This window comes from Kitasatospora herbaricolor (assembly GCF_030813695.1).
GTDB classification, from domain to species: domain Bacteria; phylum Actinomycetota; class Actinomycetes; order Streptomycetales; family Streptomycetaceae; genus Kitasatospora; species Kitasatospora herbaricolor.
In genome coordinates this window covers 7,914,043-7,969,173 of sequence record NZ_JAUSVA010000002.1, presented here as the reverse complement: position 1 = coordinate 7,969,173, position 55,131 = coordinate 7,914,043, and the positions used below count along the sequence as shown (strand labels likewise).

The 55,131-nt window shown below is 75.1% G+C and carries 53 protein-coding genes (2 of these 53 cut by a window edge); 26 read left to right on the top strand and 27 right to left on the bottom strand.

What is annotated here, in order from left to right; genetic code table 11:
* A protein-coding gene (locus J2S46_RS34650) for a PP2C family protein-serine/threonine phosphatase (RefSeq protein WP_229912772.1) crosses the window boundary here: on the bottom strand, positions 1–774 show its 5' portion. The gene continues 459 nt to the left of window position 1, outside the view; 774 of the gene's 1,233 nt are visible here — the first part of the coding sequence; its start codon is at positions 772–774; its stop codon lies off the left edge, out of view.
* A gap of 68 nt (positions 775–842) precedes the next feature.
* A complete protein-coding gene (locus J2S46_RS34645; RefSeq protein WP_229912752.1) occupies positions 843–2,525 on the bottom strand; it encodes a sensor histidine kinase in 1,683 nt (560 codons plus the stop codon).
* Positions 2,526–2,667: 142 nt separating this feature from the next.
* Here J2S46_RS34645 and J2S46_RS34640 point away from each other — a divergent pair, with 142 nt between their 5' ends.
* From J2S46_RS34640 to J2S46_RS34630, 3 genes are all read left to right on the top strand, one after another.
* Entirely contained in the window at positions 2,668–3,057 is a 390-nt protein-coding gene (locus J2S46_RS34640) for a hypothetical protein (protein WP_229912751.1), read from the top strand.
* Positions 3,057–3,494 carry a response regulator gene (locus J2S46_RS34635; protein WP_229912750.1) on the top strand — a complete coding sequence of 146 codons (438 nt, stop codon included), beginning with the start codon at positions 3,057–3,059 and terminating at the stop codon, positions 3,492–3,494. The genes J2S46_RS34640 and J2S46_RS34635 overlap by 1 nt, the downstream gene beginning before the upstream one ends.
* A 147-nt stretch (positions 3,495–3,641) precedes the next feature.
* The gene (locus tag J2S46_RS34630) at positions 3,642–4,079 is read left to right on the top strand and encodes an ATP-binding protein (RefSeq protein WP_229912749.1); all 438 of its coding nucleotides are present in this window, start codon (positions 3,642–3,644) and stop codon (positions 4,077–4,079) included.
* Positions 4,080–4,152: 73 nt separating this feature from the next.
* Here the strand turns inward: J2S46_RS34630 and J2S46_RS34625 are convergent, their stop codons facing one another.
* The 5 genes from J2S46_RS34625 to J2S46_RS34605 all read right to left on the bottom strand — a co-directional run bounded on the left by J2S46_RS34625 (position 4,153) and on the right by J2S46_RS34605 (position 8,435).
* Complete coding sequence (locus J2S46_RS34625; RefSeq protein ID WP_307352258.1) at positions 4,153–5,076, bottom strand: PP2C family protein-serine/threonine phosphatase; 924 nt, start codon at positions 5,074–5,076, stop codon at positions 4,153–4,155.
* A gap of 278 nt (positions 5,077–5,354) precedes the next feature.
* On the bottom strand, positions 5,355–5,870 hold the full coding sequence (locus tag J2S46_RS34620) for an ATP-binding protein (RefSeq protein WP_229912748.1): 516 nt from the start codon (positions 5,868–5,870) through the stop codon (positions 5,355–5,357).
* Between the two features lie 276 nt (positions 5,871–6,146).
* Positions 6,147–6,527, bottom strand: a complete 381-nt coding sequence (locus tag J2S46_RS34615; RefSeq protein WP_191290296.1) for an STAS domain-containing protein — start codon at positions 6,525–6,527, stop codon at positions 6,147–6,149.
* Positions 6,528–6,724: 197 nt separating this feature from the next.
* Complete coding sequence (locus tag J2S46_RS34610) at positions 6,725–7,639, bottom strand: SigB/SigF/SigG family RNA polymerase sigma factor (protein WP_191290295.1); 915 nt, start codon at positions 7,637–7,639, stop codon at positions 6,725–6,727.
* Between the two features lie 625 nt (positions 7,640–8,264).
* Positions 8,265–8,435, bottom strand: coding sequence for a hydrophobic protein (locus tag J2S46_RS34605; RefSeq protein ID WP_191290294.1), 171 nt, complete (start codon positions 8,433–8,435; stop codon positions 8,265–8,267).
* Positions 8,436–8,677: 242 nt separating this feature from the next.
* Here J2S46_RS34605 and J2S46_RS34600 point away from each other — a divergent pair, with 242 nt between their 5' ends.
* Complete coding sequence (locus J2S46_RS34600) at positions 8,678–9,139, top strand: VOC family protein (protein WP_191290293.1); 462 nt, start codon at positions 8,678–8,680, stop codon at positions 9,137–9,139.
* Positions 9,140–9,315: 176 nt separating this feature from the next.
* The gene (locus tag J2S46_RS34595; protein WP_191290292.1) at positions 9,316–9,831 is read left to right on the top strand and encodes an ATP-binding protein; all 516 of its coding nucleotides are present in this window, start codon (positions 9,316–9,318) and stop codon (positions 9,829–9,831) included.
* Between the two features lie 135 nt (positions 9,832–9,966).
* Here J2S46_RS34595 and J2S46_RS34590 read toward each other — a convergent pair whose 3' ends face one another.
* Positions 9,967–10,956 carry an adenosine deaminase gene (locus tag J2S46_RS34590; protein WP_191290291.1) on the bottom strand — a complete coding sequence of 330 codons (990 nt, stop codon included), beginning with the start codon at positions 10,954–10,956 and terminating at the stop codon, positions 9,967–9,969.
* 50 nt (positions 10,957–11,006) lie between these two features.
* Complete coding sequence (locus J2S46_RS34585) at positions 11,007–11,618, bottom strand: HPP family protein (protein ID WP_229912747.1); 612 nt, start codon at positions 11,616–11,618, stop codon at positions 11,007–11,009.
* Positions 11,619–11,838: 220 nt separating this feature from the next.
* On the opposite strand from J2S46_RS34585, the gene J2S46_RS34580 reads away from it, so the two are divergent.
* Complete coding sequence (locus J2S46_RS34580; protein WP_073921258.1) at positions 11,839–12,120, top strand: DUF6158 family protein; 282 nt, start codon at positions 11,839–11,841, stop codon at positions 12,118–12,120.
* Positions 12,121–12,259: 139 nt separating this feature from the next.
* The gene (locus tag J2S46_RS34575) at positions 12,260–13,672 is read left to right on the top strand and encodes an NADP-dependent succinic semialdehyde dehydrogenase (protein ID WP_191290290.1); all 1,413 of its coding nucleotides are present in this window, start codon (positions 12,260–12,262) and stop codon (positions 13,670–13,672) included.
* A gap of 110 nt (positions 13,673–13,782) precedes the next feature.
* Here J2S46_RS34575 and J2S46_RS34570 read toward each other — a convergent pair whose 3' ends face one another.
* Positions 13,783–14,121: a hypothetical protein gene (locus J2S46_RS34570; protein ID WP_191290289.1), complete on the bottom strand. Its 339-nt coding sequence runs from the start codon at positions 14,119–14,121 to the stop codon at positions 13,783–13,785.
* 249 nt (positions 14,122–14,370) lie between these two features.
* Here J2S46_RS34570 and J2S46_RS34565 point away from each other — a divergent pair, with 249 nt between their 5' ends.
* On the top strand, positions 14,371–14,592 hold the full coding sequence (locus tag J2S46_RS34565; protein WP_191290288.1) for a hypothetical protein: 222 nt from the start codon (positions 14,371–14,373) through the stop codon (positions 14,590–14,592).
* A gap of 69 nt (positions 14,593–14,661) precedes the next feature.
* Here J2S46_RS34565 and J2S46_RS34560 read toward each other — a convergent pair whose 3' ends face one another.
* Entirely contained in the window at positions 14,662–16,017 is a 1,356-nt protein-coding gene (locus tag J2S46_RS34560) for a metallophosphoesterase (RefSeq protein WP_191290287.1), read from the bottom strand.
* A 345-nt stretch (positions 16,018–16,362) separates the two neighbouring features.
* Here J2S46_RS34560 and J2S46_RS34555 point away from each other — a divergent pair, with 345 nt between their 5' ends.
* From J2S46_RS34555 to J2S46_RS34540, 4 genes are all read left to right on the top strand, one after another.
* The gene (locus J2S46_RS34555; protein WP_191290286.1) at positions 16,363–17,793 is read left to right on the top strand and encodes an amino acid permease; all 1,431 of its coding nucleotides are present in this window, start codon (positions 16,363–16,365) and stop codon (positions 17,791–17,793) included.
* Between the two features lie 163 nt (positions 17,794–17,956).
* On the top strand, positions 17,957–18,892 hold the full coding sequence (locus J2S46_RS34550) for an EI24 domain-containing protein (RefSeq protein WP_191290285.1): 936 nt from the start codon (positions 17,957–17,959) through the stop codon (positions 18,890–18,892).
* A gap of 555 nt (positions 18,893–19,447) precedes the next feature.
* Positions 19,448–20,158, top strand: a complete 711-nt coding sequence (locus J2S46_RS34545) for an aggregation-promoting factor C-terminal-like domain-containing protein (protein WP_191290284.1) — start codon at positions 19,448–19,450, stop codon at positions 20,156–20,158.
* A 364-nt stretch (positions 20,159–20,522) separates the two neighbouring features.
* Complete coding sequence (locus J2S46_RS34540) at positions 20,523–21,557, top strand: glycosyltransferase family 2 protein (protein ID WP_191290283.1); 1,035 nt, start codon at positions 20,523–20,525, stop codon at positions 21,555–21,557.
* Between the two features lie 54 nt (positions 21,558–21,611).
* Here the strand turns inward: J2S46_RS34540 and J2S46_RS34535 are convergent, their stop codons facing one another.
* Positions 21,612–22,241: an HIT family protein gene (locus J2S46_RS34535; protein ID WP_191290282.1), complete on the bottom strand. Its 630-nt coding sequence runs from the start codon at positions 22,239–22,241 to the stop codon at positions 21,612–21,614.
* A 121-nt stretch (positions 22,242–22,362) separates the two neighbouring features.
* Between J2S46_RS34535 and J2S46_RS34530 the strand changes: the two genes are divergently transcribed.
* Both J2S46_RS34530 and J2S46_RS34525 read left to right on the top strand, forming a co-directional pair.
* Complete coding sequence (locus tag J2S46_RS34530) at positions 22,363–25,254, top strand: FAD-binding and (Fe-S)-binding domain-containing protein (RefSeq protein WP_191290281.1); 2,892 nt, start codon at positions 22,363–22,365, stop codon at positions 25,252–25,254.
* 185 nt (positions 25,255–25,439) lie between these two features.
* Positions 25,440–27,074, top strand: a complete 1,635-nt coding sequence (locus J2S46_RS34525; protein ID WP_191290280.1) for an IPT/TIG domain-containing protein — start codon at positions 25,440–25,442, stop codon at positions 27,072–27,074.
* Positions 27,075–27,207: 133 nt separating this feature from the next.
* Here the strand turns inward: J2S46_RS34525 and J2S46_RS34520 are convergent, their stop codons facing one another.
* From J2S46_RS34520 to J2S46_RS34510, 3 genes are all read right to left on the bottom strand, one after another.
* Positions 27,208–28,221, bottom strand: a complete 1,014-nt coding sequence (locus tag J2S46_RS34520) for an MBL fold metallo-hydrolase (RefSeq protein ID WP_191290279.1) — start codon at positions 28,219–28,221, stop codon at positions 27,208–27,210.
* A 228-nt stretch (positions 28,222–28,449) separates the two neighbouring features.
* Complete coding sequence (locus J2S46_RS34515; protein ID WP_191290278.1) at positions 28,450–28,872, bottom strand: CBS domain-containing protein; 423 nt, start codon at positions 28,870–28,872, stop codon at positions 28,450–28,452.
* A gap of 96 nt (positions 28,873–28,968) precedes the next feature.
* Positions 28,969–29,952: a slipin family protein gene (locus J2S46_RS34510; RefSeq protein ID WP_229912746.1), complete on the bottom strand. Its 984-nt coding sequence runs from the start codon at positions 29,950–29,952 to the stop codon at positions 28,969–28,971.
* Between the two features lie 183 nt (positions 29,953–30,135).
* Between J2S46_RS34510 and J2S46_RS34505 the strand changes: the two genes are divergently transcribed.
* Positions 30,136–31,002, top strand: a complete 867-nt coding sequence (locus J2S46_RS34505) for a uracil-DNA glycosylase (protein ID WP_191290277.1) — start codon at positions 30,136–30,138, stop codon at positions 31,000–31,002.
* Positions 31,003–31,152: 150 nt separating this feature from the next.
* Here J2S46_RS34505 and J2S46_RS34500 read toward each other — a convergent pair whose 3' ends face one another.
* The 3 genes from J2S46_RS34500 to J2S46_RS34490 all read right to left on the bottom strand — a co-directional run bounded on the left by J2S46_RS34500 (position 31,153) and on the right by J2S46_RS34490 (position 32,983).
* Entirely contained in the window at positions 31,153–32,133 is a 981-nt protein-coding gene (locus tag J2S46_RS34500) for a CHAD domain-containing protein (protein WP_191290276.1), read from the bottom strand.
* 158 nt (positions 32,134–32,291) lie between these two features.
* Positions 32,292–32,678 carry a hypothetical protein gene (locus tag J2S46_RS34495; RefSeq protein WP_073921270.1) on the bottom strand — a complete coding sequence of 129 codons (387 nt, stop codon included), beginning with the start codon at positions 32,676–32,678 and terminating at the stop codon, positions 32,292–32,294.
* Positions 32,675–32,983: a hypothetical protein gene (locus J2S46_RS34490; protein WP_307352238.1), complete on the bottom strand. Its 309-nt coding sequence runs from the start codon at positions 32,981–32,983 to the stop codon at positions 32,675–32,677. The genes J2S46_RS34495 and J2S46_RS34490 overlap by 4 nt, the downstream gene beginning before the upstream one ends.
* 740 nt (positions 32,984–33,723) lie before the next feature.
* Between J2S46_RS34490 and J2S46_RS34485 the strand changes: the two genes are divergently transcribed.
* The 5 genes from J2S46_RS34485 (at position 33,724) to J2S46_RS34465 (ending at position 38,876) form a co-directional block, all read left to right on the top strand.
* Positions 33,724–34,395 carry a hypothetical protein gene (locus tag J2S46_RS34485; RefSeq protein WP_191290274.1) on the top strand — a complete coding sequence of 224 codons (672 nt, stop codon included), beginning with the start codon at positions 33,724–33,726 and terminating at the stop codon, positions 34,393–34,395.
* Between the two features lie 189 nt (positions 34,396–34,584).
* Positions 34,585–35,577, top strand: a complete 993-nt coding sequence (locus J2S46_RS34480) for a DsbA family protein (protein WP_191290273.1) — start codon at positions 34,585–34,587, stop codon at positions 35,575–35,577.
* A gap of 137 nt (positions 35,578–35,714) precedes the next feature.
* Positions 35,715–36,383 carry a vitamin K epoxide reductase family protein gene (locus J2S46_RS34475; protein WP_191290272.1) on the top strand — a complete coding sequence of 223 codons (669 nt, stop codon included), beginning with the start codon at positions 35,715–35,717 and terminating at the stop codon, positions 36,381–36,383.
* A 222-nt stretch (positions 36,384–36,605) separates the two neighbouring features.
* Positions 36,606–38,288, top strand: a complete 1,683-nt coding sequence (locus J2S46_RS34470) for an alpha/beta hydrolase (RefSeq protein WP_191290271.1) — start codon at positions 36,606–36,608, stop codon at positions 38,286–38,288.
* Between the two features lie 183 nt (positions 38,289–38,471).
* On the top strand, positions 38,472–38,876 hold the full coding sequence (locus tag J2S46_RS34465; RefSeq protein WP_191290270.1) for an SHOCT domain-containing protein: 405 nt from the start codon (positions 38,472–38,474) through the stop codon (positions 38,874–38,876).
* Between the two features lie 90 nt (positions 38,877–38,966).
* Here the strand turns inward: J2S46_RS34465 and J2S46_RS34460 are convergent, their stop codons facing one another.
* The 3 genes from J2S46_RS34460 to J2S46_RS34450 all read right to left on the bottom strand — a co-directional run bounded on the left by J2S46_RS34460 (position 38,967) and on the right by J2S46_RS34450 (position 41,143).
* On the bottom strand, positions 38,967–39,986 hold the full coding sequence (locus tag J2S46_RS34460; protein WP_191290269.1) for a serine hydrolase domain-containing protein: 1,020 nt from the start codon (positions 39,984–39,986) through the stop codon (positions 38,967–38,969).
* Positions 39,987–40,082: 96 nt separating this feature from the next.
* A complete protein-coding gene (locus J2S46_RS34455; protein ID WP_191290268.1) occupies positions 40,083–40,598 on the bottom strand; it encodes a GNAT family N-acetyltransferase in 516 nt (171 codons plus the stop codon).
* A gap of 110 nt (positions 40,599–40,708) precedes the next feature.
* The gene (locus J2S46_RS34450; RefSeq protein ID WP_191290267.1) at positions 40,709–41,143 is read right to left on the bottom strand and encodes an ankyrin repeat domain-containing protein; all 435 of its coding nucleotides are present in this window, start codon (positions 41,141–41,143) and stop codon (positions 40,709–40,711) included.
* A gap of 384 nt (positions 41,144–41,527) precedes the next feature.
* On the opposite strand from J2S46_RS34450, the gene J2S46_RS34445 reads away from it, so the two are divergent.
* From J2S46_RS34445 to J2S46_RS34435, 3 genes are all read left to right on the top strand, one after another.
* Positions 41,528–41,722 carry a hypothetical protein gene (locus J2S46_RS34445; RefSeq protein WP_073921277.1) on the top strand — a complete coding sequence of 65 codons (195 nt, stop codon included), beginning with the start codon at positions 41,528–41,530 and terminating at the stop codon, positions 41,720–41,722.
* Between the two features lie 193 nt (positions 41,723–41,915).
* On the top strand, positions 41,916–43,559 hold the full coding sequence (locus tag J2S46_RS34440) for a hypothetical protein (RefSeq protein WP_191290266.1): 1,644 nt from the start codon (positions 41,916–41,918) through the stop codon (positions 43,557–43,559).
* A gap of 340 nt (positions 43,560–43,899) precedes the next feature.
* Positions 43,900–44,274 (top strand): RNA polymerase-binding protein RbpA, encoded by a 375-nt coding sequence (locus J2S46_RS34435; protein WP_030396357.1) that lies wholly within the window; start codon positions 43,900–43,902, stop codon positions 44,272–44,274.
* A gap of 266 nt (positions 44,275–44,540) precedes the next feature.
* Here the strand turns inward: J2S46_RS34435 and fxsA are convergent, their stop codons facing one another.
* The 4 genes from fxsA to J2S46_RS34415 form a co-directional block, all read right to left on the bottom strand.
* On the bottom strand, positions 44,541–45,110 hold the full coding sequence (gene fxsA / locus J2S46_RS34430; RefSeq protein WP_229912744.1) for an FxsA family membrane protein: 570 nt from the start codon (positions 45,108–45,110) through the stop codon (positions 44,541–44,543).
* Between the two features lie 57 nt (positions 45,111–45,167).
* On the bottom strand, positions 45,168–46,832 hold the full coding sequence (lnt, locus tag J2S46_RS34425; RefSeq protein ID WP_191290264.1) for an apolipoprotein N-acyltransferase: 1,665 nt from the start codon (positions 46,830–46,832) through the stop codon (positions 45,168–45,170).
* Between the two features lie 164 nt (positions 46,833–46,996).
* Complete coding sequence (locus J2S46_RS34420; RefSeq protein WP_191290263.1) at positions 46,997–48,613, bottom strand: amidohydrolase; 1,617 nt, start codon at positions 48,611–48,613, stop codon at positions 46,997–46,999.
* A gap of 52 nt (positions 48,614–48,665) precedes the next feature.
* On the bottom strand, positions 48,666–49,106 hold the full coding sequence (locus J2S46_RS34415; protein WP_030058365.1) for an Lrp/AsnC family transcriptional regulator: 441 nt from the start codon (positions 49,104–49,106) through the stop codon (positions 48,666–48,668).
* A gap of 343 nt (positions 49,107–49,449) precedes the next feature.
* On the opposite strand from J2S46_RS34415, the gene J2S46_RS34410 reads away from it, so the two are divergent.
* Positions 49,450–49,980 (top strand): hypothetical protein, encoded by a 531-nt coding sequence (locus tag J2S46_RS34410; protein ID WP_191290262.1) that lies wholly within the window; start codon positions 49,450–49,452, stop codon positions 49,978–49,980.
* Positions 49,981–50,119: 139 nt separating this feature from the next.
* Here J2S46_RS34410 and J2S46_RS34405 read toward each other — a convergent pair whose 3' ends face one another.
* Positions 50,120–51,283, bottom strand: a complete 1,164-nt coding sequence (locus tag J2S46_RS34405; RefSeq protein ID WP_191290261.1) for an acyl-CoA dehydrogenase family protein — start codon at positions 51,281–51,283, stop codon at positions 50,120–50,122.
* Between the two features lie 209 nt (positions 51,284–51,492).
* On the opposite strand from J2S46_RS34405, the gene J2S46_RS34400 reads away from it, so the two are divergent.
* Together J2S46_RS34400 and J2S46_RS34395 are read left to right on the top strand one after the other, a co-directional pair.
* Positions 51,493–52,107 (top strand): uridine kinase family protein, encoded by a 615-nt coding sequence (locus tag J2S46_RS34400; protein WP_370882278.1) that lies wholly within the window; start codon positions 51,493–51,495, stop codon positions 52,105–52,107.
* 367 nt (positions 52,108–52,474) lie between these two features.
* On the top strand, positions 52,475–54,814 hold the full coding sequence (locus J2S46_RS34395) for an AAA family ATPase (RefSeq protein WP_229912768.1): 2,340 nt from the start codon (positions 52,475–52,477) through the stop codon (positions 54,812–54,814).
* A 157-nt stretch (positions 54,815–54,971) separates the two neighbouring features.
* Here the strand turns inward: J2S46_RS34395 and J2S46_RS34390 are convergent, their stop codons facing one another.
* Positions 54,972–55,131: the end of a hemolysin family protein gene (locus tag J2S46_RS34390; protein WP_191290259.1), read on the bottom strand. 890 nt of this gene lie beyond the right edge of the window; the window shows 160 of its 1,050 coding nt (coding positions 891–1,050); the start codon falls outside the window, past its right edge — the gene reads right to left on this strand; the stop codon is at positions 54,972–54,974.

Genomic DNA, 55,131 nt, shown 5'->3' with positions numbered 1-55,131 from the left:
GCGGTCGGCTGCGACGGTCACGATGCTGCAGGTCGCGAACATGTCGGAGCGGTTGCGCTCGGCGACCAGGATCTGCTCCAGCAGGTCGAGCAGCTCGGTGCCGCGGTGGCCGGCCAGGACGAGGGCGCGCCAGCCGATCCGCAGGCAGACGCCGAGCGCCGCCTCGTCCGGCCCGTGGCCGCTGACGTCGCCGATGACGGCGTGCACCGCGCCGTCCGCCGTCTCGACCACGTCGAGGAAGTCCCCGCCGAGCAGGGCGCGCTCGCGCCCGGGCAGGTAGCGGGTGGTGACGGTGGCGGTGACGCCGCGCAGCATCGGGGTCGGCAGCAGGCCGCGTTCCAGCCGGGCGTTCTCCCGGGCCCGGATGTGGTCCTCGCGCAGCTCGGCGCCGGCCAGCTCGGCCTGCTTGCGGTTGACCGCGTAGCGCAGGGCGCGCTGCAGCAGCTGCTCGTCGACCTGCCCCTTCACCAGGTAGTCCTGGGCGCCGACCGCGACGGCCTGCGCGCCGGCCCCGGAGTCCGCCATGCCGGTGAGAACGATCACGGCGGCCCGGGGGCAGGCCTGCTGGACGGCGGCGACCAGGCCCACGCCCGAGCCGTCCGGCAGGTGGAGGTCGACCAGGACGCAGTCCGCGGGCTCCCGCTCCAGCTCGGCGACGGCCTGGGCGAGGGTCGGCGTCCACCGCAGGCTGTGGTCGAGGTCGGTGTCGGCGAGCAGTTCCTCGACCAGCAGGGCGTCCCCGGCGTCGTCCTCCACCAGGAGGACGCGTACCACGGACGGCTCCGCGCCGGGCTGCGCGAGCGGGTGGGCCGGCGGTTCGGGCCGGTACTGCTGGCCGGGGATCACGAGTGCCCCGCTTCGGCCCGGGGAGCCACCAGGTGGCCCTCGGTCCTGCCGTCCGCCGGGGCCACGGCGCTCTCCTGCGGCTCCACGGACTCCTCGACGGGCAGGGTGAAGACCAGGCGGGTGCCCGGGGTGTGGGTGAGGTCGACCTCGATGGTGCCGCCGTGGAACTCGACGATCTTCTTGCACATGGCCAGGCCGATGCCGTTGCCGGGGTAGGCGTCGCGGGTGTGCAGGCGCTGGAAGATGACGAAGACCTTGTCCACGAAGTCGCCGTCGATGCCGATCCCGTTGTCGGTGACCGCGCACCGCCACAGGTCGCCGTCGCGCACGGCCTCCAGGTGGATCCGGGGGGCGCGGTCCGGGCTGCGGAACTTGACGGCGTTGCTGAGCAGGTTCTGCAGGAGCATGCCGAGCTGGGTGGCGTCGCCGCTGATCCGGGGCAGCGGGTCGTGGGTGATCACGGCCTCGTTGTCCGCGATGGCGATGCTCAGCGAGTCGACGGTCCGGGCGAACACCTGCTCCAGGTCGACCGGCGTGTAGCTGGCGTGCACCCGGCCGACCCGGGAGAAGGCGAGCAGGTCGTTGATCAGCGTCTGCATCCGGTTCGCGCCGTCCACGGCGAACTCGATGTACTGGTCGGCCCTGGCGTCCAGGCTGCCGCCGTAGCGACGCTGGAGCAGCTGGCAGAAGCTGGCCACCTTGCGCAGCGGCTCCTGGAGGTCGTGCGAGGCCACGTAGGCGAACTGCTCCAGCTCGGAGTTGGAGCGCCGCAGGTCGACGGTCTGGGCGTCGAGCACCTGCCGGGCCGCTTCCTTGGCGAGGAGTTCGTGGGCCAGCCGGCCGCGCATCGCCTCGACCACGGCCGCGAGCTGCCGCAGGTCGGCGGGGCCGGTGGGGGTGATCGGGTGGCTGAAGTCACCGCGGGCGACCCGCTCGGCATCGGCCGACACGTGCTCCAGCGGACGGGTGACGCCACGGCGCAGGCCCTCGAAGACCAGGGCGGCGAGCAGCAGGATGATCAGCGCGATGGCGCTGAACACCACGTTGCGCAGGGTGCGGACGGACTGGAGGGCGGCCCGGCTGTCGGCCCGGTCGGCCTGGAGGTGCTCCTGCTGCAGCGCCATCGCCGCGCGCAGCGCGTCGAAGGCGGCCTTGCCCTCGGCGGTCTGCCGGCCGGCGGTCGGCGCGGCGCTGCCCGGCGGGGCCGCGGCCACCGGCCGGGCCACCTGGGACTGCCAGGCCTCCGCCCGGGCCAAGACCAGGTCGAGGTCGGCCCCGCTCCGCTCCCCGGTGCTCAACCGCCGGAGCTCGGCGACGGCGTCCCGCTGCTGGGCGATGCCCTGCTCGTACGGGGCGAGGAACTCCGCCTGACCGGTGAGGCCGTAGCCGCGGATGCCGGTCTCCTGGTTGACCAGGCCCGACTCCAGCCGGACGGCCGCGATGAGGGCCGGCGAGCTGACGTCGACCAGGCGGTTGTTCACCGCCGAGGAGTGGGCGAACACCCAGAAGCCCAGCGCCCCGAGCAGGACGAGGACGGCCAGCGACGCGCTCACCCCGACGCGCAGCCAGCGGCGGGTGCTCCAGCCGCCGCCGTCGGCGCCGACGGGCGGCAGCTCCGGACGGGGTTGCCCCTGGGTCTCGGCGGCGGGGTGGTGTGCCGCAGGGGTCTGGCTGGCCATGTGGGTCCTTCGTCCGGCATCCGTCGGCGGATGCGCCTTCGTCCGTGCCCGCCTGCGGCAAGTCGCGCGCGGCAGCCACACCCTACACGCCGTCCGACAAGTTTGGTTGTCGCACGACGAGCGGTCACCTAAGGTGGCAGGCATGCCAGCCGACCGCTTCGCCGCCCTCATGAGCGAGGACCAACTCGCGGCCCTCGCGGACGCGACGCTCGGAGAACTCGCCGGCCGCCTCGCCGCCCGGGCGTTCCGCCCGCTGCCCGCCGGGGAGCCGGGTGCCCGCGCGCCCGGTGAGCCCTGGGAGGCCGACCCGCAGCACGACGCGCTGACCCGGTTGCACGCCCTGATGCACCTGCGGAAGGCCGCCGAGCGCCTCGCCGACCAGGCGGCCCGGGAGGCGGCCGGGGCCGGGGCCGGCTACCCGCAGCTCGGGCAGGCCTGCGACATCAGCCGCCAGGCTGCCCGCCAGCGCTGGCCCGGGTTGGTCCCACCGGCACCTCACCGCACCACCCATTCCGAGAACCGGAGCGCCTGATGGCCACCCGCCCGCAAGCCCGCTCGTACAGCGTCCTGCTCGTCGAGGACGACCTCGCCGACGCCATGCTGATCGAGGAGGCCCTGTTCGAACAGGGCATGGCGCGCACCATCGTCAAGGCGGAGGACGGCGTCGCCGCCCTCGAACACCTCCGGCAGAACGTCGCCCGGTACCCCGATCTGATCATCCTCGACCTCAACATGCCCCGGATGAACGGCCGTGAACTGCTGGAGGTCCTCAAGGCGGACGAGCAGCTCAAGCTGATCCCGATCGTGGTCCTCACCACCTCGGCCGCCCCCGAGGACGTGAGCGGCGCCTACCACCGCCACGCCAACGCGTACGTCACCAAGCCCGTCAACCTCGACGACTTCACCCGGGCCGTCCAGAGCATCGACAACTTCTACCTGGAGACGGCCGCGGTCCTGGCCCGCCCCTGACCCGTGCCGCCGACCCTGCCGGTGAGCCCCGCCCCGGTCCGCCGGCCACCGGTCCGAAAACCCGTGCATGACCCCGCGGAACCGGGGTAGGCGCTCGCGCATGCCCGGCCGCGAGCGCACCGGGGCCACGAACGGGGACGGTGCCTGGTGCCGAAGGCGGGAACACTGACGGAACAGACCTGGACGGACATCGGCTTCCGGGCCGGTGCCGCCTTCGACGGCGCGCCGGGAACCGCCGCCGCGGCCCGCCGCTTCGCCGACGAGTTCCTCGCCGAGGCGCAGACCCGGCACGGCGTCCCGGTGACCGCGGCGCTGGCCGGCACGGTTCGCCTGGTGGTCAGCGAACTCGTCACCAACGCCGCCAAGTACGCGCCGGGCCCGTGCCTGCTCGACCTGGAACTCACGGTCGACGACATCCGGGTGACCGTCTGGGACACCGAGGCCCGCCTGCCGGCGCCGCGCTCGCCCGACCCTGCCCGGGTCGGCCAGCACGGCCTGGAGATCGTCCTCGCGGTGTGCCGCCGCTACGACATCGAGCGGCACGCGGGCGGCAAGCGCGTCCGGGCGCACCTCCCCCTGGACTGAGCCGGCCCCGCCCGGCCGCCCGTGGGTGCCCCCGGTCCCTGCCCGGGACCGTCGGGCGCCCGCCCGCGCCGGCTCAGCCGCCGCCGAGCCGGGCCGCGAACACGACGGTGTCGTCCTCCTGCGGACTGCCGAAGCCGTCCAGCAGGTGGTCGCAGAGTGCCTCCGGCTCGCCCGGTCCGGCGGCGGCCGTCAGGCGCAGCCGCTCCAGCGAGCGGTCCAGGTCGACCCCCCGGCGCTCGACCAGCCCGTCGGTGACCATCACCAGCCTGCTGCCGGGGGCGACCTCGTGCCGGGTGGCCGGCGGCTGCGGCAGGCCGAGGCCCAGCAGCGGGCCGTGCTCGTGGACGTACCGGGCCCGGCCGTCCGGGCCGACCAGCAGCGGCGGCAGGTGGCCGGCGTTCGCCAGGTGCAGCAGGCCCGTACCGGACTCCAGCAGCGCGACACAGAGCGTCGCCGTCCAGCCCGGCCGGTGCCGGCCCATCAGCGCGTCCAGGCGCTCCAGCAGCACGTCGGCCGGATGTCCCTCGTTGGCGTAGGCCCGCAGCGCGTGCCGCAACTCCCCCATCACCATGGCGGCCTGGAGGTTGTGGCCGGCGACGTCACCGACCGCCATCAGCAGCCCGCCCGGGGTCGCGACGGCCTCGTAGAAGTCCCCGCCGATCTCGTTCTCGGTCGCCGCGGGGAGGTACCGCACGGCCAGGTCGACGCCCGGCCAGTCGGGGAGGGTCGCCGGCAGGAAGGTGCGCTGGAGCGTCAGGGCGAACTGGTGCTCCTCGCTGTACAGCGCCACCACGCCGCGGTTGGTCTCCTCCAGCTCCGCCGACAGCACCGAGTACCGCGCCGCGGCCTCCCGGTGCTTCTCCCGCAGCTCGGCGAGACCGCGCTCCGACTCACGGCACCGGGCCCGGGCGTCCTGGAGGGCCGCCAGCAGCTCGCGCTCTCGGGCCGAGGGCGCGCCACCGGCCGGCGGACCCGCCTCCTCGGGAGACGGGGACATGTGATGATTCATCGGACCTCGGGCGGTACTCGGGACGCGCCGGTCAGGGCGCGCGACTCGGGAGCAGCGGGACGGCTCCGGACGGACTGGCCGTTCCGGACGCGGGGGGCGAACCGCCCCGCCGTACGTCCCGCCTTCCCGCCCCGGCCGCACCCATGCCCCTCGGTTCGGCGGGCCCGGGGCACCGCGGCGCAGCCTGGACGAGGTCGCCGGCTCGCGCCCGCGGCCGCGCACCCGGCCGTGGCTCGTCGGAGCGGCACCTGGGCACCGCCGACCGCTCACACGGCGGGCGCGGAACCCCGTCCGGCGGGACTGCCCGTGAAGCCGGGACCGGCCGGTTCGCGATTGCGCATGCGGGCGGCACCGAGCTCCGCCCAGACGCTCTTGCCGCCCGGGTTGAGGTCGGCGCCCCAGCGCTCCGACAGCCGCGCCACGATGTGCAGCCCGTGACCGCCCGGGGCAGTGGTGAGGTGCGGCGGGCGCGGACTGGGCGACGTCGCCTCGTGGTCCAGCACTTCGACCCGCAGCCCCTCCTGGGAGGCGGTGAGGACGAGCTCGCGCGGGCCGCCGCCGTGGATGCAGGCGTTGGCGAGCAGCTCGGAGACGATCAGCAGGATGTCGTCGGTGAGGGTGTCGGCGTCGGCCCACCCCCAGTCCTCCAGGGCCTGCCGGGCGAAGTGGCGGCCGCGGCCTACCGGGCCGGGCACGCCCAGCAGGGCGAGGCGCCTGCGCTGGCCGGCCTTCGGCACGCCCGTCCGCTGCGGCACGCCCGCCCCTGGGTCGATGGATGTCACTACGTTCTCACCCCGCGGTTCGGCGCTGTCGGTGGATCGGGAGGTTACGGATCCGGTGGTCTCCGGCGGGGTCCGCCGGACCGGCGGCTCGCACGCCGTTCCGTACCGTGTCACGCCTGCCCGCTGAGACCCGGGGAACACCAGGTGCCCCGTTTCTGCACATCTCCCCGGACGGCGCGCGGCCCGGGCCGGGGCGCTGTGCCGCCCGGTGGGCAGCGGCTGCCGCCGGTGCGGCCGTCCGGCCGGCGCCGGCGGCGGGCACCGCCCCGGGCCCGGTCACCGTGCGGCGAGCGCGTGCTCAAGCGTGGGTTCGAGTGCGAACACCCGGTCCGCGCCGGTGATCTCCAGCAGCCGCAGCAGCTGGTCGGGCGCCCCCGCCAGCCGCAGGGCCGTACCGGCGCTGTCGGCGTCGGTACGCGTGCGCAGCAGCAGGTTGAGGCCGGAGGAGTCGCAGAATCCGACCCGGGACAGGTCGACGACCATCAGCGGCGCGCCGGAGCGGACCGCCTCCTCCAGGGCCGGCCCGACCGCGAGCACGCCGTCCAGGTCGAGTTCACCCGCCAGGGAACAGACCAGCGCGCCGTCGTCCGTACGCCGGAACTCCGCCCCCGGCCCTTCGGGGGCCGGCATCGCGGCGGCGTTCGCCGGATCGTTCATCTCCACCTCAGTTCTTCGTCGTCGGCACCGCACCGACCCTCACGCCTGACCATACAATCGCCCGATCCGCCGTCGGCGGGCCGGTCGTCGCCGCACGGGCCCGGGGTGGCCGTGGGCCGCCCCGGGCACCGCACGGACCGGGGCCGAACCCGGCGGGGGACGCCGGTCCGGCCCCGGTCCGGGGCGGACGCGCGGGCCTAGCTCTCCGCGAGCAGGGCCGTGCGCAGGTGGCCGAGGATCCGGGTGAGCAGCCGGGAGATGTGCATCTGGGACAGGCCCAGCTCCTGACCGATCTGGCCCTGGGTCATCTCGGCGCCGAACCGCATCGCGAGGATGCGGCGGTCCCGCTCGGGCAGCGCGGCGATCAGCGGCTTGAGCGTCTCCAGGTGCAGGACGGCCTCGAAGCCGGGCTCCTCCACCGCGAACCGGGCGCCCAGGCCGGCGCCGGAGCCGGACCCGGCGTCGTCGCCTTCGGAGGGGGCGTCCAGCGAGTGCGCGCTGTAGGCGTTGGCGGCCTTCATCCCCTCGATGACCTCGCGCTCGGTCAGCGAGAGGTGCTCGGCGAGTTCGGCCGTGGTCGGCAGCCGGTCCAGGACCTGCTCCAGTTCGTCGGAGCCCTTGGCCAGGGCCAGCCGCATCTCCTGCATCCCCCTGGGCACGTGGACCATCCAGCTGGTGTCGCGGAAGAACCGCTTCATCTCGCCGGTGATCGTGGGCAGGGCGAAGGTGACGAACTCGAACTCGCGCGTCGGGTCGAACCGGTCGATGGCCTTGATCAGGCCGATCGTGCCGACCTGGATGATGTCGTCCATCGGCTCGCTGCGATTGCTGAAGCGCCGGGCGGCGAACTTCACCAGCGCCATGTTCAGCTCGATCAGGGTGCCGCGGACGTACGAGTACTCACGGGTGCCCTCCTCCAGGTCCCGCAGTCGCAGGAAGAGGTCCTTCGAGAGCACCCGGGCGTCCGCCGGCGCGATCGCACTCGCGTCCTCGATCCGCGGCGCCGGACCACCCGGGGCCGCCGGAGCGGCCGCGGGTCGCACGGTGGCCGGGGCCGAAGCCGCGACGAGGTCCGACGCGACGGCTGACGCTGTGTCCTGAAGGACTGCCATGGGTATCCCTCTTCCGGGTCACGAACGCGGGCCACGGATAGGCACAACGCTCCTGGGCCGCGGCTACCCCGCGATCACCCGCTCATGCACCGTCCCACAAAACTGACCGTATTTGCGGCTTAAGTGATGCTTGTACCGATTTGCACCCCTGGGCTTCCCGGGCTCCCCCGGTGTCGGCCTTCCGGAACGCCGACGGCTCCGGCCCCACGCTGTGGGCCGGAGCCGTCGAAAGCCGCACCGCGCGTACCGGCCGCCGTTCGGCGGTGGGCGCGGACCGGCGGAACGCCGGCCGGCCCGTTGGCCGCCGGAGTCCGGATCAGCCGCGCCGGAGGGCGCGGACCGCGAGGACGACAAGAATCACGATGACCACAGTGCCGAGTCCGATGTACATGGGATTTCCTCCGATATTCCGACGGTGCGTCCGGTGATTGGACATCCGGCGAACTGCCGTCACGATTTCCTGACCGTTCTGACATCCGCGCCGTTCGTCTGCCCGTCATTCCAGGAATGATGCGGACGCCCGGGCGGGTGGTGGCCGGGGGCCGGACAGACGCGGGCGGGGCGCACCCTGGGTGCGCCCCGCCCGAACCGCCCTACGACCACCGCACCCCACGGGCTCGCTGCGTCACCAGCGGTACCAGCGGTGACGGCTGCCGGAGGGGTGCGTCCCCCGGGCCACGAATCCGATCAGCCAGACCACCAGGACGAAGATCGCTATCCACCACAGTGCCTTGACGGCGAAACCGGCGCCGAAGAGCAGCAGTGCGAGAAGAAGTACAAGAAGCAGCGGACCCATTTAGAAGACCTCCCAGTCGGTGTCGAAATCCGCCTGCCCGGGTCCACCCTTCCTATTCCTGGGAATCTTCGGCGAGAAGGCGGGCATACGGCCGGGCCGTCCCGGCCCTGTCGGTCCCAGGTGCCAGGGTGGTCGTAGGAGCCCGGCCGAGCCCCACCCGCACCCGCACCCCCACCCGGCCGCGACCGACCGCCGCACCCGGCCGCCACCGACACCGACACCGCTACGAACGGAGTACCCCGATGAGCCGCCACTTCCAGGTCACCTTCGACGCCCACGACCCGCGAGCACTGTCGTCCTTCTGGCGTGACGCGCTGGGCTACGTCCACCCCGGGCCGCCCGGGGTGGACCTGCCCGCGGGCGCCGACCCGCTGGCCGCGTGGGACGACTTCCTGGCCCGGATCGGCGTGCCGCAGGAGCAGCGCAACTCCCGGTCGGCCATCGAGGACCCGGACGGGAACGGGCCGCGGGTGTTCTTCCAGCAGGTACCGGAGGACAAGGTCGCCAAGAACCGCGTCCATCTCGACGTCCGCGCAGCTCCCGGCCTGCAGGGGGAGGAGCGGATGGCGGCTCTGGAGGCCGAGTGCGAGCGGCTGGTCGCACTGGGCGCGACCCGGCTGCGCCGCTTCGAGCCCGCTCCTCCGATGAGCTCCGGCTTCATCGTGCTGGCCGATCCCGAGGGCAACGAGTTCTGCCTGGACTGAGGCGGGCCGGCCCGGTGCGGGGTCACCGGACCGGGGACGAAGCGGCCAGGGACAAAAGGGACTCTCCGCCGCATGCGCCCCACCCGTCCGGGTAGGCGGGTCCCGGGCCGGGGAGCGATCCCGCACCCCGGCCACGACCAGCCGGAAACGGCCCGAACCAGGGAGGGGCAGTGGAGATGGCACAGCCGGAGAACGACGCCCGGACGGCCCGGGGCCGGCCCCGGGGCGTCCGGAACCGCCCGCACGACCCGGCCCGGAGCGAGGTCCGCGCGACGGCCGGGACCACCCCGGACGCCGCCGGCCTCCCGGGGACTGCACCCGGCCGGGGATGGCGGATCCCGCCCGGGAACGGCACCCTCGCCCGCGCCCGCGAACTCACCCGGGACACCCTGCAGGAGTGGGACCACCGGGGCGAGGACTACGCCCACGCCGTCCTGCTCGTGTCCGAGCTGGTCACCAACGCCCACCGGCACGCCGGCGGCCCGGCCGACCTGGAGCTGCACCCGGTGCCGGGCGGGGTGCTGCTCCGGGTCAGCGACGCCTCGTCACGACTGCCGGTCCGGCGGGAGCCGGGCGCCGACGGAGGCTTCGGCATGCACCTGCTCGCCCGGCTCAGCGAGTCCTGGGGCGTCGAGCCCTTCCCCGGCGGCAAGTCGGTCTGGGCCCGGCTCGCTCCCCGGCCGGACGCCTGACGACCTGGCCGGACGCCTGACGACCTGGCCCAACGCCTGACGACCTGACCGGACGGCCGACGCCCCGGCCGGAAGCCTCGGCCTGATGCCCGACGACCCGGCCGGCCGGGTGCCCGCGGGGCCTGGCGGGCCCGCTCAGTCGGTGAACTCGTACCCGGCCACCTCGGCGAGCAGCGCCCGGCGGCGGGGCTCGTCCAGGAACGCGGCCTTGAAGGAATTGGCGGCGAGCCTGCGCAGGGTCTCCCGGTCCAGGCCGAGGGCGTCCCGCAGGGCGGTGAAGTTGTCCTCCACGTAGCCGCCGAAGTAGGCCGGGTCGTCGGAGTTGACGGTGACCAGCAGTCCGGCGTCCAGCATCCGGCGCAGCGGGTGGTCGGCGAGGGTGTCGATGCAGCGCAGCCGGACGTTGGAGAGCGGGCAGAGGGTCAGCGGGATCTGCTCGCGGACCAGCCGGGCGACCAGGTCCTGGTCCTCCAGGCAGCGCAGCCCGTGGTCGATCCGCTCGACGCCGAGCACGTCCAGCGCCTCGCGGATGTACTCGGCCGGGCCCTCCTCCCCGGCGTGCGCGACGCGGCGCAGGCCGGCGGCGGCCGCCAGCTCGTACACCTCGCGGAACTTCGCCGGCGGGTTGCCGACCTCGGCGGAGTCCAGGCCGACGCCGGAGATCCGGTGCAGATGGGGCTTGGCGGCCTCGAAGGTCTCCAGCGCCGAGGCGGCCGGCTCGTCCCGCAGGAAGCACATGATCAGCTGGGTGCTGATGCCGTACCGCTCCTCGCTGCGCTCCAGGGCCCGCGAGAGGCCCTCGACGACGGTGCCGATCTCCACGCCGCGCGCGGTGTGCGCCTGCGGGTCGAAGAAGATCTCGGCGTGCCGCACGCCCTGCCCCGCGGCGCGGGCCAGGTAGGCGTCGGCGAGGTCGGCGAAGTCCTGCTCGGTGCGCAGCACCGCCATCAGCGCGTAGTAGAGGTCGAGGAAGGACTGCAGGTCGCTGAAGGAGTAGGCGTGCCGCAGCTCCTCGGTGTCCGCGAAGGGCAGGGTGACACCGTTGCGGGCAGCGAGGGCGAAGGCGAGTTCAGGCTCCAGGGTGCCTTCGATGTGCAGGTGGAGTTCGGCCTTGGGCAGCGACATAAGGGATCGATTCGGTACTCGGGGGTGGAACTACCAGGAAAGGGACCATCCTACGACCCGCCGCCGCGCACCCCGCCCGCCGCCGGGGCGGGCTTCGGCGCGGCCGGCGGCGCGGGCCGCCACCAGGGGTAGGGGATCCCCGCGAGGCGGTTCACCACGAGGCCCTGGGCGGCCAGCAGGACGACCGCGATCATCACCACGGTCAGCTGCAGCGGGGTGCGCAGCAGGCCGAGCGCGACGATCAGCGTGGTCGCGGCGGCCGGCGGGTGGGCGACGCCGAACAGCGGCATCAGCCCGCAGGTCAGGCCCAGTGCGACGGCGGACGCCCCGAGCCGGGCCCAGGTGATGTCGTTGAGGTTCGGCGGGGTGTCCAGCAGGCCGGTGACGGCGAGCGCGAAGTATCCGGACAGCACCCCGATCAGGTGCCCGTACACCGTGCTGCGGGGCGAGGCGCTCGGGAGGGTCGGCGTGTAGAAGAGCAGGAAGGCGGTCGGTCCGAGCGAGGGGAAGAGGAAGGGCGCGTTGCTGAAGTGCGCCAGCGCGGCCATCACCGCGAGCGAGATGCCGGCGTTGACGGCGGAGTAGGAGGCCAGCACCCGGCTGGGGTCGTGCCGTTCCATGACCGCCGACAGTTCGAACCGGGCGAGGAATCTTCGGATCATTGCCACCGTCCGGCGGGCCGGGCGCGAGCCCGGGATCGAGGGGTCGGCGGGGAGGGAAAGGGTGCGCCGACAGGCAGTGCGATACCCGCCCGTCGCCCGTCCCGGGCCGCCGGCGCCGGATCGCACCCGATCGGCCCACTCCGCCGCCCGGTCACCGGCGGCGGAGTGACGACCCCGGGTAGAAGGTAGAAGGAGGTTCAACCGCCGAGGAGGTACGGACATGCGGCACCCGGACGGCCCCCGCAGCAAGCCGGAGGGGATCTCCCCGCACGCCCTGGACAACGGGGTGCTGCTGCACGAGCTGGAGCAGCTCCACCGCACCAGGCACGAGACCTTCCTGTACGGCTCGGACGACGCGCTGGCGCACCACACGACTCGCACCGCCCAACTGGAGGCCGAGTACCTGCACCGGTTCCCGAACCGGCAGGTCACCGCCGCCCGGACCCGCTCCGGGGCCCGTACCCGGGAGGCCGCCGCCCGGGCCGAAGCCACCCCCGAGTGACCGCGGGGGTGCCCCGCCCGGCGGCCTCCGGTCCGCCCGGGCGGGGCGCCGCGGCCGTCCGCGCGCCCGGCGCCGCCCGCCCCTTCCGTCCGGTCCCTCCACCACCCGACCGCCCACCACCCCCGTCAGGGAGCCAGCCATGCCCATCGCCAGCGTGAACCCCGCGACCGGCGAAACCCTGGAGACCTTCGAAGCCCTGGACGACGCGGCGATCGAGCTGTGCCTGTCCAGGGCCGAGTCGGCCTTCCGGCAGTACCGCACCACGGACTTCGAGCAGCGTGCCGCGCTGGTGCACCGCGCGGCCGACCTGCTGGAGGCCGACCAGGAGGCCGTCGCCCGCACCATGACCGAGGAGATGGGCAAGCCGCTGGTGGCCGCCCGGGCCGAGGCCGCGAAGTGCGTCAAGGCGCTGCGCTGGTACGCCGACCAGGCGCCCGCCCTGCTCGCGGACGAACTCCCGCGCCAGGAGGACGTCGCGGACGCCGGGGCCTCGGACGCCTACGTGCGCTACCGCCCGATCGGCGCGGTGCTCGCGGTGATGCCGTGGAACTTCCCGTTCTGGCAGGTGATCCGCTTCGCCGCGCCGGCCCTGATGGCGGGCAACGTCTGCCTGCTCAAGCACGCCTCCAACGTGCCCCGGACGGCGGTCGCCCTGGAGGACCTGTTCCGGCGGGCCGGGTTCCCCGAGGGCTGCTTCCAGACCCTGCTGATCGGCTCGGCCGCCGTGGAGGGCGTGATCCGGGACCGCCGGGTCGCGGCCGTGACGCTGACCGGCAGCGAGCCGGCCGGGCGCGCCGTCGCCGCGACGGCGGCGGACGAGGTCAAGAAGGCGGTGCTGGAGCTGGGCGGCAGCGACCCCTTCGTGGTGATGCCGAGCGCCGATCTGGCCGCCGCCGTGGCGACGGCGGTGCGGGCACGGGTCCAGAACAACGGGCAGTCGTGCATCGCGGCCAAGCGGTTCATCGTGCACGAGGAGGTGTACGAGCCCTTCCTGGCCGCGTTCACCGAGGCGATGCGGGCGCTGAAGGTCGGCGACCCGATGGCGGAGGACACCGCGGTGGGCCCGCTGGCGAGCGAGCAGGGGCGTACCGACCTGGAGGAGCTGGTCGAGGACGCCCGTGCGCACGGCGCCCGGGTGGAGTGCGGCGGCCGCCGCCCGCCGGGGCTGGACCCGGCGCTGGCAGCCGGCTGGTTCTACGAGCCGACGGTGCTCTCGGGCATCACGCCGCGGATGCGCGTGCACCTGGAGGAGACCTTCGGCCCGGTCGCGACGGTCTACCGGGTGGCGAACCTGGACGAGGCGGTCGAGCGGGCCAACGACTCGCCGTTCGGCCTCAGCTCCAACGTGTGGACCACGGACGGCGCGGAGCAGCAGCGTTTCGTCCGGGACATCGAGGCGGGCGGCGTCTTCTTCAACGGGATGACCGCCTCGCACCCGGCACTGCCGTTCGGCGGGGTCAAGCGCTCCGGCTTCGGGCGGGAGCTGTCCGGCCACGGCATCAAGGAGTTCTGCAACATCACCACGGTCTGGATGGGGCCGCCCGCCTCCTGAGGCCGCCCGGGCGGCCGCCGGCCCGCGTGCCCCTCCGGGGACGCGGGCCGGCGGCTGCCCGGACCTGCTCACGCCCGGTCGGACGTGCTCAGGCGCCTGGCCTGGCGGGGTCAGTGCCCGGTGGCCATCCTCCGGTGCCGCCCGGGGCCCTGGCTGTTGCTGATCCAGCGCGAGACCGCCCCGAAGAGGACCATGACGGTCACGCCCCACACCACGGCGAAAACCACCAGCAGCGGCGTGTACGACATCTGGACGGCCACCAGGACCAGGCCCAGGGACAGGGCCACCAGGAACACCGCCGCCGTGGTGGACAGCCCGACATCGGCCTTCCAGGCCCGCTTCAGCCAGTGGCCGTGCGGCTGCTGCGGGGGGCCCGTGGTCGGGCTCGCGGTCGGGCTCGCGGTCGGGCCCCCGGTCGTGCTCGGGCCCCCGGTCGTCTGCGGATCCATCTCGTTCGCCTCCAGACCCCGGCGTACGCGCCGGGACGGTCCGGGTCGCTCCGTCGCCCGCCACCTCCGGATCGTTCCGGTGCCGGGCCCTACAGGCGTGCTGCCCGGTCCCGGACTGATCTACACCGGCCGCCGCCGGACTTCTGCGCAGGTGGCGGCGCCGGCCGCCGGCGCGCAGGACAGCGCGCGCCGGCCGGACGAGAATGTCGGCAGGGGACCCGGGGGCTGCTGGTGAGGAGGCCGGCGCAGATGACCGAGCACGCGCCGGGCACGCAGGCCCCGCCGCCGGAGCGCACGACCTACCGGGTCACGTACGCCGTGGCCGGCACCGCCGCGATCCGCTGGACGGACGTGACCGTGCTGCCAGGGCACTCGCAGGAGAGCGACATCCCCGGGATCGTCGCCGCGCGCCTCACCGGACGGCCCGCCGACCGGCGGCTGATCACCCTGCTCGGGCTGCGCGCGCTGTGAAGTCGCGCGGCCGCCCCGGTGCACGCACCGGGGCGGTCCGGTCTCCGTCGCGCCAGGCCCGCGGCCCCGTCAGGCCCTCGGCGAGACCAGCGTGACGATGGTGATGTCCGAGGGCGCGCCGACCCGTACCGGCGGGCCCCAGGCGCCCGCGCCGCGGGTGACGTAGAGCTGGGTGTCCCCGTAGCGCTCCAGGCCGGCCACCGTGGGGTTGGCGAGTTCGGCCAGGTAGTTGCCCGGCCAGAGCTGGCCGCCGTGGGTGTGGCCGGAGAGCTGCAGGTCCACGCCGTGCCGGACGGCGTCGTGCACGGTCACCGGCTGGTGGGAGAGCAGCACCGAGGTACGGGAGCGGTCCCGGTCGCCGAGCGCCTTGTCGAAGTCGGGCCCGTCGCCCTCGGAGGTGCCGGCCAGGTCGTTGACGCCGGCCAGGTCGAAGCCGGGCAGTTCCACCCGGGCGTTCTGCAGCGGGTGGACGCCCAGCGAGCGGACGAAGTCGACCCAGGGGGCCGCCCCGGAGAAGTACTCGTGGTTGCCGGTGACGAACCAGGCGCCGTCCTTGGCCCGGAGCCGGGCCAAGGGCTCGGCGTCCCGGCCGAGTTCGGGCACGGTGCCGTCGACCAGGTCGCCGACGACGGTGATCAGGTCGGGCCGGGCGGCGTTGACGGTGTCGACGATCCGCTGGGTGTGGGCGCGGCCGAGGATCGGGCCGAGGTGGATGTCGCTGACCACCGCGATCCGGTAGCCGTCCGCCCGCGCGGGCAGTTTGGCCAGCGGGACGGTCACCTGCTTGAGGCGCGGACCGCGCAGCACGCCGTAGGTGCCGTTGCCGACCACGGCCGCCGCCGCGCCGGCGGCACCGATCGCGACCGTGCGGGCGATGAACAGCCGCCGCTGCGGCGAGAGGGGACCGCCGGACACGGGAGCGGCGGGGGACGGGCGCACCACGTCGGCAGCCGGGACACCGGGGTCGGCGGACGGCGTGGCGGGGCGGGCGGACGGCGTGCCGGGCTCGGGGGCGGGGTCCGCCACGGGCCCGGTGGTGACGGCGGCCGGGGTGGCACCGGCTGCCGCGTCCCGTCCCGCCTCCCCCGGCAGGTCGCGTGCCGTGCCCCGGCGGTCCGGCAGCCGGGCGAGCAGGGGCCGGAGCAGCTCGCCGGCCAGCAGGAAGAGCAGCAGGTAGAGCAGCACCGCCAGCCAGAGGAACCCGGGCCAGGCGATCCAGCGCTCGGCCGCCATCGGCAGGGCGCGCCCGCCGACCACCGCGCCGATGCCGAGGACGGGGAGCAGGAACGCCAGCACGGTGCCGGTCCGCCGCCAGAGCCCGCCGGGGGCGCTGACGTCCCGGACCAGGCGGCGCCAGAGGTACCAGTGGGCGAGGCCGACGACGGCCAGGGCGAGCAGGAGGGCGAGCACCACGACCACGATCACGCCGCCATCAACTCCGGGACCGTTCCGCTGATCTTCACCCCCACAGTATGAGCACCCCGGCGGCGCTCCCCGGACCGGCCCCCGACCCCGGCCCGGTAACGCCCGGGTCACGCCCCGAACGCGCTGAGCGGCCTGACCCCGTGTCAGATTTGAGCTTTCGCGGACAATCCGAAAAGGGGTCCTGACCAGGCCTTACGCGTCCGCTGAGCGGACATTTCCCGATGTGCTGTTCCGATACTCGGAAGTAGAAGTTAGGTTGCGTCGCATTGCGCGGATCCGTCCCCCCACCCTCCGGCACCACAGGCCGAAGGGGTCGACCGCGCGGGAAGGCACAGGCACCTGCAGATGAGTGCGGAAACCACCACCACCCGGACCGCGTCGCCCCCGGGCGCCCCCGGCGACGGCGGCCAGGACGGCAACCTCAAGGCCGGCCTGAAGAACCGGCACCTGTCGATGATCGCCATCGGCGGCGTGATCGGCGCCGGCCTGTTCGTGGGCTCCGGCGCGGGCATCGCCTCCACCGGCCCCGGCATCCTGCTCTCCTACACCCTGGCCGGCGTGCTGGTCGTGATGGTGATGCGGATGCTCGGCGAGATGGCCGCCGCCGACCCGCAGAGCGGCTCGTTCTCCGCGTACGCGGACCGGGCGCTGGGCCGCTGGGCCGGATTCAGCATCGGCTGGCTGTACTGGTTCTTCTGGGTCGTGGTGCTGGCCGTGGAGGCGACGGCGGGGGCCAAGATCCTCAACACCTGGGTCCCCGGTGTGCCGCAGTGGGCGTTCGCCCTGCTGGTGATGGCCGTGCTGACGGCCACCAACCTGTTCTCGGTGGCCTCCTACGGCGAGTTCGAGTTCTGGTTCGCCGGCATCAAGGTGGTGGCCATCATCGCCTTCATCGTGATCGGCGCGCTGGCCGTCTTCGGCCTGCTGCCCGGCACCAGCGCGGTCGGCACGGCCAACCTCACCGGCAACGGCGGCTTCCTGCCGCACGGGGTCGGCGCCGTCTTCACCGGCATGCTGACCGTGGTGTTCGCCTTCATGGGCAGCGAGATCGTCACGCTCGCCGCCGGCGAGTCCGCCGACCCGGAGAAGGCGGTCAGCCGGGCCACCAACAGCGTGATCTGGCGGATCGGCGTCTTCTACCTCGGCTCGATCGCGATCGTGGTGACGCTGCTGCCGTGGAACGACGCCTCGGTCAAGGGCAGCCCGTACGTCGCGGTGCTGGAGCACGTCGGCATCCCGGGCGCCGCCCGGGTGATGGACGTGATCGTGCTGACCGCCGTGCTGTCCTGCCTCAACTCCGGCCTCTACACGGCCTCCCGGATGGCCTTCTCGCTCGGACAGCGCGGCGACGCGCCGAAGGCCTTCGCCCGGGTGAGCCCGCGCGGCGTGCCCCGGGTGGCGATCCTGTCCTCGGTGGTCTTCGGCTTCCTCGCGGTGTTCTTCAACTACACCTCGCCGAACACCGTCTTCAAGTTCCTGATCAACTCCTCGGGCGCGGTGGCCCTCTTCGTCTGGCTGGTGATCTGCTTCTCGCAGCTGCGGATGCGCAAGATCATCGAGCGTGAGACGCCCGAGCGGCTCACCGTCCGGATGTGGCTCTACCCGTACCTGACCTGGGCCACCATCGGCCTGATCGGGTTCGTGATGATCTACATGTTCACCGACCACGACGGCCGGACCCAGATGTACCTGTCACTGGTCGCCGCCGCCGTCGTCCTGGTCGCGGCCGCCGTCGTGGACCGGCGCCGCAAGGCCGCCGCGCTCACCGCCGCCTAGCCGGTTCCCCCGGCGCACCGCCTCCGGCCGTCCGGCCGCCCCTCACCGGGCGGGCGGGCGGCCGGACGCGTCGTCAGGACCACCGCCCGGCGGCCCGTGCGCCCCGGCCTGAGCTGACCGGCCTGAGGTGACCGGTCCGGCGGCGTCCCCTACCCTTCCCCCTATGCGAGATCTTGTGGCGGGGATGGGGTACCTGGCCAAGGGCCAGAAGTGGGTGGCGCGACACGGCCGCTGGTGGGGGTTCGGGATGATCCCCGCACTGATCACCCTGGTCGGGTACATCGTGGCGCTGGTACTGCTCAGCACCCGGGCCGACGACCTGGCCGCCTGGGCCACCCCGTTCGCCGACGGCTGGGGCTCCCCCTGGCAGGGGCTGCTGCGCGGCGCGCTCGCGGCCGTCACCTTCGGCGGCGGCCTGCTGATCGCCCTGATCACCTTCACCGCCGTGACCCTGCTGGTCGGCCAGCCCTTCTACGAGTCGCTCTGCGAGAAGGTGGACGAGACCGAGGGCGGCGCACCGGCCAAGCCGGAGATCCCGCTCTGGCGCGAGCTGCTGATCTCCGCCCGGGACAGCCTGTACGTCCTGGTCCGGGTGCTCGCCTTCGGCATCCTGCTGTTCGCCTGCGGGTTCATCCCGGTGGTCGGCCAGACCGTGGTGCCCGTCGCGGGCTTCTGCGTCTCCGGCTTCTTCCTGGTCGTCGAGCTGTCCGCGGTGGCCCTGCAGCGGCGCGGGGTGCCGCAGGCCGAGCGGATCCGGCTGCTGCGCCGCCGGCTCCCGCTGGCGCTCGGGTTCGGCGTGCCGCTGATCCTGCTGTTCCTGGTCCCGCTGCTGACCGTGCTGGCGATGCCGGGCGCGGTCGCGGGCGCGACCCTGCTGGCCCGGGACCTCGTCCCGGTCGAGGAGGACCAGGACGGCGAGCAGGACCCGGCTGCGCAGGAGTCCGGGGAGCACCCGGGCGGCGCCCGGGGCGGCACCCCGCACGGCGGCGGCCCGGCCTTCGCGAGCGCCTGCCCCGAGAACCCGTACGCCGAGCCCCCGCAGGTGGGGAACCCGTACCGGGGCGGGACCGAGGCCGACCCCTACCGGTCCGCGCCGTAGCAGCTGCCCCGGCGGGCGGCACCACCCGACGTGAGCGGACGGTGACGACGCGGCGCCCCGGCGGGCTCCCGTTGTGAGGCCGGACACAGGCTCCCGCAGCACTACTACCGCCGATCGTCGACGGGCGCCGGGCGCGCCCCGCCCTCGCGCCTCGGCCCGCCGGCCGGGGGCGGGGGCCGCGGGGTGGCCCCGGGCCGGAGCGCGGGCCACCAGGTGACTTCCGACCCTGGACGCGGCCGCGGCCGCAGCCTCCCGGCGCCCGAATCCCCTACTCCGGGTAACCGCGATCGTCGCACCCGGCTACGGCCGGGTACCGCCGCGTCCACTACCGGCCGTAGTAGCCGGGCCTTTTGCTCACCGCTCGGGGCTCTGCGAAGAATGTGCAGGCCGCCAGGCCGCGAGGCGTCCCACCGCCGCGCCACCTGCCCGCCCCGTCCCACAGCCGGGGTGTCACCGCCGTCCCGCGGAGCGGCGCCGGGCCCTCTCCCCCGAGCGGGCCCGGCCGCCCCGCGCTCCGGCGCGGTCCCACGCCCGACGGAAGAGGACGACCGCCTCATGCAGCTCAGCCATGCCCGCCGCAACTCCCTGATCACCGGTGTGACCACCATCGCACTGGCGGGGGCCGCCACCCTCTCGCTCGCCCTCCCCCAGGACGGCGGCACCGCCGAGGCCGCGACCACCGTGACCACCGCCTCCGTCGACGGGCTCCCCGCGACACCCACCGCGGAGGAGCCGCAGGCGCAGGCCGACGCGGCCCAGGCGGCGGACGCCGCCGCGAAGCTGAAGGCCGAGGCCGAGGCCGCAGCGGCCCGGGCGCAGGCCGACGCGGAGGCCAGGGCCCAGGCCGACGCGGCCGCCGCCCAGGCACAGGCCCAGGAACAGGCCAAGGCCCAGGCCGACGCCAAGGCCAGGGCGGACGCCGCCGCGGCGGCCTCCCGCTCGCAGCAGCGATCCGCAGTGAACAGCACCTCCGCGTTCACCGGCACCCCGCAGCAGATCGCCGCGCAGATCGTGCCCGCCGGACAGCTCCGGTGCTTCACCGACATCATCGAGCGCGAGAGCAACTGGAAGGTGACGGCCACCAACCCCAGCTCCGGCGCGTACGGCCTGGTGCAGGCCCTGCCCGGCTCCAAGATGGCCGCGGCCGGCGCGGACTGGCGGACCAACCCCGCCACCCAGATCAAGTGGGGCCTGAGCTACATGAACGCCACCTACGGCAGCCCGTGCGGGGCGTGGAGGTTCTGGCAGGTCCACCACGCGTACTGAGCCGGACGGCCAAGCCGCTCCCGGCACCCGGCCCACCGCCGGGCACCGCCTGCGCCGGCCCCCGTGCGACCACCTGTGCACCGGGCACCCGCGCGCCGACCGCCTGTACACCGACCACCCGCACACGGATGATCCAGGGACGGGCCGGATCCGCGCTGGTCACACGCCCGGCAGGGCCGTCCAGGGGGGCGCACGCCGTCGCGCCGGGCGCGCTGTTCCGTGCGCCCGGCGCGCGGCCCCCGTGGACGGCCTCGGCGCGCGCGGTGAAGATATGGCGCACGCCGTTCCTTTTGACGGGGAATGGTCAGTTTCGGGAGGCGGCCGGCCGTTGCCTGCGAACGCGGCCGCTCCTACCCTCCACGGCATGCCCTCACCCCTGATCAGCGTCGTGCTGCCCGCCTACGACCAGCAGAAACAGCTGACGGACTGCCTCGAATCGCTCCTCGCCCAGTCCTTCCGCGACTTCGAGGTCATCCTGGTCGCCGACCGCTCCCCGGACGTCTCCGCGGACCTGGCCGACGCCTACGCCGCCCAGCACCCCAACGTCTGCGCCCTGCACCTCAACGCGTCCGTCGGCGTCGGCCGGGCCCGCAACGCCGGCGCCGCCCGGGCCCGCGGCGAGTACCTGCTCTTCCTGGACAGCGACCACGTCCTGCCGCCGGACGCCTTCGACTCGCTGGCCGAGCGCCTGGCGGAGACCGGTGAGGTGGACGTCCTGCTCTTCGGCCACACCCGCCGGCACGGGGGCCGCGACTGGCCCGGCGGCGGGCAGCAGCAGCTGGGCTCCGCCGGCGCCGCCGTCCTCGGGCCGCAGGCGCGCCCCGAGCTGTTCGGCGCCCCTCCGCACAGCTGGGACCGGCTGCACAACCGCGCCCGCTGGAGCGAGCTGGCCCTTTCCTTCCCCGACGGCCAATACGAGGAGGTGCCCGTCGTCCAGCAGGCGCTGATGGACGCCCGGCGGATCGCCGTCCTCCCCCGCGAGTGCGTCCAGCTGCGCCGCCGGCACACCCTGCACCCCACCGGCTCGCCCGGCAGCAGCCACTTCGACCTCTTCGACCAGTACGAGCGCAGCTTCGAGCTGCTGGACGCCAGGCCGGCCCTGGAGGCCGTCCGCCCGCACCTGTTCGACCGGATGATCCGGCACTACCTGTTCGTCTTCGACCTGGCCGGGTGCGTGACCAGGGCCGAGCGTCCGCGGTTCTTCCAGCGCGCCGCCGAGCACCACCGGCGCTTCCTGCCGACCGGGCACCGGCGTCCGGCCGGGCGGGAGGGGCTGAAGTTCTCCCTGCTGGCGGGCGGCTCGTACCCGGCGTTCGAGGTCGCGAAGCTCTCCCACATCGCCAGGGGCGCGGTCACGGCCCGCGCCGGCCAGCGCCGGACCCCTCAGCCTGCCGGCTGAGGGGCCCTGGCCGGCAGCGGGCGACCGGGGCGCCGGATCCGGCCCGCGCCGCCGTCAGACCTGCGCGGTGCCGCCCCCGGCCGCCATCGCGGCCGCGATCAGCCGCCCGGTACGGGCCCACTCCTCGGCCGGCACCGGGGGCAGCGCGTCGTTCCAGAGCGGCAGGCAGGCGCCGCGCAGCTGCGCCATGCCCTCCGGCCGGGCGATCAGCCAGAAATGCAGGTGCGCCGCGCCGTCGCCCCACTTGTCGATGTGCACCCGGGCGATCCCGCCGAGCGACAGGACGGCCCGCTCGGTCCGCTGGAGCATCGCGCCGAGTTCGGCGGCCCGGGCGGGCGGCAGGTCGGCCAGGTCGTGGTGGTCCCGAGGCTGGAGCAGCACCATGGCCGGCAACCCGGCCGGCCGGTCGGTCCCGCTCAGCCGCCAGTGCTCGTCCGTCCAGAGGAAGTCGGAGTCCGGCCGGGCGCACTGGTCGCACTCCTCGGCGCCGGCCTCGCCCTGCCGGGGCGGTTCGGGCAGCACCGGCTCGTCCAGGACCTTGACCCGCAGCTCCCCCTCGAAGGGGAAGATGTCCCAGGCCTGGACGCCGTCCGTCCGCAGCTGCGGACGCCGGCCGATCGGGAGCCGGTCCAGGTACGCGCCGGGCCCGGTGGCCCGTGCCGGGTCGCTGTTGTCGGTGATCATGCCTGCCCAGCCTGCCACATGACACCCCGTCGCCTCCGCCCGGGGTGGCCGCCCCGCGCCCGGGCGCCCCGGCTGGGATCATCGACGGTATGACCGCCGCGCCCGCCCCGGGAGGCACGCCGTGACCCAGCACTCCGCCGTAGGCGCCGAACTGGCCCGGGCGCTCGCCGCCGCGCTGCGCGGCGAAGTCCGCTTCGGGGCGGCCGAGCGCACGGTGTACAGCCACGACGCCTCCAACTACCGGCAGTTGCCGCTCGGCGTGGTCAAACCCGCCGACTCGGACGACGTCCGCGCGGCGCTCGCGCTCTGCCGGGAGCACGGCGTGCCGGTGGTCGCCCGCGGGGCCGGCACCAGCATCGGCGGGCAGGCCGTGGGGCCCGGCGCGGTGGTGCTCGACTTCCGCCGGCACCTCGGCCGGGTGCTGTCCGTGGACCCGGAGCGCCGGCTGGCCCGGGTCGAGCCCGGCACGGTGCTGGACGACCTGCAGGCCGCCGCCCGCCCGTACGGGCTGCGCTTCGGGCCGGACCCGTCCACGCACAGCCGCTGCACCCTCGGCGGCATGATCGGCAACGACTCCTGCGGCGCGCACTCGGTGGCCTGGGGGCGGACCGCCGACAACGTGGAGACGCTCGACCTGCTGCTCGCCGACGGCACCGAGCTGACCGTCGGCGGCCCGCTCTCCCCCGCCGCCCGCGGGCGGCTGCGCGAACTGCCCGGCCGGCCCGGCGAGATCCACCGCGCGCTGCAGGAGCTGGCCGACCGGAACCTGGCCGCCCTGCGCCAGGGGATGCCCCGACTGCCGCGCCGCACCTCCGGCTACGCCCTCGACGCGCTGCTGCCCGAGCACGGCCACGATCTGGCCCGCGCGCTCACCGGCACCGAGGGCACCTGCGCCCTGCTGCTCGGCGCCACCGTGAAGCTGGTCGAGCAGCCGGCCGCCCGGGCGCTGGTGGTGGCCGGCTACCCGGACGAGACGGCGGCAGCGGACGCCGTGCCCGCCCTGCTGCCGCTGGGCCCGCTCACCGTGGAGGGGATGTCCGGCGACCTGATCGCCGCCCTGCTCGCCGCCGGCCCCCGGCCGCCCGCGCTCGACCGGCTGCCGGACGGCGACTGCTGGCTGTTCATGGAGACCGGCGGCGCGACCGGGGCGCAGGCCCTGGAGGCCGCCCGCGCCCTCGTCGACGCCGTCCGCCGCGAGCGGAGCGCCACCGCCGCGGTGGTCACCGACCCGGCGGAGCAGCGCCAGCTCTGGGGCGTCCGGGAGGCCGGCGCGGGGATCGTCACCCGGCTGCCCGACGGCGGGGAGGCCTGGCCCGGCTGGGAGGACTCGGCGGTGCCGCCGGAGCAGCTCGGCGACTACCTGCGCGAGCTGCGCGGGCTGCTTCGCCGGTCCGGGCTGCGCGGCGTCCCGTACGGGCACTTCGGCGAGGGGTGCGTGCATCTGCGGATCGACTTCCCGCTGAGGGCGCCGAGCGGCGGCCGGGTGTTCCGGGAGTTCCTGGAGCAGGCCGCCGACCTGGTGGTGTCGTACGGGGGGTCGCTCTCCGGCGAGCACGGCGACGGGCAGGCCAGGGCCGAGCTGCTGCCCCGGATGTACCCGCCGGAGATCATCGCCCTGTTCGGCGGGTTCAAGCGGATCTGGGACCCGGAGAACCTGCTCAACCCGGGCAACCTGGTCGACCCGCGCCCGCTCGACGCGGACCTGCGCTTCGACGGCCCGGTGCGCGACCTGCCGCTGGCCCTGCCGTACGAGCAGGACGGGGGCAGCCTGCTCAAGGCGGTGCACCGCTGCGTCGGGGTGGCCAAGTGCGTGGACACCGGTACGGGGGTGATGTGCCCGAGCTACATGGCCACCGGCGAGGAACGGCATTCCACCCGGGGCCGGGCCCGGCTGCTGGCGGAGATGCTGCGCGGCGAGGCGGTGCCGGACGGCTGGCGGTCGGAGGAGGTGCGGGAGGCCCTCGACCTCTGCCTGGGCTGCAAGGGCTGCGCGAGCGACTGCCCGGTCCATGTCGACATGGCGACCTACAAGGCCGAGTTCCTGTACCAGCACCACCGCCGGCGGCTGCGCCCCGCCTCGCACTGGTCGATGGGCTGGCTGCCGCTCTGGCTGCGCGGCGCGGCCCTCGCGCCGGGGCTCGCCAACCGGGTGGCCCGCTCGGCCGCGGCCGGCCCGCTGAAGCGGCTGGCGGGCGTGGACGGGCGCCGGGCGCTCCCGGTCCTGCCGCCGGAGACCTTCAGCCGCTGGTTCCGCCGGCACCGGGCCGCGCACCCGGCCCCGGCCGGCGGGCAACGCGTGCTGCTCTGGCCGGACACCTTCGCCGAGCACCTCCAGCCGGAGGTGCTGCGGGCCGCCGTGGAGGTGCTGGAGCACCTCGGCTTCGCGGTCGAACTCCCGGCCGCGCCGGTCTGCTGCGGCCTCACCTGGGTCTCCACCGGGCAGCTGGACACCGCCCGCCGGGTGATGCGGCGCAGCCTGCGGGCGCTGCCGGACGGCGTCCCGGTGGTCGGCCTGGACCCGAGCTGCACCACGGCCCTGCGCGAGGAGGTGCCCAAACTGCTCGGCCCGGCGGGCCGGCCGGCGGCGGAGCGGGTCCGGACCTTCGCCGAGTTCCTGGACGAGTACGCCGCCGGGCTGGAGCTGCCGCGGGTCGGCGGGGAGGCGATCACCCAGACCCATTGCCACCAGCACGCCGTGCTGGGCACCGGGGCCGACCGCCGGATCGACGCCCGGATCGGGCTGGCGAACCGGGTGCTCGACTCGGGCTGCTGCGGCCTGGCCGGGAACTTCGGGTTCGAGCGCGGCCACTACGAGGTGTCGGTCGCGGTGGCGGAGCGGGTGCTGCTGCCGGAGGTGCGGGCCGCGGCCGCCGGCACGGTGGTGCTGGCGGACGGGTTCAGCTGCCGGACGCAGATCGCCCAACTCGCCGACGGCCGGCGGGCGCTGCACCTCGCGGAGCTGCTGCGGCGGGCTCTGCCGACGGAGCCGGCGGAGCCGCTCGCACGGCCCTGACCACGCGCGTTTCCCAACAGCCCCACAGATATCGCGACTTTTCAACTTCAATCATTAAACGACAATCCACTCAACATTCTGACCCGGCGTCAGGACCTCTCCTACGCTGTGCACCGGCTCCGGCGGCGCACTGCGGCGTCCACCGGAACCACTCCTACCGAATGTGATGAGCCCCGGAGGCTTCTGTGAGGACACGTCGTTCGTTCCGCAAACCCTGGACGGCCCTGCTGGCGACAGGTCTGACCGTGGGAGCGCTGGTGACGTGCCCGGCCGGCGCGGCGTTCGCGGACGCGCCGCCCACCGTGACCAGCACCATCCAAGTGGGCCCCTACCCCGCCGGGGTGGCGGTCCTGCCCGACGGCTCCCAGGCCTACGTCACCAGCCAGAGCACCGGCGCGGTGAAGGTCATCGACACCGCGGCCGGCACCGTCGCCGCCACCGTGGAGACCGGCTCGGGCTCCTACGCGATCGCGGTCGCGCCCGACGGCAAGCACGCGTACCTGACGCACTCCGCCGAGAACACCGTCAGCGTGATCGACACCACCGCACGGACGGTCGCCGCCACCGTGGCGGTCGGCGCCGGCCCCTTCGACGTGGCGGTCGCACCGGACGGCGGGCACGTCTACGTCAGCAACGCCGACGCCAACACCGTCAGCGTGATCGAGACCGCCGGCAACACGGTGAGCGCCACCGTCCCGGTCGGCGCCGAGCCGCACGGGCTGGCCCTCTCCCCCGACGGCCACAAGCTCTACGTCGCCGTGCCCGGCGACAAGGCCGTGCAGGTCGTCGACACCGCCACCAACACGGTGAGCGCCGCCATCACCGTCCCGAGCACCCCGTTCGACCTGGCGGTCACCCCGAACGGCGCCCGGATCTACACCGCCAACTGGGAGGACCACAGCGTCGGGGTGATCGACACCGCCGCCGGGGCCGCCACCGGCTCCATCGCCGTGGGCGCCAACCCGCTGGCCGTCACCGTCGCTCCCGACGGCCGGCAGGCCTTCGCCAGCAACTACGACGACAACACGGTGAGCGTCATCACCACCGCCGACAACACGGTGAGCGCCACCCTGCCGGTCGGCACCAACCCGTACGGGCTGGCGATCACCCCCAACGGCAAGCGCGGCTACCTGGCCGACTTCGGCGCCGGCGCGGTCAGCGTGCTGGACATCCCGCGGCCCACCCCGACGGTCACCGCGATCAGCCCCGCGAGCGGGCCGGTCACCGGCGGCACCGCCGTCACGGTCACCGGCACCAACCTGGCCACGGCCACCGCGGTGACCTTCGGCAGCGCCGCCGCCACCGCCGTCTCCTGCACCGCCACCAGCTGCACCGCCACCGCGCCGGCGGGCGCGGCCGGGACGGTCGACGTCCGGGTCACCACGCCGGAGGGGGTCAGCCCCGCCGTCCAGGGCGACCGCTTCACCTACACCGAGCAGGCGGACCTCGCCGTCGCCCTCACCGCGACTCCGGTGACCTCGCTGTTCGGCGGTCGCGTCGACTACACCCTGACCGTCACCAACCGCGGCCCCTCCAAGCTCACCTCCGGCACCGTCTCGGTGCCGCTGACCTCCCCGACCACCGCCACCTCGACCGACTGCACCGCGGCCGCCGGCAAGGTGACCTGCACCCTGCCGGCCGTCGCCAGCGGCGCGAGCGTCACCCGGCACTTCACCGTCCCGGTCGGCCTGCTCACCTACCGGACCTTCGCCGTCACCGCGACCCGCACCGCCAGCGTCCCCGCCGACCCGGCGGCGGCCAACGACACTGCCACGCGCACCTGCAAGGCCAACAGCTCGCTGAGCATCACCTGCAGCTGACCGCACCGCTCCACCCGGCGGGCGGCCCCACATCCGGGGCCGCCCGCCGGCGCGCTCCCCCGGCCCCGGCCGCACCGGCCCCTGTCGCGCCGGCCCCGGCCGGTGCGCGGCCCCGGCCCGGAGGTGCGCGGCCTCAGCCGAAGGTGTGCGGCGTCAGGTAGTCCGGCACCACCACGCGGGTCCGCGGCGAGGCCTGCGCGACCTGCGCGGTGAACGCGGCCAGGTCCATGTGCGGGTCCGGCCGGACGGGGTTCACCAGCGCGCTCTCGAAGGTGTCCCAGTGCACCGGGACGACCGTCCGCGGATCGCCCAGCGCCCGCATCAGCCGCGGCACGTACCCGTGGGTGGCGGCGCTGGCGGGCACGGCGATCATCGCCAGATCGGGCCGCAGCCCGGCCGCCTCCCGCTCGGCGAAGTCACTCGCCCCCATCAGGAAGGCCGTCGGGCCGCCGTCGAACCCGACCTGGAAGGCCAGCGTGTCCCCCTCGGGCAGGTCCCCGACCGTGGCCGGGCGCCGCGGCGGGACGGCGTTCAGCGTTCCCGGTGCGAAGTAGCGGCGCTGCTCGTTTCGGCTGTGCCGGCTGGCCACCGCCTCGACCGTCAGCCCGCCGCCGAAGTCCAGCACCTCGCCGCCCTTCACCACGATCAGCTGCCCGGCCGGTACGTCGAGGGCGCGCAGCAGGTGGTAGGTGGTCTCGGTGCCGACCACCGGCGCGCCGGTCCTGGCGGCGATGTACGGGACGTCGTTGATGTGGTCCCAGTGGCTGTGGCTGACCAGCAGCAGCTCCGGGGTGCCGATGTGCGGGTCCACCAGCGCCGGGTCGGTCACCAGCGGCGTGGCGGGGTCGAAGGCCTTGCCGCCGTCGACATAGAGGCCGGTGCTGAACCTGGTCAGGTAGGGGTCGAACAGCACGGTGCGGCCACCGTGGTCGATCCGCCAGCCCGCCGTGCCGAGCCAGCGGAAGACCGTGCCGGACGGCCGGACGGCCGGGCCCTGCCGCTCCGGTCCCGGTTGCCCGTCCGGCCGGCCCGGTCGCTCCCCGGGCGCGGCCTCGGCGGGTAACGCGACTGCCGCCACCGGAAGTCCGGCTCCGGCGGCGGCAGCCGTGCGCAGGAAGGTACGGCGGTCGAGTGCGGGCTTGCGCATCGGGTGGTGTCCTCTCCGGGTTCCTCCGGCGGGCGCGGGTCGCGCACCGCCACCGGAGAACACGCGTCGGGCGACGGTTTCGGACCACCCCGCCACCCGGACCGCTCAGGACGCGCAGGGGCACGGACGTACCGGCTCCCCGTCCGGGAGCCGGTACGTCCGTGCGGTACGTCCGTCCGGTAGGACCGTGCGGTACGTCCGTCGGTGCCGTCGGCCGTCGCCTGGGCGCTACCGGGCGCAGATCACCGACACGAACTCGGCGACCCGGGCCTGCGGCAGACCGCGGGCGATGTCCGCCTCGCTGATCATCCCGACCAGCTCGTGGTCCGGGTGGTTGATCACCGGCAGCCGCCGCACCCGGTGCTGCTCCATCACCCGGAGCACCTGCTCGGTGTCCTCGTCGTCCTCCACCACCATCGGTCGGCCCTGGGCGAGTTCACCGGCCTCGACCTGGCTGGGGTCGCGCCCTTCGGCGACGCACTTCAGCACGATGTCGCGGTCGGTGAGAATGCCCAGCAGCTTCTGCTTGTCGCCGCAGATGGGGAGCGCCCCGACGTCCCGCTCCCGCATGATCCTGGCCGCGTCGGCGAGGGTGTCGTGCTCGCCGACACACTCCGCCCCCGCGTGCATGATGTCGCCGGCTCTGGTCATCGTCAGGCCTCCTGCCGTAGCTGCCACTCCCCCGGCTCCCGCTCCCGGCCCCTTGCTCCCATCGTGGTCCGGCGCCGGCCGCGGCGCCACCGGGCGTCACGGTTCGCGGCCGTGCTCCGCCGGCCCGGAGCCGTCCGCGCCGTCCACCTCCGGGACTTCGGCCGCCGCCCGCTCCTCCCGCGGGACTCGCGCCAACAGCTCCTCCAGCGGTGGCAGTTCCAGCTGTTCGACGCCCCGGCGGGCCGCCTCGACGGCTTCGACCGCCTCCACCACCCCCGGCTGCCCGTCCCCTTCGGCCTCGCCCGCCGGCGCCGCCCGGACGTTGGCGGCCGTCGCACTGTCCAGGAAGCGCAGCAACTCCACCGGGAACGGCAGCACCAGGGTCGAGTTCTTCTCCGCCGCGACCTCCACCACCGTCTGCAGCAGCCGCAGTTGGAGGGCCGCCGGGGTCGCGCTCATCACCGCGGCCGCCTCCGACAACCGGGCCGAGGCCTGGAACTCGCCGTCGGCCGTGATGATCCGGGCCCGCCGCTCGCGCTCGGCCTCCGCCTGCCTGGACATCGAGCGCTTCATCGACTCCGGCAGCGCCACGTCCTTGATCTCCACCCGGTCGATCTCGACGCCCCAGCCCAGGGCCGGGGTGTCCAGCATCAGCTCCAGGCCCTGGTTGATCGGCTCGCGGTTGGCCAGCAGGTCGTCCAGCTCGCTCTTGCCGATGATCGACCGCAGCGAGGTCTGCGCCACCTGCGAGATCGCGAAGCCGTAGTCCTGCACGTTGACGACCGCCCGGACGGGGTCGAGCACCCGGAAGTACACCACCGCGTCCACCCGGACGGTCACGTTGTCGCGGGTGATGCCCTCCTGGGCCGGGATCGGCATCGTCACGATCTGCACGTTCACCTTGTGCAGGCGGTCGGCGACCGGCAGCAGCATCACCAGCCCCGGATCCCGCACCTGCTCCCGGACCTTCCCGAACCGGAACACCACGCCGCGCTGGAACTGCTGGACCACGCGGAAACTCAGCCCCGCCCACAACCCCGCCGCCGCCACTGCCCCCAGCACCACATCGATAATCAGCATCGCCGCCACCTCAGGCACCCGGCCGTTCCGGCCCGGCCGGTGTGGGGCCGGGCTCACGATCGCCGGAACAGCCGCCTTCCACGCTACGCCTGCCCGGGCAGCGCCGGAACGGGCACCGGACGCGCTCCCCCGGGGTGCGCCGCACGCCCCCGGCGGCCCGCGGGCCCGCATAGGATCTGGGGCATGCCGGACCAGCCGCCTCCCGCGCGCCGCACCGCCGCCGGCCCGACGCGGCCGCCGCGGCCGGCGCCGGACGCGGCGGCCGGCCCACCGGACGGCCCCGACCGTCCCGGGCATCCCGAACACCCCGCCGTCACCGCGGCGGCCGCCGCCGACCTGGCCGTCCTGGACGCCGCCGTCACCGGATGCCGGGCCTGCCCCCGACTGGTCTCCTGGCGCGAGGAGGCCGCCCGCACCAAGCGGAAGGCCTACCTGGACTGGGACTACTGGGCCCGGCCGATCCCCGGCTTCGGCCCGCCCGACGCACCGCTCGTCCTGGTCGGCCTCGCCCCCGCCGCCCACGGCGCCAACCGCACCGGCCGGATCTTCACCGGCGACCCCTCCGGCGACCTGCTCTACGCCGAACTGCACCGCCTCGGCCTGGCCTCCCGCCCCGGGTCCGTCCGGCTCGGCGACGGCCTGGAACTGTACGGCGTCCGGATCACCGACCCGGTGCGCTGCGCCCCGCCCGACAACCGGCCCACCCCGGCCGAACGCGACACCTGCCGGCCGTGGATCGCCCGCGAGCTGGCCCTGCTCCGCCCGCACGTGCGGGCCGTGGTCGCGCTCGGCGGGTTCGCCTGGCAGGCGCTGCTCCCGGCGCTGGCGGCGGCCGGCTGGCAGCTGCCCCGGCCCCGGCCGGTGTTCGGCCACGGCGCGCGGGTCAGCCTGCCGGCCGCCGACGGCGGGCCGCCGCTGGAACTCCACGGCTGCTACCACGTCAGCCCGCGCAACACCTTCACCGGCCGGTTGACGCCCGCCATGCTCCGCGACGTCCTGCGCACGGCGGCCCGGGGGGCGGGCCTGGACCCGTTGCCCGAGCAGCAGTAGCGGGCTCCCGACGCGACGGCCGCACCCGGGGCCGGCGGGTCGGCCCGGCCGACCGTCCAGCCGGTCGTGCCGGTCCAGGGGGTCAGGGTCGGTCCAGGGGGTCGGCTCAGGCGGTCGGTCCGGTCGGTCCGGTCAGTCCAGGCGGTCCGGTCAGTCCAGGCGGGAGAGGCGCCGCCCGGCCGCCCGGGCCCAGACCTCGGGCAGCCGCGCCCGGGCGGCCGAGGCCGCGGCCAGTTGCCGGGCGTACAGGACGCCGTACGCGAAGGCGTCGCCGCACCCCTGCTCGGCAACCGCTTCCGCGCCAGTTCCCGCGCCAGTTCCCGCTCCCGGGTCCGCGCCCGTTCCGGCTCCCGGGTCCGGGCCGGCGGCCAGCTCACGCAGGGCTGCGGCGGCCACCACCGCGTCCTGATGCTCGCCGAGCAGCTCCTGGACGGCCTTCATCCGCTTCGTGTACCGGCGGGCGGCCCGGCCGGCCACCGGCTCGGCGGTCTCGGCGGCGTACCGGGCCCGCTTCGCCGCCTTGCGGGCCTCGTGCAGCGCTACGTCACCGTCCGGTCCGGGCCCGGCCGCCAAGGCGGTCCGCACCCGGGCGGCCGTCCGGCGCTGCTCGCGAGCGGCGATCCGGGAGAGTTCCGGCCCGGCGGCCCGGCCGGCCCGGCCGCGCAGCGGCGGATCGGCCAGCAGCCCGGCCAGGCCTGCCGCGAGAGCCTGCCGGCGGGGGCTGTCCAGGGCCGCGAGGACCTCCGGCCGGACGCGCTGCGCCTCCCGGCGCGACCAGGCGGCGAGCCGGCCGGCCGGCCGGTCCGGGTGACAGTCCGGCGGCAGTGCGCGGGCCTCGGCCAGCAGCCGCTCGCCGAGCACCTCGCGGTCGCGGGCCTGCCCGAGCACGGCGCCGAACCACTTCAGCTCGGTGGCCAGCTCCCGCGCCGGGCCCTCGGCGAACAGCCGCCGGTAGGTCTGCAGGGCGCTGCGCAGCCGTCGGCAGGCGACGCGCATCCGGTGCACGGCGTCGGGTTCGTCCGCCCGCACCTCCGGGTCGAGCGCGGCCAGCACCTCGGCCTGGGCGGCCAGCCGGGCCAGGACGGCGGCTCCGATCGTGGTCCCGGGTGCGGTGGTCGCGGGTGCCGGCACCTGGTCACCCCCTCGCGGTCGACCGGACCGGCCGGCGACCCGGCCGGTCCGAAGCTCTGGCCTCCAGCCTAGAACTCACCCGGCGCCGGTGCCGGGCCGACGGCCCGCGCGCAACCGCCGGCCCGGCACCGGCCCGACCCGGGCCGTCCGCCCCCGGCTCAGGGCCGCAGCTGGATCGCCAGCGAGAGCGTGTAGCCGACCAGCGCGCCGAACAGGCCGACCGCGGTGGCGTGCCGCGCGCTGAACGGCAGGCCCGCCAGGGAGGGGTAGACCAGCACGGCGCAGCCGGCCGCCAGGTCGGCCGCGTACAGGCCGACCGGCGGCACCACCTGGGTGCTGTGGGCGGCCCAGCCGGTGGCGACCAGGAACCCGGTCAGCAGCACGAAGCCCGACAGCAGGCCGCCGCCGATGGTGGACAGCACCGGGTGCGGGCCGTCCGCCTCCTCGCCCTCGGGCAGGACGGGGCGAAGCCGCTGGGCGACGGCCAGGCTGATCAGGGCCACGGTCGCTGCCGCGAGGGCTCCGACGATCGGGGCGGGGTTCATCTGCGACTCCTGGTGACGGGGTGGAAGATCGCGGCGAGCGCCGCGGGGACGAGGACGGTGACGAGCAGGACGACCGACAGCACCACCGGGTCCAGGGCGGGTTCGGGCGCCACGGCGAGCGGCGGCGGGGGCGCCGGGACGGCGGTGCCCGCGACGGGCGTGGCCACCGGCGGTGGCGGGAGCAGGGTCGGCCGGGGCGGCGGCGGGGCGGCCACCACGACGGCCTTGGCCTTTGCGGGCTTCACGGGGACGGGCGCGGCGGGGGTCGGGGCGGCCTTGACCGGCTCCGGCGCCTCGGCCTTCACCGGCGGGGGCGGGGGTGGCGGAGCGGGCGGGTCGGGCGGTGGCGGGGGCGGCGGCACGGGTGGGTCCGGCGGATGGACCACCGGCGGCAGCGGGGGGTCGGGTTTGGGCGGCGGGCAGGGCGGCGGCGGTGGGCAGGGCGGCGGGGGCGGCGGCGGTTTGCAGGGGGGTGCCGGCACGTGCGGGGGATGCGGGAGGTGCGGCGGGTGGCCGTCGTGCATGGGGTGACCGTCGTGCGGCGGGCCGTCGCCGTGCGAGGGGTGACCGTCGTGCGGCGGCTGCGGGTCCGGCGGGTGGTGCTGGTCATGGGACGGGTGGCCGTCCTGCGGCGGGTGGTGGTCGTCCGGCCGGTCGCCCTGATGCTCCGCGGGGTGCGGCGCGGAGTCCTTCGCCGAGGGCCCCTGGGGGCCGTGCGAAGGACCGGCCGGGTGGGCCGGGTAAGCGGGCGCGGAGTGCTCCGACGGGTGGGCTGCCTGCGGCAGTTGGGGGGCCTGGGGGGCCTGCGGCGAGTGAGCGGCGTTGTCCATCGGCTGATTCTCCAGCCGCCCTGAGAGCGCCCCGGCGTCGATCACCCGGATTCGTGGCCGAAACCGCCCCAGGAGTGAAGCTGCGGAGCACCGGTGACGAACGGGAACCCGAGGCTGCGACATCCGTACGTCTCCGGGCGGCCGTTGCGGCGGGCGGCCGCGTGCCGGCAGGCGGCCTCGTCCCGGCGGCCGGTCGCATGGCATACTCCCGAAACATGACGACCAGCCACGCGACGAGGGCCCTGCGGGCAGCGGTGTTCACCGCGCTCGCCGTGCCGCTGTCCGCGTCCGGCCAGGTCGTCGTCACCGGCCGTCCGCTGCCGATGAGCCTGGTGGCCGGCGCGACCGTGGTGGTCTTCCTGGTCGCCGCCGCACTGGCCGGCGCGGAGCGGGGGCTGCTGCACATCTCGGCGGTGCTGGTCCCCGTCGAGCTGCTGCTGAACACCGCCTTCAACCTCGGCCAGACCACCTGTGCGCCGGCCTTCGGCGCCGGCCACGGGCCGGTCCACGGGATGAACCTGCTGGTCTGCGGCGGCGGTTCGATGGACGGCTCGTTCCTCCCCGGCCCGCTCGGCCGCACCGGCCCGGTCGCGCCGGCCGCCGTCCAGCTGTTCCTGCTGCTGGTGCACCTGCTGGTGGCCGTCGTCGCGGCGGTCTGGCTCCGGCTGGGCGACGCCGCGCTGAGCGGTCTGGCGAACGCGCTGCGCGCCCTGGGCGAGTCGCTCGGCGGCCCGCTCCGGCGCCTGCTGCTGCTCGCCCCGGTGCCGGCCCGCCCCGTCCGGCTGGTCCGGCCCCCGGTCGCGGACCGCCCACGCCCGCGCCGGCAGGACGTCCTGCGCGGCCCGGCTCCCCGACGCGGCCCGCCGGCCTTCGCGCCCGCCGCCTGAGACCGTCGGCCGTGTTCCACGGCTCCCCGGGCACGCCCGGACGACGGTGCCCCGGCGGCGCGCCCACCCCGGCCGTCCAGAGCATCCACCGCCCGGCTCCGCGCCGCCCGCCCGCACCCGCCCTCCGGCGGGGTGTCCCGGGCCGCGGCCGCCCGCGCCGGCACCGCAGCCGTCCAGGAGTTGACCCCGATGTCCAACACCCCGATGTCCAACAGCCCGATGTCCAACAGCCCGAAGACCGACAACCCGAAGACCGAGAGCCCGAAGACCGAGAGCCCCGTCGGACCCGCCGTCCCGAACCCCACGGGGCAGCCCGGCGCCACGCCGGGCGGCGGCCGGCAGCTCCCGCCGCAGAACCCGCACCGCGCCTCGCTGCCGACCGCCCGCGAGCGGATCCAGGAGGCCCACCGCCTGGAGGCCCGCTCCGCCCGGACCCGTCGGCGGATCGTGGTGGGCGCCGCGATCGCCGCGGTGCTGGCCCTGGCGGGCGGCACCGCACTGGCCATCAGCACCGCAGGTGGCGGCACCGAGGACGCCCCGGGCGCCGCCGGCGCGCCGGCCAGGGCCGCCGGTTCGGCAGGCCCGCTGGTGGTGCCCGCCAACACCTCGGGCCCGGACGGCACCGTGATCACCTACGGGAAGCCGGACGCCGCGCACACCCTCCAGGTGTTCGAGGACTTCCGCTGCCCCGTCTGCAAGACCTTCGAGAAGGCGCACGGCAAGGCCGTCCAGCAGCTCGCCGACGACGGCACCTACAAGATCGAGTACCACCTGGCGGCCTTCCTGGACGTCAACCTCGGCGGTCGGGGCTCCCGCACCGCGCTGGCCGCCGCCGGCGCGGCGGCCAACGAGGGCGTGGACAAGTTCAAGCAGTTCCACGACGTGCTCTACGCCAACCAGCCCGAGGAGCGCGTGGACGGCTTCGGGGACGTCAACCGGATCCTGGCGCTGGCCGAACAGGTCCCGGGGCTGAAGACCGAGGCCTTCACCAAGGCGGTCACCGAGGGCACCTACGCACCGTGGGCGGCCAAGGTGGCCGAGGCGTTCAACTCCAGCGGGGTGACCGGCACGCCGACCGTCAAGCTGGACGGCACGCCGGTGAAGCTGGCCGACGACAACGGCCGGCCCCTGACGGCCGACCAGCTCACCACCCAGCTGAAGCAGGCCGCCGGCGCCCGGTGAGTCCGCGGGCGCCACCGCCCGACGACTGCCGGGCAGCGAGCACCACGCACCCGAAGACCAGCACCGGCCCGGCCGCCACGGCCGGGCCGGGCCCCGCCGTGCCCACCGGAGTTCCACACCCACTGGAGTCCGTCCCGATGCTGGAGTCCGTCCCGATGACCGTCCTGTCCGCCCACCCCGCCGGCCCCGCACGCCCCGCCACCCGGGACCGGGCGCCCGTCCCGGCCGGCCGGGCCTTCGCCCTGCTGCTGACCCTGGCCGGCCTGATCGGTCTGATCGCCTCGGCCGTCCTGACCTTCGACAAGATCCGCCTGCTGGCGGACCCTTCGTACGTCCCCAGCTGCAACATCAACCCGGTCATCAGCTGCGGTTCGGTGATGCGCACCGCGCAGGCCGAGGTGTTCGGGTTCCCCAACCCGCTGCTGGGCGTCGCCGCCTTCGCGATGGTCCTCGCCGTCGGCGCGGGGTCGCTGGCCGGGGCCGCGTTCCGGCGCTGGTTCTGGCTCGGGCTGCAGCTGGGAGCCGCCGTCGGCCTGGCCTTCACCCACTGGCTGATCGTCCAGGCGCTCTACCGGATCGGCGCACTGTGCCCGTACTGCATGGTGGTCTGGGCCGTCACGATCGCCCTGTTCTGGTACGTCACGCTGCACAACCTGCGGACCGGCGTCGTTCCCGTCCCCGCCCGCCCGCGCGCGGTCGTCCGGGAGGCGGTCCGCTACCACTGGGTGGTGCCCGCCCTCTGGTACGCGGTGATCGCGCTACTGGTGCTCAACCGGTTCTGGTACTACTGGCGGACCCTGCTCTGAACCGCTCGGCGGCCGGCCGCGGACCACGCCCGACGTCCCGGCCGGCCGCGGACCTCACCCACCCTCCCGGCCGGACCCGCCGCGCCCGGCCGTTTGCCTGGCGCGCGACGGCCGGCCGGGCGACCATGGGACCGGGGCAGGCGTCCCGCCGGGTCACGCAGTGCCGCGACCGCCCTCCGGGCGGTTCACCGGACACGACGCGCCGCCGCCCCCTCGCGATCGGTGGCCGCCTTGAGAATCTTCGCCAGAGGCCCGAAACCGGCGGGCAGACCCACGAAGCGGTGGGACCCGGCACTCACGCTTCCCGGCTGCTGGGGCGCCCTGGTCCTCTCCTGCCTGTCGTTCACGCCGTCGCTGCTGCCCCGCGGCGGCATCGTCCAGGGCCTGGTGTGGGGCATCGGCGCGGCGATCGGATACGGGCTCGGCGTCCTCCTCGCCTACGTCTGGCGGGCCTTCGCCGACCGCGAGGCCCGACCCCCCGGGCCGTGGGCCCGGCGTGCCCTGCTGATCGGCGCGGCCGTTCTGCTCCCGGTCTTCTTCGGACTCGGCCAGTACTGGCAGTACCTGATCCGCGGGCTGATGGGGGTGAACGAGTACAACATCTGGTACGTGCTGCTCTCGCCCGTGGTCGCGGTGCTGGTCTTCGGGCTCCTCCTGCAGGCGTCCCGCGGCGTCCGCGCGCTGTACCGCTGGACGGCGGAGCTGCTCAGCCGCCGGATCGGGCGGCGGGCGGCCCACACGGTGGGGTGGCTCCTGACGGCCGGGCTGGCCTACCTGGTGATCAGCGGGCTGCTGCTGAACGGCTTCGTCGGCGTCGCCAACGAGCTGTTCTCCGTCCGGGACGACGCGACGCCCGAGGGCGCGCAGCAGCCGACGACCTCCCTGCGCTCGGGCGGACCGGGCTCGGTCGTGCCCTGGGACTCGCTCGGCCGGCAGGGTCGCGGCTTCGTGGGCACCGGCCCGTCCGAGGTCGACATCACGGCGTTCACCCACCGGCCGGCCCAGGAGCCGATCCGGTCCTACGCCGGGCTCGGCTCGGCGGACGACACCGAGGCTCGGGCCGCGCTGGCGGTGCGGGACCTGGAACGCGCGGGTGGGTTCCGACGCGCGAACCTCCTGGTGGTGACCACCACCGGGAGCGGCTGGGTGGACCCGGCGTCGGTCGACTCCTTCGAGTACCTGGGCGGCGGCGACACCGCCACCGTCGCGATGCAGTACTCCTACCTGCCGTCCTGGATCTCCTACCTGGTGGACCAGTCCAAGGCCAGGGCGGCGGGCCGGGACCTCTTCGACGCGGTGTACGAGGTCTGGTCGAAGCTGCCCCAGAGCACCCGGCCCCGGCTGTTCGTCGCCGGCGAGAGCCTGGGCTCCTTCGGCGCGGAGACGGCGTTCAGCGGGGAGGCCGACCTGCGCAACCGCACCGCGGGCACCCTGTTCGCCGGGCCGCCCAACTTCAACACGCTGTTCCGCGAGTTCAGCGACCACCGGGACCCGGGCAGCCCCGAGGTCCAGCCGGTCTACAAGGACGGGCGCACCGTCCGCTTCGGCAACGACCCGGCGGCCGGGATCCCGCCCGCCGACCGGCCGTGGGAGGGCACCAGGGTCCTCTACCTGATGCACCCCTCGGACCCGATCGTCTGGTGGAGTCCCGACCTGATCCTCGGCAAGCCCGACTGGATCAGCCAGCCGCCCGGCCGGGACGTGCTCGGGGGCATGTTCTGGATCCCGTTCGTCACCTTCTGGCAGGTCACGGCGGACCTCCCGTTCTCCACCGGGGTACCGGCCGGCCACGGCCACTCGTACCGCGCCGAGTACGTGGACGGCTGGAACACCGTCCTGCAGCCGTCCGGCTTCTCCGGCCAGGACCTGGACGACCTCAGGGGCATCATCGCGGACGGGAAGTGACCGCCGGCCCGGACGGCGGCGGCGCCGTGTTCACCCGGTCGGCCCAGGCCGCGAGGTGCCGCCGGGCCCGTCGGGAGCACAGTGGAACGCGAGGGCGGTCCCTCCGATGCGCTCGCAGGAGCAGCGAGGGGCCCTTCACCGGCCGTGCCCGTTCCGGGGGCGGCCGCCCAGGCAGGAGGCACCATGGACGACTATCCGCTGCTCAACATCTTCTGGACCATGATGTGGCTGTTCCTCTGGATCCTCTGGTTCTTCCTGCTCTTCCGGATCTTCGGTGACCTCTTCCGGGACGACTCGGTCGGCGGCTGGGGCAAGGCCGGCTGGGCCATCTTCGTGATCCTGCTGCCGTTCCTGGGCGTACTGGTCTATCTGATCGTCCGCGGCAAGGGCATGGGCGAGCGCGAGATGCAGATGCGGGCGGACGCCGAACGGGACTTCCGCTCCTACGTCCAGAAGACCGCGGCCGAGGGCGGTGGCGGCCCGGCCCGGAGCCATGCGGACGAGCTGGCCAAGCTCGCCGAGCTGAAGAGCAGCGGCGCCATCAACGAGGCGGAGTACGAGAAGGCCAAGGCCAAGGTGCTCGCCTGACGCCGCCTGCCGCTGGGCCCTGGACCGCCGCCGTGCCCCCGGGTGCGGCGGCGGTCGGCCGCCCCGGGGCGGCCGGCCCGCGGCCCCGGCTCAGCCGAAGACCTCGCGGCGGAAGGCGTTCCGCAGGTCGGTGAGCGGCTGCAGTTCGCGGTTGAGGTGGACCTTGTTGGTGAGCAGCACGGCCCACCGCCCCTGCCGGCGGTTGAGCCACATCGCGGTGCCGGTGAAGCCGTAGTGGACGAAGGTCCCCGCCGAGGGGTCCGTCCCGGGGGCGCAGAGCCAGGAGAGCCCGCGGGCCGGCGTCAGCCCGCCGGTCTGCTCGCGCAGGGATTCGGCGACCCAGCCCGCCGCGGGGCCGGGGCCGAGCAGGGAGGTCAGGAAGAGCCCCAGGTCGTGGGCGGTGGAGAAGGCGCCGGCGCTGCCGCAGACACCGCCCAGCAGCCGGGCCGACGGGTCGTGCACCACGCCGGTGAGGTAGTCGCCGGTGGCCGGGTCGAACTCGGTGGGCGCGGTGCGGGCACGCTCGACGGGGCCGAGCGGTCCGAAGGCGGTGTCGGTCATGCCGAGGGGCCGCCACACCTGCTCGGCCGCGAGCCGGGCCAGCGGGGCGCCGCCGAGGGCCTCGACCAGGTACCCGAGGATGATCGCGGCCCGGTCGGTGTACTCCACGGCCAGCCCGGGCGGGCGGTGCAGCGGCGCGGCCAGCACCCCGGCCCGGACGGCCGCCGGGTCGGTGCCGTAGAGCCGGGCGAAGTTGGTCCGCGGCGGCAGGCCGGCGGTGTGGGTCAGCAGCCGGCGGGCGGTGAGGTCGCCGACGGGGAGGCCGGCCACCTCGGTCCAGTAACTGCCGAGCGGGTCGTCCAGCGGGAGCCGCCCGGCCGTCCGGAGGGCGCCGGCGCAGGGCCAGAGGGCGACGATCTTGGTCAGGCTGGCCAGGTCGAACAGGGTGTCCCGGGCCATCCCCGGCCCGCCCGGGCGGCGCCCCAGCGGACCGTGCCGGCCCTCGTGGCGCACCCCGGCCGCGTCGCCCACCGCCCAGACCGCGCCGGTGCCGACCTCCCGGAGGCCGTCGGTCACCAGTGCCACCAGTGGCCCGCTGCTGCTGGTCATGCCCCCGCCTCCGTCGCCGTCGGCGGGAGCCTACCCAGCGGGGTGGCCCGGCGACCGCCTCGGACGGGTCGGGCCGGGCACCGGCGCGGCGGGGACTCAGCCGCGCGGTGCGGCGGGGGGAAGCTCCTTGCCCATGCAGACGCTCTGCGGGTGCTCGCGGTAGAGGCCGAACTTCTGGATGTCGGCGTACCCCTCGGAGGCGTACAGGGCGATGGCCTCGGGCTGCAGGGTGCCGGTCTCCAGCACCACCCGGGTGTGGCCGGCCTCGGCGGCGGTCTCCTCCAGCCGGCGCAGCAGCGCCCGGGCCAGGCCCCGGCCGCGGGCGGCCGGTGCCACGAACATCCGCTTGAGTTCGGCGTCGCCGTCCCGCAGGCCGTGCGGGCCGGCCTTCTTGGCGCGCCAGCCGCCGGAGGCGACCGGCTCGCCGTCCAGGTAACCGATCAGGAAGAGGCCGGCGGGCGGATCGAAGTGGTCCGGGTGCATCTCGGTGAGGTCGCCCTCGCCGTAGCGGCGGACGTACTCCTCCTGGACCTCCGCCGAAAGGCGCTGCGCGTCGGGGTGCCCGTAGCCGGTGACGCGGATCTCGACGGCGCTCTGCGTGGTGCTCTCCATGGTCGTCCAGCCTACGTGGGGCCCGCCCGGGGCCCGGGAGCGGGTCGGCCCGGCCGTGCCGGCGGCGGCCCGGGCCCGGGCGGTCCCCCGGGCCCGACGCGGTGGCCGGGTCAGCGCGCGGTGAAGCGGGCGACCAGGTCGTCCTTGCCGAACATCCGGGCGGTGTCGACGGCGGACGGGGTGCCGGCCCCGGGGTCGGCACCGCCGGCCAGCAGGGCGGTGAGCACCTCGTCGGCGCCCTTGAAGACGGCGCCGGCCAGCGGCGTCTGGCCGCGGTCGTTGGCCCGGTCGGGGTCCGCGCCGCGCTCCAGCAGGGTCCGCACCGCGTCGGCGTGGCCGTGGTAGGCGGCCAGCATCAGCAGGGTGTCGCCGCGGTCGTTGGAGAGGTTGGCGGGGGCGCCGGCGTCGACGTACGCGGCGAGGGTGGCCGAGTCGCCGGTGCGGGCGGCGTCGAAGAGCCGGCCGGCCAGCTCGATCACGTCGGCGTCGGCGCCCTGCGGCGCGGCGGGGTCGGCGGGACCGGTGGATTCGGCGGAGTCGGCCATGAGGGGACCTTTCGGCGGGATCGGGATGACGTGACGTACGGCACGGTAGCGGCCCGGCGTACCGGCGATCCAGCAGTTGTCCGGTATGTGGAGCACACCGTGCGCGTCCGCGCGACATGTCGACACGTCGATCTGTCGGTTACGCGTCCGTTCGGGCGAACTTCCACCCGCCGGCGGCACCCCGGGGGCGGCGGGCCGGGAATGCCTCGGGACGGCGGAACGGAGCCCTTGAGCGGCCCCGACCGCGCGGTTCGCATACACCCGTCAGCGAATTTCCCGAATCGAACCACCCATTTGCGCCGTTCCATCATCTATTACTTTTTGTCACGATTAGGGCACTTTCCGTGACACTGTCCCTGTCACCCCTCCCCGAGGAGCAGACGCGTGATCCTCTCCATTTCAGGCATCGTCCTGTTCGGCACCATCGCCTTTCTCTTCTTCCGCCGGGACGGTCTGAAGATCTCCCATGCCGTGGTCTGCGCCCTCCTCGGCTTCTACGTGGCGGGCTCGTCCATCGCTCCGAGCATCACGGCAGGCGGCGCGAGCCTGGCCGGTCTGCTCGGCGGCATCAAGTTCTGAGCCGCCACTCCCCCGCACACAGGCCCGGGCGCGGATCCCACCGCCCCGGGCCTGCCCGTTCGGCCGCCGGCCGGGCCGCCGGGGCGCACCGCCGCCCAGGTACGCGCCGGCCGGCACCAGCCCGCCCCCTCCAGCCCCGCCTCCATCGACCCGCCCCCATCGACCCGTCCCACTCGCCCGGGGAGTCCCAGGAATGTCCCTGAACCGCCACCTCAGCAAGGGCCGCACCCTCGCCCGCACGGCCGGCGACCACGCCGCAGACATGTTCGCGCCGATCACCCTCATCGGCCGTGGGCTCAGGCGCCACGCCGAGTGGGCGAAGGGCCGCTGGCAGGCCACCCCCAAGGACCGGCGGGGGCCGACGCTCTTCCTCTGCGCGGCGATGGTGCTCGGCATCTTCCTGCTGCCGCACGGACCGCTGTTCACCCTGGTCGGCCTGATGGCCAGCGCCGCCTGGGTCGGCCGGGGCCCCAAGGCGCCGCCCGCCCCGCCGGAGCCGGACGTCGCCGAGGTCAAGCTGACCGCGCTGTACGCGGCACTCACCCCGTACCTGGCCTCGCCCGACGACCTGAGCCCGCTCTACGGCAACGAGAACGGGTTCCGGACGGCCTTCGGCTCCTGGGAGTTCGACGGCGACGGCCGGCTGACCGAGCTGGAGCTCGCCTACCCGGCGTACTTCACCGACACCGAGCCGGCCGCCCGGGCCCGGATCGAACAGGTCGTCCAGGGCAAGGCGGGCCGGGCCCGCGAGTACCGCTTCGACTGGGACGAGGAGTCCAACCGGCTGCGGGTGAGCGCGCTCGCGCCGCTGGCCACCGACATCGCCGCCCAGCGCTTCGTGACCGCGCCGGGCGAGATCGTGCTCGGCTTCACCGACGAGGCCGGCAGCCGGCGGATGATCCCGGTGACCCAGGCGGGGGTGAGCGCCCAGCAGCCGCCGGTGATCTGGCGCACCGGCCCGCGCTCCTCCGAACCGCACCTGCTGGCGCTCGGCGCCACCGGGCACGGCACCTCCACCCTGATCCGCTCGATCGCCCTGCAAGCTCTGCCCTTCGCCGACCTGGTGCTGATCGACGGCGCCGGCACCGGCGAGCACGCCTGCCTGGTGAACCGGCCCGGTGTGCACACCGTGGAGACCAGTCTGCACGGCACGCTGGCCGCGCTGGAGTGGGCGGCCCAGGAGACCGCCCGCCGGCTGACCGCGCTGAACGCCGCCCGGCACGCCGGCACCACCCCGCCGGAGGACGTCACCCGGCCGCTGTGGCTGCTGCTCGACCACCCGACGGAGCTGAGCGAGCTGGCGCACGCCGAGGGCCGCCCCGACCCGCAGGACCTGCTGGAGACCCCGCTGCGGCACGGCCGCGCGGCCCGGGTGACCGTGGTGATCGCGGACGACATCGAGGCCCGCGACCGGATCACCCCCACCCTGCGCGCCACCACACGGGCCCGGGTGGTGCTCGGCCCCACCACCCCCGAGGAGGGGCACGCCGCGCTCGGCGCCCCGCTCGACATCGTGCCGGCCGCGCACGCCCCCGCCGGTCGCGGCTACGCCCGGATCGGCACCGCCGCGCCCGTCCGGCTGCAGGTGCCGGCCACCGTGGACCCGCTGGACGACGAGGCCCCCGCCCAGCTGCGCGACGCGGTGATCGCACTGCTGCCGCACCGGGACACCCGGACCGAGGCGGCGGCGCCGACCGCACCCCCGGCCGAGCCGCTGCGGCGGGCCGGCGAGCAGCCCGCGGGCGGCCCGGAGGACCAGGCGCAGGAGGTCCGCGCCGAACGTCCGGTGGAGCTGGGCAAGGAGCACACGCCGGTGCGGCCGCGCCCGGTCTGGTGAACCCGGCCGGCTTTCCCGGTGCGGCCGGGCAGCCGGACCGGCCCCGTCCCCGACGGCGGCGCGGGCCGCCGCCGGGGCCCGGCCGCACCGGGAAAGCCACGAACCGCTACGCTCATGGTTGAAACCCGAACTGATCACCAGTTGTGAAATTAGTGACACCTAGGGTGATATCACCGGCCAGATGTGACAAATCGGGCGCCGATGGGTACAAACAGGGGCGGCACGCCAAACGACGCATGTCCCCGGACGGGAATCTTCGTCGACAGCCGGGCGTTGACCGAACTGACGAAGAACAGCGACCAACTAGTCCTGTGGGCCATAAGCCCGGGAGGCACGATTCATGAGCGAGCGAGCTCTTCGCGGCACGCGACTCGGGGCCACTAGCTACGAGACCGACCGCGGTATCGATCTGGCTCCGCGCCAGACTGTCGAGTATGCATGTCAGAACGGACACCGATTCGAGGTTCCCTTCTCCGTGGAAGCGGAGATTCCCTCGGCCTGGGAATGCCGTTTCTGCGGCCAGGAAGCAGTACTTCTCGACGGCGACGAGCCGGAGGAGAAGAAGACCAAGCCCACGCGTACCCATTGGGACATGTTGATGGAGCGCCGGACGCGCGAGGAGTTGGAGGAGGTGCTGGCCGAGCGGCTGGCCGTGCTCCGCTCCGGTGGGATGAATCTCGCGGTGCACCCGCGCGACACCCGCAAGAGCGCCTGACCTCGCTCCCGCCCCCAGCGGGAGGCAGTCGAAAAGGGACCCTGAATTGTTCAGGGTCCCTTTCGTGTGTCCGCAGCCGGGTCGCCCTTCTCCCGGCGTCCGTCCGTCCGGGACGCCTCCCCCGCTCCCCCGGCCTGCCCGTGGGGGCGGCCGGCCCGGTGTGCGGCGGGTCGCCCCCACGGGGAACGGGCTGTGCAGCTCAGGAACGGCGGTGCGCTCAGATCCCGGCCGGCGTCCGGCGGGCCGGACGGGTGCCCACCGGCGGTTCAGCCGGTGATCGGCGGGCGGTAGCCGGTCTCGGGGCCGCGCGGGCCCTGGGCCGGGTCGACCACCTCGCCCTGGACGATCTTGCCGTCCGGGCGGTGGATCCTCAGCTGCTCCTGGAGCCGCACGGCGTCCGCGAACGGATCCGTGCCGGCCAGCGGGGAGCGGCGCAGCGCGGCGCCGGCCGCCTTGCGCCCGGCCGCCCGCCAGAGCGCACGGGTGGGCGGCAGCAGCAGGGTCACGGCCAGCAGATCGGAGAGGAAGCCCGGGACGATCAGCAGCAGGCCGGCCAGGACGGTCAGGCTGGTGCCGGTCTGAGCCTGCCGGGGCTTGGGGTCACGGCTCTGCTCGAAGGCCGCCGAGAGGGCCTTCAGACCGGCCCGCTTGATCAGCCAGCCGCCGAGCAGGACGCCGGCCAGGAGCAGCAGCACGACCGCGAAGCCGCCGATCGCGGAACCGACCTGGACCAGCAGCCAGATCTCCAGGACCAGCCAGGCGGTGATCAGCAGCGGCAGCACCCGCCGGATTCTGCCCCGGGGGGCCGGGCGGGCGGGGGTAGCTTGCTGGGTCACGGTACGGATCCACTCCATCGCGGTGCGCTCCGCGCCGCCCGGCGGAGTCCGGGGCGGTTACGGCACCACCGGGTTCAACGTGTCGTCCCCGGCGGGTGTTCCGCCGACGGGCCGTCCGCCGCGCCGGCGGCGCAGGCCGGCACCGACCGCGGCGCCGCAGGCCAGCAGTCCGGCGACGGCGAGCGTCCACTCCGGGACGGCACCGAGCCGGTCGGCCACCGTCCGCCCGTCGCGCAGCGGCACGGTCGCGGCGATCTCGGCGGCGGTCAGCTCGTCGGTGCGGGTGACCACCGAGCCGTCCGGGGCGATCACGCCGCTGATGCCGCTGGTGGCGGCGATCAGCACGGCCCGGCCGTGCTCGACGGCGCGCAGGCGGGACATCGCCAGCTGCTGGTCGGGCTGGCCGCTGAGCGCGTAGGTGGCGTTGTTGGTCTGCACCACCAGGACCCGCGCGCCCTGGTTGACGGTGTCGCGGACGATCTCGTCGTAGGCGACCTCGAAGCAGATCACGTCGCCGATCCGGGCCGGGCCGAGCTGCATCACGCCGGTGGAGGTACCGGGCCAGAAGTCGCGGGCGACCCGGTCCAGCCGGGTGATGATCTTCGAGAGTTCGGCGCGGAACGGCACGTACTCGCCGAACGGCACCGGGTGCTGCTTGGTGTACGAGGCGCCGGGGCCGGTCTTCGGGTCCCAGACGATGCCCTCGTTCTGGACGTGCTGCGCGTCCGGGCCGTCGACCAGGGTGCCGATCAGGGTGGGGACGCCGACGGCCTTCACCGCCTGGTCGATCCGCCGGTAGGCCAGCGGGTCGCTGAACGGGTCCAGGTCGGAGGCGTTCTCCGGCCAGATCACCACGTCGGGGCGCTCCCGGCGGCCGGCCGCGATGTCGGCGGCCAGCTTCTCGGTGGCCTCCGCGTGGTTGTTGAGCACCTGCATCGGGCGGCCGAGGAAGTCCATCCCGGGGTTGGGCACGTTGCCCTGGATGATGGCGACCTTGAGGGTGTCGTCGGCCGCGGTCGGCACCGGCACGGCGTACCCGGCGAGGACGGCGGCGACGGCTCCCAGTGCCGCCAGGGCGGCGGCCCGGGGGGACCTGAGCGGGCCGCGCAGGCGCAGCGCCGCCCAGGCCAGCAGGGCGCCGCAGAGGGCGACCGCGAAGGTCACCAGCGGGGCGCCGCCGAGCGCGGCGAGCGGGGTGAAGGGCGTCGCGGTGTTGGCGAAGGCCAGCCGGCCCCAGGGGAACCCGCCGAGCGGGAGCCGGTCGCGGGCCCATTCCTGGGTGACCCAGAGGCAGGCCGTCCAGAGCGGCCAGCCGGGCAGCCGGGAGGTGACGGCGAGGCCGGCGCCGAGCGCGGCGACGAACAGCGCCTCGACCACCGACAGGCCGATCATGGCGTCCGTCCCGATCACCGTCAGCCACTTCAGCAGCAGCACGAAGAACGGCAGGCCGAAGGCGAAGCCCGTCCAGGCGCCCTGCCGGGCGGTCCGGCCGCGGGTCAGCAGCGAGAGCCCGGCCACCGCCAGGATCGACAGCGGCCACAGGTCGTACGGGGGGAACGCCGCGCCGAGCAGCAGGCCGAGCAGGACGGCCAGGCCCGTCCGGGGCAGGCCGGCGCGGACCTTGGCGAGGGCGCGGGCGCCCCGGCCGGCCGCGGGGGCCGAGGCGGGCTCCTCGGGCGCGGGCCCGGATGCCGACCGCTCCTGCGTGACGGGCAGTGCCACCTGCGCACCATCTCTCTGGTCGTACGTGTTCGCGCGTTCGTCGCCGTCCGTTGTCCGAACGCCGTGCGAAGACGGTACCCCGGATCCGGAGGTGTACGGATAACGGGGTGGCCACGCCCCGGGCGGCCGGTGACCGGACCCGGGGCGCGCCGGCGCGCGGCCGATCAGGCCCGGTGGACGGTCCGGCCGCGGACGACGGTGCGCCGGCAGACCGGCAGCGGCGCGCCGGGGGTGAGGTCGGGCAGGCCGGGGGTACCGGAGCGGGGGTCGGTGGACCAGCCCGCGACCCGGGAGTCGGGGGTCTGCACGACCAGCTCGCCGGCGGACCAGACCGCGTAGCTGGCGACCGCGCCGGGCACCAGCACGCCGTCCTGGTCGCGGCCCAGCGCGCGCCAGCCGCCGCGGGTGTGGGCGGTGAAAGCGGCCCGGACCGAGATCCGGTGCTCCGGCGTGCGGTGGAAGGCCGCCGCGCGCACCGTGCCCCAGGGGTCCAGGGCGGTGACCGGGGCGTCCGAGCCGAAGGCCAGCGGGACGCCGGCGCGCAGCAGCGCGGCGAAGGGGTTCAGCGCGGCCGCCCGCTCGGCGCCGAGCCGCTGGGCGTACATGCCCTCGGGCCCGCCCCAGGTGGCGTCGAAGGCGGGCTGGACGGAGGCGACCAGGCCGAGTTCGACGAAGGCGGCGACGGCCTTGTCGTCCAGTGCCTCGGCGTGCTCGACGCGGTGGCGCAGGGCCTTCACCCGGGCCGGGCCGACCCGGTCGGCGGCGGCCCGGACACCGTCCAGGACGGCGGTCAGCGCGGCGTCGCCGATCGCGTGGAAGCCCGCCTGCAGGCCGGCCTCGGTGCAGGCGGCGACGTGGTCGGCCACCTGCTCGGCGGTCAGGTAGGCGGTGCCGGTGTGCGGCGCGTCCTCGTACGGCGTGTGCAGGCAGGCGGTGTGCGAGCCGAGCGCGCCGTCCACGAAGAGGTCGCCGCCGGCGCCGACGGCGCCCAGCCGGCGGGCGGCCTCGACGCCGCCCAGCTCGCCCCAGTAGCCGAAGACCTCGGGGGTGTCGCCCTGCCCGGCCAGCGCCAGCAGGTCCGTGAGGTCCTGCTCGGAGGAGATGTCGGGGCCGGCGCACTCGTGCAGCGAGCCGATGCCGAGCGCGGCGGCCCGGGTCAGGGTGGCCCGCTGGGCGTCCCGGCGCTGCTCCGGGGTCAGGTGGGCGAGGGCGGCCCGGCGCACCGCGTGGTGGGCGTCCCGGGTCAGCGGACCGTCGGCGCTGTGCCCCGGCAGGGCGTCCAGGCCGGGGGTGAGCGCGCGCAGCGCCGTCGAGGCGAGGCCCGAGTGGACGTCGGTGCGGGAGAGGTAGAGCGCGGCGCCGCCGGCGGCCGCGTCCAGCTCGGCCAGGGTGGGCGGGCGGCCCTCGGCCCAGCCGGTCTCGTCCCAGCCGTGGCCGATCAGCACGCCGGCCGGGCCGCCCGCCGGGCCGGCGGTCCGGGCGAAGCCGGCGATCCGCTCCAGGGCCTCGCCGAGCGATGGGCAGCCGGTCAGGTCCAGACCGGTGAGCGCCAGGCCGGCCGAGGTGGCGTGCACGTGGGCGTCCACGAAGGCGGGGGTGACCAGCGCACCGTCCAGCTCGACGATCTCGTCCGCGACGTCCGCGTAGGCCTCGGCGGCACCGTCGCTGCCGACCCAGGCGATGTGCTCGCCCTCGACGAGCATCGCGGTGGCGAAGGGGTCGGCGGGGCTGTAGACGGATCCGCCGCGCAGCAGCACGGTCCGGGAGGTGCGTTCGGTCATGGGCCCAAGTCTGCACCCGCACGGTCCGGCCGGACGCCCCGGGGGGCGCGTCTCAGAGCTTCGGGGGGCGCGCTTCGTACGGGGTGGAGAGGACGACGGTCGTCCGGGTGGAGACGCCCGCCGCGCTGCGGATCCGGGCGAGCAGGTCCTCCAGGTCGCCGGGGGCCCCGACGCGCACCTTGAGGATGTAGTTCTCGTCCCCCGCGACGCTGTGGCAGGCCTCGATCTCGGGCAGCCCGGCCAGGCGGTCCGGCGTGTCGTCCGGGGCGCTCGGGTCGAAGGGCTTGACCGAGATGAACGCGGTCAGCGCGAGGTCGACGGCGTCGGGGTCGATGATCGCGGTGTACCCGCGGATCACCCCGCGCTGCTCCAGGCGACGCACGCGTTGGTGCACCGCCGAGGTGGACAGGCCGGTGGCCTTGCCCAGGTCCGTGTAGCTCATCCGGCCGTCCTCAAGGAGCAGCTGAACGATGCGCTGGTCGAGATCCTCCACAAGGCGCAAACCTACTGCCCCGCGGACCCTCCTGCCGACACGGCCGGCGGATCCGGCCCGGCACCGCCCCCGGACGGCCGGCCGAGACCGCTCCCGCAGGGCCCACCGGCCACCGGCTCACCAGCGCCCGCGCCCGGCGCACCCCCGCGTGGTGACCCCCGCCCCCCGGACCGCCGGCGGAGGGCCGCCGCATATGGGGCGTGTCATGTGCCGGACGAATGTGGCGAACGACACACTCCCTGCATCACCGTGCCACCCACCGCAGGATTATGAGCCCCCGTCACCGGGAAGTGCTGGTTGTGGCCCTGGCCGACCAGGCCGGCCCGATCCGAGGGGGATCACCATGTCTGCCGTTGACGAGCGCTCGCTGAGCGCGGACGACACCCACGATACGAACGACCGCGACACCTTCGCGGTCTCGTACGGCCCGACCCCGGGGACGGACCCCGGCGAGGCCGACACCTGGGAGATCATCCGGGTGCACTGCCCCGAGTGCGACCGCCCGATCGCCCTGCTGGGCGACGAGGAGCGGCTCCCGCAGCACGCGGTCCTGCCGACCGCCTGGCACCCCTTCTCCCCCGCGCTGTGCGCCGGTTCGGGCGCGCCCGCGGACGACCTGGCCGAGATCGACGCCCCGGAGGACAGCGTCGCGGCCGGCCTGGAGGGGTTGCTGGCCCTGCCCGCCGCCCTGGACTGGCGCACCCAGCCGTTCTCGCACGCCGTGGCGCACAGCCCGGTGAAGGTCGCCGGCGCGCCGCCGGTGGCGCCGGCCGCCCCGGACGCGGTGCCGGCCCAGCGCACCGCCTCCCGCCCGGCGGCGGTCCGCCCCGCGCAGGCCGGTCGCCGCCCGGCGGCGCAGCTCGCCCGCCGCTGACCCGGCGGCACTCCGCACCACCGCACCCACGGGACACGTACCGTCCGGCGCCCCACCGTCGAGACGGGACGGCGGCCGGACCGGACGGTCCGCCGGCCGACGGTTCGCGTCGCCCGACGAATCGTCAGTTCCCGCGGCTTCAGCCGCCGGTGAGGTGGCGGCCGATCACCAGGCGCTGGATCTGGTTGGTGCCTTCGACGATCTGCAGCACCTTGGCCTCGCGCATGTACCGCTCGGCCGGGAAGTCCTGGGTGTACCCGTACCCGCCGAGCACCTGGACGGCGTCGGTGGTGACCCGCATCGCGGCGTCGGTGCAGAACAGCTTGGCCATCGCCGCCTCCTTGGAGAAGGAGAGCCCGGCGTCGCGGCGCCGTGCGGCGGCGAGGTAGAGCGAGCGGCCGGCCTCCAGCTGGGTGGCCATGTCGGCCAGCATGAACGACAGACCCTGGAAGTCGGCGATCCGCCGGCCGAACTGGCGGCGGCTGCCGGCGTAGTCGACGGCGAGGTCGAGGGCGGCCTGGCCGACGCCGATCGCACAGGCGGCGATGCCGAGGCGTCCGGAGTCCAGCGCGGAGAGCGCGATCTGGAAGCCCTGGCCCTCGGTGCCGATCAGGCGCTCGCGGCCGACCCGCACACCGTCGAAGTGCACCTGGGCGGTGGGCGAGGAGCGCATGCCCATCTTGTGCTCGGGCGGCGCCGCGGACAGGCCCGCGCTGCCGGCCGGGACGAGCAGGCAGCTTATGCCGCGCGGGCCGTCCTCACCGGTGCGCACCAGGGCGCTGTAGAAGTCGGCCTGGCCGCCGTGGGTGATCCACGCCTTGGTGCCGCTGACCACGTACTGCTCGCCGTCGAGCTCCGCGCGGGTGCGCAGGGCGGCGGCGTCGGAGCCGGACTGCGGCTCGGAGAGGCAGTAGGCGCCCAGCTGCTCGCCGCCGAGCATCGCGGGCAGCCAGGCGGCGCGCTGCTCGTCGGTGCCGAAGGTGGCCAGGGCGTGGCAGGAGAGGGTGTGGACGCTGACGCCGAGGCCCACGGCCAGCCAGCCAGCCGCGAGCTCCTCCAGGACCTGCAGGTAGACCTCGTAGGGCTGGTCGCCACCGCCGTGCTCCTCGCCGTACGGGAGGGAGAGCAGGCCCGCCTCACCGAGCGTGCGGAAGACCTCGCGGGGGAAGCGGTCGGCCGCCTCGTCCCCGGCTGCGCGCGGGGCGAGCTCGCGCTGGACCAGGTCCCGGGTGAGGCTCAGGAGCTCTCGGGCCTCGTCGCTGGGGAGCTGGCGGTCCACAGGTTTCGCGGGTGCGGGGCTCATGGCGGTTGGTCGCCTCCTCGATCGGGCGCCGGGCCCAGAGGTGGCGGGCACGGCACGGGTGTGGCAGGTCGGCCCGACCGTCACCGGGTCGCGGTGAACGGTCGTTCACATGTCTGGCGATGTGAGTATGCCCGATCCGGGCCCGGCCGTCACGGCCGGCGGCGGATCACCGTCCGCACGGCCGCGAGGGCGCCCGTACAGTGATGGCCGTGACTGAAGGTGCTGGTCGGGAGGGTGACCCGGGGCTGAGCGAGCTCGCGGCGCGGCTCGCCGCCGCGCCGCCGTCCTGCGGGCCGGTGCGGCTGATCGGGGTGGACGGCCACGCCGGGTCCGGCAAGACCACCTTCGCCGGCCGGCTGGCCGCTGCGCTCGGCGGTGCGCCGGTGGTCCATCTGGACGACCTGGCGACGCACGCCGAGCCGTTCGGGTGGACGGAGCGGCTGCGGCGCGAGGTCCTGGAACCGCTGGCCGCCGGCCGGGAGGCCCGGCACCGGGTGTACGACTGGACGCTGCGCCGGTTCGAGGGCACCCGGACGGTACCGGCGGCGCCGGTGGTGCTGGTGGAGGGCGTGGGCGCCGGCCGGCGGGCGGTGCGGCCGTGGCTGGCCGGGCTGGTCTGGATGGAGCTGGACGCGGCGGCCGCGCGGCGGCGCGGGGAGCTCCGGGACGGCCCGGAACTGGCCGGATTCTGGGTCGGCTGGGCGCGGGCGGAGCAGGAGCACTTCGCCGCCGACCCGAGCCGTCCGTACGCCGACAGCAGGGTGGACGGAGTAACCGGACGGATCGCCTCCGGCACCCTCGGTGAGCTGCCAAACCTCCCTTGACCTGGGCCGTCGCAGGGAACTAGGTTTTCTCTCGTTGCGAGATTGTTGATCGCGCAACCACAGACACGGCATCTCCGGCTTGTTCCCCCGTGAGCCGGAGATGCCGTTCTCCTTTCCCCGTACCCCAACGAGCCGCGCGCCGTTTGGATTTGACCTGGCGCGGCACCCTTCCGGATCAGCTCCGCGCCGGTACGATTCCTGGCAGGCGCATATGCGCCCCGGGGGCTCTCTCCACCGGCGAACCATGCAGCCGGCCGAGCTCCGATGCACACCGCGGGGGGCGTGAGTGACGACGGTGGAGAGTTCCGACAGCAACAACGCGGGTGGGGGCCCCGGCAGGCTCGCCGACCGCGCCTGGCTGCGGGCGATGGACGCCTACACGGCCGGCGCGTACGCGCGCGCGGAGGAGGAGTTCCGGGCGGCGGTGCGCCTCGACCCGGGCATGGCCGACGCCTGGCTCGGCCTGCACGCCCTGCGCTGCGACACCTCGGGCGCCCTGCTGGCGATGCACCGGCACCGCAAGCGCTTCGGCGAGCAGCGCAGCCGGCACCGACGACCGCTCAGTTCCTGGTACTGGCTGGGCTGGTGGGTCCAGCCGGTGCTGGAGGACGCCCGCGACCTGGCCCTCGCCCACGCCTCGCACTGGCTCGACGGGCGCCACCTCACCGAACTCGACACCGCCCTGGCCCAGTGCCCGCCGCCCGGCGAGGACCCCTCGGTGCGCTTCCTGCACGCCTGCCGCTCCTACCTGTTGAAGGACTGGGAGCAGCTGATCCGGGACACCGACCGGCTGCTGGACGACCCGCTGCTCGGCATCGAGGCCGGCCTGTTCGGCGGGATGGCGCGGGTGCGGCTGGACATGTGCGCGCAGGCCCAGGGCCCGCTGGCGGCCTCGCTGGCCCGCTGCCGCTCCGAACAGCCGCAGCGCAAGGAGCTGCGCTACTGGCTGGCCCGGGCCTACGAGGGCGCCGGACGCAGCGCCGCCGCCCTGCCGCTGTACCGCGCGGTGCACCGGGCCGACCCGGCCTTCATGGACACCGCCGCCCGGCTGACGGCGATCTCCGCCGAGGACGGGCTGGTGGACGCGCTGCTGGAGGGCGTCGTCGGCAGCGGACCGGCAGCGGGCGGCGGAGCGGGTGCGGGGCGCGAGACCGGCCCGGTGGCCGGCTTCGGCACCGACGAGGCCTACGACCCGGCGGAGGAGCTGGGGGCGGCCGACGGCTTCGGGGCCGCGGCGGGGTACGGCGGGGACTACGAGACCCAGGAGGACCTCCCGGTCGGGTACGCCGCGGGGCCCGGGGCCGGCCGCCCGGTGGAACCCGGGGCCGGCTTCACCGCGGACTACCCGGGCGAGCCGCCGGCGGACATCCCGGCCGGATTCCGCGGCGACTTCGCGGGCGGACTGCCGGCCGGCTTCACGGTGGACGAGGGCTTCGGCCCGCCGGAGGGCGTCGAGGAGGCCCCGGATGCGGGACAGGGCGCCGGCCCGCAGGCGACGGCCGGCCCGGCCGTAGGACCGGTGCCGGGCGGCCCGAGACCGGGGGCGGAGGGCGGCGCCGGGCCCGAACCGCGTTCCGGGGCGACGGTGTTCGAGGGACCGGGGTCGTTCCAGGGGCCGGGCGGGTTCGACGGGCCGGGCGGGTTCCCGGGCCCGGGCGGGTTCGAGGGTCCGGGCGGCCTGGAGGGGCCCGCGCCGCAGGGCACCGGGGCCCGTACCGGCTCCGGGTCCGCCGCACCGGGCGAGAGCGGTCCGGCGGCCACCCTGTTCCTCCCCGGACGCGCCGTCGGCTCGCAGGCGGTGCCGGCCCACCGCGCCTCCCCCGGCCGCTCCGGCAGCCGGCAGGAACTGGACGCCGCACTGGACGCGCTGGAGCGGATGGTCGGACTGGACCCGGTGAAGCGCCAGGTCCGGGCGCTGTCGGCGCAGTTGCGGATGTCCCGGTTGCGGGCCGGTGAGGGCCTGCCGGTCCAGCCGCCGAAACGTCACTTCGTCTTCTCCGGACCCTCCGGCACCGGCAAGACCACGGTGGCCCGGATCCTGGGCCGGGTGTTCCACTCGCTCGGTCTGCTCTCCGGCAACCACCTGGTGGAGGCCCAGCGGGCCGACCTGGTGGGCGAGTTCCTCGGCCAGACCGCCGTCAAGGCGAACGAGCTGATCGACTCCGCGCTGGACGGCGTGCTCTTCATAGACGAGGCCTACAGCCTCTCCAACTCCGGCTACAGCAAGGGCGACGCCTACGGCGACGAGGCCCTGCAGGTGCTGCTGAAGCGGGCCGAGGACAACCGGGACCGGCTGGTGGTGATCCTGGCCGGCTACCCGGAGGGGATGAACCGGCTGCTGTCCACCAACCCCGGCCTCAACTCCCGCTTCACCACCCGGGTGGACTTCCCCAGCTACCGGCCCGCCGAACTCACCGCGATCGGCGCCGCGCTGGCCGGCCGGGACGGCGACGGCTGGGACGAGGACGCCACCGAAGAGCTCTCCAGCATCTGCGGGCACGTGGTCCGGGAGGGCTGGATCGACGACCTCGGCAACGGCCGCTTCATCCGCACCCTGTACGAGAAGTCCTGCGCCTACCGCGACCTGCGGCTCTCCCTCACCGGCGGGCAGCCGAGCCGGGAGGACCTGGCCACCCTGCGCCTGCCCGACCTGGTCCAGGCGTACGGCGAGCTGATCGACGGCCGCGGCGGCGCGGCGGAGGCCTGACGGCGGCACGGGGCCGGGCTCGGCCGCCCGATCCGGCCTGCCGCCGGACGAGCCGGCGCGGGCGCACGGCGAGAACGGGGCCGGGCCGGCCGGGGAACGATCACGCGTGTGTCCCCCGGCCCGCCCGGCCCGCGGCCCGGTGGCCGCCCGCCCGCCGCTACGCCGCGGCGGGGCGGTGGTCCGGGTCGTGCACCTCGCCGACCAGCTCCTCGACCACGTCCTCCAGGGCGATCAGGCCGAGGGTGCGGCCCTCGGCGTCGACCACGGCGGCCAGGTGCGAGGCGGCCCGGCGCATCGCACCGAGCGCGTCGTCCAGC

What these genes read in the sequence shown, in the direction of transcription:
- J2S46_RS34645 (WP_229912752.1), bottom strand. Translation starts at nt 2,525, where the DNA reads ATGGCCAGCCAGACCCCTGCGGCACACCACCCCGCCGCCGAGACCCAG.
- J2S46_RS34640 (WP_229912751.1), top strand. Translation starts at nt 2,668, where the DNA reads ATGCCAGCCGACCGCTTCGCCGCCCTCATGAGCGAGGACCAACTCGCG.
- J2S46_RS34635 (WP_229912750.1), top strand. Translation starts at nt 3,057, where the DNA reads ATGGCCACCCGCCCGCAAGCCCGCTCGTACAGCGTCCTGCTCGTCGAG.
- J2S46_RS34625 (WP_307352258.1), bottom strand. Translation starts at nt 5,076, where the DNA reads ATGTCCCCGTCTCCCGAGGAGGCGGGTCCGCCGGCCGGTGGCGCGCCC.
- J2S46_RS34615 (WP_191290296.1), bottom strand. Translation starts at nt 6,527, where the DNA reads ATGAACGATCCGGCGAACGCCGCCGCGATGCCGGCCCCCGAAGGGCCG.
- J2S46_RS34610 (WP_191290295.1), bottom strand. Translation starts at nt 7,639, where the DNA reads ATGGCAGTCCTTCAGGACACAGCGTCAGCCGTCGCGTCGGACCTCGTC.
- J2S46_RS34605 (WP_191290294.1), bottom strand. Translation starts at nt 8,435, where the DNA reads ATGGGTCCGCTGCTTCTTGTACTTCTTCTCGCACTGCTGCTCTTCGGC.
- J2S46_RS34600 (WP_191290293.1), top strand. Translation starts at nt 8,678, where the DNA reads ATGAGCCGCCACTTCCAGGTCACCTTCGACGCCCACGACCCGCGAGCA.
- J2S46_RS34595 (WP_191290292.1), top strand. Translation starts at nt 9,316, where the DNA reads ATGGCACAGCCGGAGAACGACGCCCGGACGGCCCGGGGCCGGCCCCGG.
- J2S46_RS34590 (WP_191290291.1), bottom strand. Translation starts at nt 10,956, where the DNA reads ATGTCGCTGCCCAAGGCCGAACTCCACCTGCACATCGAAGGCACCCTG.
- J2S46_RS34585 (WP_229912747.1), bottom strand. Translation starts at nt 11,618, where the DNA reads ATGATCCGAAGATTCCTCGCCCGGTTCGAACTGTCGGCGGTCATGGAA.
- J2S46_RS34580 (WP_073921258.1), top strand. Translation starts at nt 11,839, where the DNA reads ATGCGGCACCCGGACGGCCCCCGCAGCAAGCCGGAGGGGATCTCCCCG.
- J2S46_RS34575 (WP_191290290.1), top strand. Translation starts at nt 12,260, where the DNA reads ATGCCCATCGCCAGCGTGAACCCCGCGACCGGCGAAACCCTGGAGACC.
- J2S46_RS34570 (WP_191290289.1), bottom strand. Translation starts at nt 14,121, where the DNA reads ATGGATCCGCAGACGACCGGGGGCCCGAGCACGACCGGGGGCCCGACC.
- J2S46_RS34565 (WP_191290288.1), top strand. Translation starts at nt 14,371, where the DNA reads ATGACCGAGCACGCGCCGGGCACGCAGGCCCCGCCGCCGGAGCGCACG.
- J2S46_RS34555 (WP_191290286.1), top strand. Translation starts at nt 16,363, where the DNA reads ATGAGTGCGGAAACCACCACCACCCGGACCGCGTCGCCCCCGGGCGCC.
- J2S46_RS34550 (WP_191290285.1), top strand. Translation starts at nt 17,957, where the DNA reads ATGCGAGATCTTGTGGCGGGGATGGGGTACCTGGCCAAGGGCCAGAAG.
- J2S46_RS34545 (WP_191290284.1), top strand. Translation starts at nt 19,448, where the DNA reads ATGCAGCTCAGCCATGCCCGCCGCAACTCCCTGATCACCGGTGTGACC.
- J2S46_RS34540 (WP_191290283.1), top strand. Translation starts at nt 20,523, where the DNA reads ATGCCCTCACCCCTGATCAGCGTCGTGCTGCCCGCCTACGACCAGCAG.
- J2S46_RS34535 (WP_191290282.1), bottom strand. Translation starts at nt 22,241, where the DNA reads ATGATCACCGACAACAGCGACCCGGCACGGGCCACCGGGCCCGGCGCG.
- J2S46_RS34520 (WP_191290279.1), bottom strand. Translation starts at nt 28,221, where the DNA reads ATGCGCAAGCCCGCACTCGACCGCCGTACCTTCCTGCGCACGGCTGCC.
- J2S46_RS34515 (WP_191290278.1), bottom strand. Translation starts at nt 28,872, where the DNA reads ATGACCAGAGCCGGCGACATCATGCACGCGGGGGCGGAGTGTGTCGGC.
- J2S46_RS34510 (WP_229912746.1), bottom strand. Translation starts at nt 29,952, where the DNA reads ATGCTGATTATCGATGTGGTGCTGGGGGCAGTGGCGGCGGCGGGGTTG.
- J2S46_RS34505 (WP_191290277.1), top strand. Translation starts at nt 30,136, where the DNA reads ATGCCGGACCAGCCGCCTCCCGCGCGCCGCACCGCCGCCGGCCCGACG.
- J2S46_RS34495 (WP_073921270.1), bottom strand. Translation starts at nt 32,678, where the DNA reads ATGAACCCCGCCCCGATCGTCGGAGCCCTCGCGGCAGCGACCGTGGCC.
- J2S46_RS34485 (WP_191290274.1), top strand. Translation starts at nt 33,724, where the DNA reads ATGACGACCAGCCACGCGACGAGGGCCCTGCGGGCAGCGGTGTTCACC.
- J2S46_RS34480 (WP_191290273.1), top strand. Translation starts at nt 34,585, where the DNA reads ATGTCCAACACCCCGATGTCCAACAGCCCGATGTCCAACAGCCCGAAG.
- J2S46_RS34475 (WP_191290272.1), top strand. Translation starts at nt 35,715, where the DNA reads ATGCTGGAGTCCGTCCCGATGACCGTCCTGTCCGCCCACCCCGCCGGC.
- J2S46_RS34465 (WP_191290270.1), top strand. Translation starts at nt 38,472, where the DNA reads ATGGACGACTATCCGCTGCTCAACATCTTCTGGACCATGATGTGGCTG.
- J2S46_RS34460 (WP_191290269.1), bottom strand. Translation starts at nt 39,986, where the DNA reads ATGACCAGCAGCAGCGGGCCACTGGTGGCACTGGTGACCGACGGCCTC.
- J2S46_RS34455 (WP_191290268.1), bottom strand. Translation starts at nt 40,598, where the DNA reads ATGGAGAGCACCACGCAGAGCGCCGTCGAGATCCGCGTCACCGGCTAC.
- J2S46_RS34450 (WP_191290267.1), bottom strand. Translation starts at nt 41,143, where the DNA reads ATGGCCGACTCCGCCGAATCCACCGGTCCCGCCGACCCCGCCGCGCCG.
- J2S46_RS34440 (WP_191290266.1), top strand. Translation starts at nt 41,916, where the DNA reads ATGTCCCTGAACCGCCACCTCAGCAAGGGCCGCACCCTCGCCCGCACG.
- J2S46_RS34435 (WP_030396357.1), top strand. Translation starts at nt 43,900, where the DNA reads ATGAGCGAGCGAGCTCTTCGCGGCACGCGACTCGGGGCCACTAGCTAC.
- J2S46_RS34420 (WP_191290263.1), bottom strand. Translation starts at nt 48,613, where the DNA reads ATGACCGAACGCACCTCCCGGACCGTGCTGCTGCGCGGCGGATCCGTC.
- J2S46_RS34410 (WP_191290262.1), top strand. Translation starts at nt 49,450, where the DNA reads ATGTCTGCCGTTGACGAGCGCTCGCTGAGCGCGGACGACACCCACGAT.
- J2S46_RS34405 (WP_191290261.1), bottom strand. Translation starts at nt 51,283, where the DNA reads ATGAGCCCCGCACCCGCGAAACCTGTGGACCGCCAGCTCCCCAGCGAC.
- J2S46_RS34395 (WP_229912768.1), top strand. Translation starts at nt 52,475, where the DNA reads ATGGACGCCTACACGGCCGGCGCGTACGCGCGCGCGGAGGAGGAGTTC.